This window comes from Leisingera sp. M527, assembly GCF_025141525.1.
GTDB lineage: Bacteria > Pseudomonadota > Alphaproteobacteria > Rhodobacterales > Rhodobacteraceae > Leisingera.
Genome location: NZ_CP081037.1, coordinates 2,908,221 through 2,965,079 on the forward strand (window position 1 = coordinate 2,908,221; position 56,859 = coordinate 2,965,079).

A 56,859-nucleotide genomic window follows, 5' to 3' on the forward strand; every position below is an offset into this window, starting at 1 on the left:
GTCGCAATTTCCGGGGTCTGAACTGGGCATACTGCTGCATCACGTTTTTGCGTTGTTGGCTCCGAATGCCAGGCACAAGGAACGCAGCCGGTTATAGCCGGCCCGCAGATCTGCCGGAACCGGCAAACGCCGCCAGCACCCGCCAAAGGGTCCGGCAGCTGATATTCCCGCAACAGACCGGCGCGCGTATAACGTTGACGCACGGGCGCATCGGCGTTTTTACAAATTTTCAGGTGTAATTTGGTGCGGTCGAGAAGACTCGAACTTCCACTCCGGTTAAGGAACAGCGACCTCAACGCTGCGCGTCTACCAATTCCGCCACGACCGCACTGTCTTAGGCTTGGTGTCGAGGCATATAGACCAGCCCGGATGCGATGTGAAGCTGAAAATCATCTTTTTTGAACAGAATATGCACCCCGGCAGGCCACGCAGCATAAGCGTTGGAAAACAGCCGGGTATCCGGCTGCCTCCGGTTTCTCAGCACCCCTTGGGAGCAGCCTCAGTTGCCCTGGGCTGCCAGCTGGCGGCGCAGCACCATCTCGCCCGACATCTGGTCATAATAAGCCGGGAACTGATTGTGATTCACGGTGGCGGCCAGATCCTGCACATCCCGGCGCACCTGTTTGGCAAGCTGGTGCAGCGTCATGCCTGGCTGGTTCAGGCGCGACAGCAGCGCGCGGGTGAACACCGAATTCGGATTGGCGTCATTGTCCGACAGCCGGTCGAGCGCGGTTTGCCCTGCCCCGGCGGAATACAGAATAAAGGCGCCCTCCGGCGGTTCCATCCGCACCAGGCCGCGGGTGCCGCCGACCGAACGCTGGCCGTCCTTCGGGAACGGATTGTTGCGGCAGGCGTCCAGGATCATGATAGTAGACCGCGCGCCCTTACGCTGAAAGGTGCCAAGCACCCGGTCAGCGGCAATGCTTTCCCCGGTCAGGAAGCTCTCATCGCCGAAATTCACCATCGGCACATCGGAAGGCAGCAAGTAATTGCGCCCGTCGACCTCAACCCCGTGGCCGGCAAAGTAGAACAGAACTTCATCCCCCGGCTTGATCTGGTTGGCAAAGGCCGAGACCGCGCTGTTGATGTCGCGGCGGCCTGCGTCGTACAGCGTGGTCACCTCAAATCCGAGCGCCCCAAGCGTATTGCTGACCGCCAGGGCATCATTGCGCGCCTTTTGCAAGGCGGTGAGGTTCTGGTAGCCGTCGACACCGATCACCAATGCGCGGCGGCTGATCAGCGGTGCGGCACTATCGTTTTGCGGCAACAGGACCGGTGTTGCTGCGGTGCCGCTTTTCTGGACAACCGCGCCGTTCTGGATCAGCGCCTGCCCCGGCGCAGCGGCCATTACCTGCCCCTGCTGCACGAACTGGCCCTGCTGCTGGCCTTGCGGCACAATTTGGCCTTGCACTTGTGACCGCGGCACGAACTGCCCTTGCTGGCCCTGAAACTGAGGCTGCTGCGGAATTCCGTATGTCTGGGCGGTGGCTGCAAACCCCATCTGCTGCTGGCCGTATTGCTGCTGCGCGCTCTGCCCGTACTGCTGCGGCACGCCATAGGTGCCGGTGCTGTTCCCGGCCATGGTGGCCTGGGGCAGGCCATAGGGCTGCTGCGGCTGAGGTTGCGGCGCCATCCGCTCGGCCAGGTAGATCTTCAGCAGCCCGCGCGGCCCGTCGGGATGTGCCATCGCCTGCTGGCTGGCGAGATAGCCGCTGGTTTGCGCCCGCTGAAAGGAATGGATCAGCAGATCTTTCTCGAAATCATTCAGCTGCCCGCTGACCGGATAGCCAAGGTAAGCCTGATAGGTGGAAACAGCCTCGCGCGTTTTACGGCCCAGCTGCCCGTCAACTGCGCCTGCAGGGAAGCCGAAGTAATTCAGCGATTCCTGAATTTGGCGGCCTTCCTGCGTGGACGGCAACCGGGAACGCCGGGGCGCCTTGCCCCCCGAGCGCCGCTGATTCTTGGACAGAGCGCCGCCGATGATGCCGCCAAGGATGGCGCCGGCAGCAAAGTCGCCCGCATCAGCAGAAACACGGGCAGCCGGCGTCAACGCCAGCGAAAAACAGATAATGGATTTGGAAAGCAGCTTGAATCGCATAAACAACCCCTAAGACAATGCACTTTTTGATTGCATCAATTGCATTCAAGACCGCGCGGTGTCAAAGGCAGAAATCCAGCATTTAATGGAAAAACCCGGCCACAGCTGCCAGGACGCCCCAGGGTACTGGCAGTAAAGAAATTCTACGCAAAAAAAGTGGCCGGCAATCCTGCCGGCCACTTGCATTCAACAGCTGCGGTAAACAGCGGTCAGTCAGTGGAGAACGACGGCAGGGCCGTACTGCCGGAGGCCTGCACCGGCTGCACCCGGCCGCCTGCCAGCTTGGCCGAAGCTGTCTTGATCAACTCTGCCCGCTCAGGCTGTCCGGGGGCAAAGACAGGTGCCGCGCCGCCTTCCAGCGAGATCACGGCCATGCCGTACCAGTCCTGCGCCCGCTCTGCCGTAACCGGCGCGCCAAAGCCCAGCGCCAGATGGTGGCCGATCAGCTCAGCATAGGGGCGCTGGCCGGTGCCGGTCAGGATCAGCGCAGCACCCAGCGCCACGTCCATGTCATCGCGGCGGTAACCGGAGAACAGGCAGATCCCGGCGGTATTGGCCAGCTGCTCCAGCGACATGCCGGATTGCAGCACGAACTTCTGCACATCACCCATCACTTCACCTCTGCCCGCGGTTCCCAGCTTGGCCAGGAAAGGCTGCACAGCCGGGCCGAATGCATCGCATTGGCTGTCGATCTGGGCTTGCGAAACACCCTGAACCTTGCCGGCCCGGGTCTCGCCCGCATTGATGGCATAGGTGCGGGCCAGACAGAATTGCTCGCCCAGCGCCAGTTCCGGATCGGTCATGCTTGCCGCCGTCATGAAGCCGCCGTTGGAGCTGGTCAGCAAGCTGACCTTGCTGCAATAGCTGGTGAGCGAGGCGCTTTGCGCCGGCTGGTCAAACAGGGTGATGCCGCCCAGCGAGGCGCTTTCCTGCCCGGCAAAGGCTGTCACTGTGCTGCGGTTCTGCTGCGCCGCTTGGACCGGAGCGGTTTCACCCGTATCCGCCATCCTGCAGGTCCCCTGATGGCAGGCAAAACTGGCGGGTGTCACGCCGCGCGCCAGGAAGTCATTGCGCTGATAGCCCTGCGGGGTGGAGGCAAACACCATCACCGAACAGTTCGAAGCACCGCACCAGAAGGAGGAGCCGGAGACCGAAGTGTCGAGCACATAATCGTTCCGGCCATCACCGTTCAGATCCGCCAGCTGCATGAAACCGGTGCGCTGCAGCAGCTGTTCCCCGGTCGGCTCGGAGCTGGCGGCGATCTCATCCACCGCATGGCTGACTTCCGACGGCAACCCGCCGTAGCCGCCGTAACCGCTTCCTGCGGTCCTGACGCCCGCAGCTTCATCCCGCCAGCTGTGCAGCAATCCCCGCACTCCGTTGGGGCCTTGCATCGCCTTGATCACCTGCGGGCCGCCGATTTGCGCCCGGCTGTAGGAGCTGACCAGGAAATTGCGTTCATAAGGGGCCAGATAGCCGGTGGCCGGATAGCCCATGTGAACCTGATACTGGGAAACGGCCGCGCGGGACCGCCTGCCCAGCACCCCGTCCGGCGTGCCGGAATGGAAACCGAAGTAATTCAAGGCAACCTGGGTTTCACGGTTTTGCGCCCTGGTTGCGGAACTTGCCGGCGCGCGGCGGTAGGTGGTGGCACGGCGCTGGCGTTGTTTATTCCTGTGAACTTCATTGACAATAACACCGCCAATCACCCCTCCGACAATTGCGGCGCCCAAATCGCTCGCAGTCGCAGGGCTGGTGAATGACGTTGCCAGAAAAGCGGCCGTCAATGCCGGCTTAAGCGGCTTGGAAAGCATGATACTCGCCCCCTATGGATACTAACAATGGAATCAGGATACCCCACTGTCAGGGCTGCCACCTAGGGATTTTACGACCTCTTTACCGGCGGGCCTCCAAGGCGGGACGGAAAAGGACGGCAGGAACCATGGTTGAATGGATCGCATCGGACGGTCTTGTTGAATATGATCAAGCGGTTGCCTTCATGGAGGAGCGCGCGGCCTTGATCGCTGCGGGCACCGCGGAAGAATGCATCTGGCTGGTCGAACATCCGCCGCTTTACACTGCCGGCACCTCAGCCAAGCGCGAGGATCTGACCGATCCGGACCGTTTCCCGGTCTATGAAAGCAAACGCGGCGGCCAGTACACCTATCACGGGCCGGGCCAGCGGGTGGTCTATGTGATGCTGAATGTGGGCGCGCGCGGCCATGACGTGCGCCGGTTCGTGCAGCAGCTGGAAAGCTGGGTGATCGCCGCATTGGATGAGTTCAACATCAAGGGCCATATCCGCGACGGCCGGGTCGGCGTCTGGGTCGAACGCCCGGACAAGCCGCAAACCGCGGCGGGCGGCATGGCAGAGGACAAGATCGCCGCCATTGGCATCCGCCTGCGTAAATGGGTCAGCTTCCACGGCATCTCGATCAACGTGGAGCCGGAGCTGGAGCATTTCACCGGCATCGTGCCCTGCGGCATCACCGAATACGGGGTAACCAGCCTGGTGGATCTGGGATTGCCGGTCACCATGGCGGATGTCGACGTTGCCCTGAAGCGCAGCTTTGAACATGTGTTTGGCGGCTAACCCTTGCCCTGCGCCGCCGAAACGCAGTCCTGCAGCGCAGTCAGCACCAGTTCCGGAAGGGTGTAGAACAGCAGCGCTCCCGCCTCCTGGCTGACACAGAGCTGAGCGTTTTGCTGACCGCCGAAAGTATCGCGGATATCGGACAGCGGCGCGACGTGGTCCTCGCCGCCATGCACAAAAACCGCCCGCGTACGCTGTTTCAGCGCCATCTTCTGCGTCCCCTGCCGAATCATCTGCACATCTGCCAGAAAGCCGGCACCGCCCTGCTGCCGGAACAGCAGCTGGCTTTGCTTAAGCAGCGGCAGCAGGTCCAGCTGATCCAGCATGGCCCTTTCCCGGCTGTTGCGCGCAGTCTGAAACTTCAGCAGCGCCTTGTGCCCGTACCAGTGCAAGGCGCCTGACCAGGCCTTCATCAGCACCGGCAGCATCCAGCGGGCACGGGCGGCGGAAAAGGCAACCAGCCAGGCATAACCGCTAAGTCCGGAGAACTGCCGTGGCGAGGTAATTGTACAATTCGAGGCGACAGCCACCAGCCCGGAGATCCGGCTGTGCAGCCGGTTGGCCGCCGCGCAGCCGTACAACGCGCCGCCACGGTGGCTGAGCAATACCGGTCTTTGCAGATTTTCGCGGGTGATCAGCGCATCCAGCTGTTGCACAAAGGCATCCGCCGGGTCCTGCCCCCGCTGCAGCGGCGCCGAGCCGCCGTAGCCCGCGCGCATCGGCGCATAGACCCGGAACCCAAGGGTCCTAAGCTGCGGCTGCAGGCGCTGCAGCGGTACGATCCCGTCCAGCACCCCGTGCACAAAAATAACCGGCTGTCCGGTTTCCGCACCAAACCGGAAAAACTGGCTGCGCCGCCCGGTTTTGTCCTCAATCTCCTCAGAAGGCGGCAGCAGCTCACCCCGGGCAATTTTCAAGTCCCGCACATGCTCGTTGATCAGGAATGCGGCCAGCCGGATCAACTCGGCTGTCCCCGGCGCTCCGGCCCTTGCTGCAATCTGTTCCAGCTCCGCTGCCACCCGGCCGCCGGCGCCGCTCATCACCGTCTTCAGCGGGTCAAGATCAGATTTCTGCAGTCCGAAAGCAGACGCCACGGGGCCTGCGGCCTCTGCGCTCCATTCGCAATCCAGCCGCTCTGCCATGACGGCCGCGGCAGGGCCGCCTGCCCCCTCCAGCCGGACGGGGCGGCATAAATACCGCTCGCCCGGGCGGCCGGTGCCGAGAAGCAGAACGTCCTGCCAGGAAAACTCCCCCTCGCGCACCTGCTCCAGAAAGATGCTCCACCGGTCTGTTGCGGCCCGCGTCAGCCCCATGGCTGCGGCAAGATCGCCGCCGCTGACAAGCTGCCGGGCAGCGCGCTGCGACGCATTCAGCAGGCGCCCCTCGGAGCCGCCGCCAGCCAACAGCCAGAAGCGGCAGCACTCGCCCGAGTATTCACCGGGGTGCGGCCGCCCTGACCGCTCCCACTGCTGTTCCTGGATCTGTGCCGCCCGCGAGAAATGCGCCTTGAGTGCCGGCACGGGCCTGGGCTGCCCAAAGGCGCGCCAGCGTCCATTGCCCTCACCGGCGTCCCTCCCGGTTGGCGGGCCAGCGGAAAACCGGTCGAATTGCTCCGCCCGGATCATCGTTTCATAAATTGCGGCAACAACCTGGTCCTGCGACAAGGCCTGCGCGCGGCACAAGAGCGTCACTTCGCTCCCTCCAATACTGCTTTCCGCGTCAATGCGACGGCGCGCCCTGCAAGCATACGTTCGGGCACGGGCGTTTTGCCCGCATGTTTCAGGCTGTCAGCCTGGCAACTGAAAATTCCCGGCTGATGCCGCCCCAATCCGGGCTGGCATACCGTGCCGGTCCACCCAATTCTTGGGTTCCCATACACTTGGGCGCGGGCGCCCTCTTTGACCTACAACTAATTTGCGAAACAGCTATGATCAAATTCAACTAAAATTCAACATTTATTTCGAATGCACAAATTCACATTGAAATCACCGCTCTAATTACAGAGGTGATTTCATTTTCTCAAAGGTCCTGGCGCCAAGCCTGCATCAATGTCCGGCGAGTGCTGCGCGGATCAGTTCCGCCTGCGCCTGGATCAGCGCCTGATCCCCCATCGTTCCCGGCGGGCGGAGCCGGTCGCCCTCCTTGCGCGGCAGCACATGCATATGCAGGTGAAACACTTCCTGGCCGCCCGCGGCCTCGTTGAACTGCTGCACGGTCACCCCGTCCGCGCCAAAGGCCCTGATCACCGCATGCGACAGTTTCTGCACCGTCTGCATCACTGCTGCCATCTGCGCAGGACTAGCGTCCAGCAGGTTGCGGCACGGGGTTTTCGGGATCACCAGAAGATGCCCGTCGCTGCGCGGCATGATATCCATGAAGGCCAGCGTATCGTCGTCTTCATAGACACGGGCCGAGGGAATCTCACCGCGCAACAGCTTGGCAAAGATATTATCGGGATCATAAGCGGGCATGCGTCCGGCCTCCTGATTTTGGCATTGCTGCGGTTGTGCGCGCGCCGTGCGGTCAGGTCAAGCACTCCGGGGCGATGCAGCTTTGCCTGGTATTCAAGCCCCTGCGGCAATAAATCTTGATCCAGATCAAACTCCGCCATTGAAGGCCCCGGCACGCCATTCTAATACTCCAAGGAATCCAGGCCGCCCGGAGTCCGTCTCCGGGGGCCTTTCGTTATGCAGCAGGAGGCACATAATGGCAGACGCAGCCATTCATGGTCACGGCCACGAGGACGAGCGGGGCTTTTTTACCCGCTGGTTCATGAGCACGAACCATAAAGACATCGGCATTCTCTACCTCATCGTTTCGGCGTTTGCAGGTCTCATTTCTGTCATCTTCACCGTCTACATGCGGCTTGAGCTGATGGATCCCGGCGTTCAGTACATGTGCCTGGAGGGCGCGCGCATGTTCGCAGACGCCTCGGCGGAATGCACCCCGAACGGCCATCTCTGGAACGTGATGATCACCGCCCACGGCATCCTGATGATGTTCTTCGTGGTGATTCCGGCGCTGTTCGGCGGTTTCGGCAACTACTTCATGCCGCTGCAGATCGGCGCGCCGGACATGGCGTTCCCGCGGATGAACAACCTCAGCTTCTGGATGTATGTCGCAGGCACCTCGCTGGCGGTCCTCTCGGTTGTCTCCCCGGGCGGCAATGACCAGCTGGGCTCCGGTGTCGGCTGGGTTCTGTACCCGCCGCTGTCGGTGAACGAAGGCGGCTACTCGATGGACCTGGCGATCTTTGCCGTGCACGTTTCGGGTGCGTCGTCGATCCTGGGTGCGATCAACATGATCACCACCTTCCTGAACATGCGCGCCCCGGGCATGACCCTGTTCAAGGTGCCGCTGTTCTCCTGGTCGATCTTCGTCACCTCCTGGCTGATCCTGCTGAGCTTGCCGGTTCTGGCCGGCGCCATCACCATGCTGCTGATGGACCGCAACTTCGGCTTCACCTTCTTTGATGCAGCCGGCGGCGGCGACCCGATCCTGTACCAGCACATCCTGTGGTTCTTCGGCCACCCCGAAGTCTACATCGTGATCCTGCCGGGCTTTGGCATCATCTCCCACGTGATCGCCACCTTCGCGCGCAAGCCTGTCTTCGGCTACCTGCCGATGGTCTGGGCAATCATCGCAATCGGCGTGCTGGGCTTTGTCGTCTGGGCGCACCACATGTACACTGTCGGCATGTCGTTGAACCAGCAGGCCTACTTTATGCTGGCCACCATGGTGATTGCGGTGCCTACGGGCGTGAAGGTGTTTAGCTGGATTGCCACCATGTGGGGCGGCTCGATCGAGTTCAAAGCCCCGATGATGTTCGCCTTCGGCTTCCTGTTCCTGTTCACCGTCGGCGGTGTGACCGGTGTGGTGCTGTCGCAGGCCTCCGTGGACCGCGCCTATCACGACACCTATTATGTGGTTGCGCACTTCCACTATGTGATGAGCTTGGGCGCTGTCTTTGCGATCTTCTCGGGCATCTATTTCTACTTCGGCAAGATGACCGGCCGTCAGTACAACGAGCTGGGCGCCCAGATCCATTTCTGGATGTTCTTCATCGGCGCCAACCTGACGTTCTTCCCGCAGCACTTCCTGGGCCGCCAGGGCATGCCGCGCCGCTACATCGACTATCCGGAAGGCTTCGCCTACTGGAACAAGATCTCGTCCTATGGCGCGTTCCTGTCCTTTGCCTCCTTCCTGCTGTTCTTCGGCGTGGTGATCTATTCGCTGCTGCGCGGCGCCCGCATCACCCAGAACAACTACTGGAACGAATACGCGGATACCCTGGAGTGGACCCTGCCCTGCCCGCCGCCCGAGCACACCTTTGAAATCCTGCCCAAGCAGGAAGACTGGGACCGCTCGCATTCGCACTAAGCGGCTGAGACCCTGACATCAAAAAAAGGCCCCGGAGCAGATGCTCCGGGGCCTTTTTCATGCGCGCGCCCCGCGGTAATAACCCGCAGTGGAAATCCGGGCTTTCCGGCACATCATTTATGAAGAACCCACTTTGCGCAGCAGGCGTTGAACAGATGCCCTACAACTGGACCCGACCGCAGCAAAACGCCGTACGCGAGCTGCACCTCTGGCCGCATCAATCGCTGCCACCGCAGGGCTATGTGCGGTTCCTTGGCTTGACTGCGGCACTGATCTGCGTGCCGCTGATCCCTGTTCTGGGATCTTTCCTGCTGTGGGGGCTGCTGCCGTTCCTGCTGCTGGCCCTGTTCGGCATGAAATGGGCGCTGGACCGCAACCGCCATGACCACCAGATCCTGGAGGTGCTGACCATCGGGAAAGAAGAGGCCCGTCTGGAGCGGATCAATCCCGATGGCGGCCGTCAAAGCTGGCGCTGCAACCGCTACTGGACCCGCGTCGGGATGCACCACCGCGACGGCCCGGTGCCGCATTATGTCACCCTGCAGGGCGGCGGCCGCGAAGTGGAGATCGGAGCGTTCCTCTCAGAAGAGGAGAGAATTGCGCTGTTTGATGAACTAAGTTCCGCCATACACGGCACTGAAGTGCCCTTGCCGCCCCGGTGACCGCACGCGCAGCCAGAAGACAAACACATCTGCCAAAGTACCGCTTACCTTCACGCGCCCGGCTGCGATAATTCTTCACCGCTTGTCATCTTCTCTGAAACGGGCCAGAAATCTAGCAAGCTATTTTGAAACAGGCCCTTTTCGCACATGACCGAACACTCTCTGGCAGAACGCAAATGCGCCCGGCAACAGCGGGATTTCAAAGAACTGTTCCGCGCGCAATATGTTCTCAGCCGTGACGCCGGGCGAACCTATCCCGGCTGGGAAAAGACCAGCCTGCAGGGCTGGACATTGCACCATGGTACGGCGCTGATGATCCGTCCGATACTGGATAGCACCGGATACAATTGCGGCCTGCTGCTCGGCCATGCATAGAAACCGGGCGGTACATTGGTTCAGGATGCTCTGCTCCTGCCAGCGGCGGCCGCCAGCCCGGATTTCGCGCATTGCGTCGATCGGGAAATTACAGAGCTTGGCGGCCGTTACCTTGCTGTTGTTCTGACCCAGGACCTGTCGCGCGTCTATGGCGATCCGGTTTTTGACCTTCCAATGCTCTATGATTCCGCAGAGCAGAAACTTGCCAGTTCGCTTGGGCTGATTCTGGACAGGAACATCGAACCGGATCCAGACATCAATATACGTGCGGTTCTGGCCGGACGGGAGAATATGAGCTTTCAGCGCAGTCTTGACCGCAATGTGCGCCGCGCCGTGGCCAATCACTATGTGGATCTGACAGATTTTTCACTGCACCGCCATTGGCCATACCCGGATATGCAGCTGGACCTTCCGCCGAGCGGGATCGGCGCAGCCGCCGCCGAAATCTCAGCTGGCCTTGCGGCCAATATTGCCGCGCTTGCTGCCAGGCATGATTGTGCACTGCCCGTCACCGGAGGCCGTGACTCCCGCATACTGCTGGCCGCCGCCCTGCCCGCGGCACAGCAGATCCGGCAGTTCGTTTGCCACAGGTTTCACAACCCATCACGCAAGGATGCCAAAGCCGCTCAGAGGATCCTGGCCTCAGTTGACTTGCCCTTGACCCAATATTTCAAACAGCCCCACAGTCACGCCCTGCTAAAGGACATGCGTCTGAAAATGGGGTGGTCGGGGTTCCGGGGCGAGCTTGCGGCGCTGCCCATGATCCATGATTACCCGCGTGACCACCTGATCCTGCGTGGCAACAATCTTGAGCTTCTGCGCGCCACCCAGTGGCGGCGTGACAAGATTGGCGAGCCGCTGCATATGAAACATGCTATCCGACGCCTGGGCGTCTCGGCTTCGCTGGGCTCCCGCAAGGCGATCCGCAAGTGGCAGGACGACTACATACGCTGGTATGACACGCTGCCATCAAATGCCCGGCCCAAGGTCTACGATTGGGCCTGGCTGGAGTTCTCACAACCTAATTTCCAAGGCCCGTATTTCACCGGCTACCACCATTTGACGATGATTAACCCGTTCAACGAGCGCCGCCTGCTTGCGCAGGCGATCGCCATGCCAGTTCTGGAACGTCATCAGGGGCAGGCAGTAAACAGCGTAATCGAAGCGGCCTACCCGCCGTTCCTGGAGATCCCGTTCAACTAAGACCTGCCAGGCTGCCAATCAGCAGGGCGCGGGATCAGCAGCCGCCTTTGCTGCAAAGCTGGTCCTTGACCATGGGGCCGGCTTTGCCGAAATCCATCTGGCCGGTGTATTTCGCCTTCAGCGCACCCATCACCTTGCCCATGTCGCGAATCGATTCGGCGCCGGTTTCCGCCACCGCCGCAGTGATCGCCTCGCCGGCTTCCTCGTCGCTCAGCTGCTGCGGCAGGAATTCCTCGATGATGGAGATTTCGCCCAGTTCCCGCTCCGCAAGGTCCAGCCGCCCGCCTTCTTCATAGGCGCGCGCACTTTCGTTGCGCTGCTTGGTCATCTTTCCCAGGATGGCAAGGATTTCCCCTTCACCGATACCGCCCTCTTCACCATCGGCGCGGGCGGCGATTTCCCGGTCCTTGATCGCCGCGTTGATCAGCCGCAGCGTACACAGCCGCTCCGCTGCCTTGTCTTTCATCGCTTGCTTCAAGGCCTGATTGACCTGTGTGCGCGTATCCATCGTAGTAAGCATCCCATGGTTGCCGGACACCGATGGTTATCCATTCTGCACCCGCTGTGCAAGTTTACTATAAATTTCCTATTCCAGACCCCGCGTCTGCCTGCCCGCCGCTGCAGGCTTGACCCGCTTGGGCGCTCCCCTTACAAGCCGATGAATTTCACCGCATGGAGACTCGCGCAATGGCCGCTTCCGCCCCGTCCAAGCCCACCGCATGCCTGGCGCTCGCAGATGGCACCGTCTTTTACGGCACCGGTTTCGGCGCCACCGGCGACACCGTGGCCGAGCTCTGCTTCAACACCGCAATGACCGGCTATCAGGAGATCATGACCGATCCCTCTTACGCCGGCCAGATCGTCACCTTCACCTTCCCGCATATCGGCAACACAGGCGTGACGCCCGAAGATGACGAGACCGGCGATCCCGTCGCGGCCGGAATGGTGGTGAAGTGGGACCCGACCCTGGCCTCAAACTGGCGTGCCACCGAAGAGCTGAAATCCTGGCTGACCCGCACCGGCCGCATTGCCATCGGCGGTATCGACACCCGCCGCCTGACCCGCGCGATCCGTCAGCAGGGCGCACCGCATGTCGCCCTGGCACACGACCCCGACGGCAATTTCGACGTTGAGGCGCTGGTTGCCAAGGCCCGCGAATGGCCGGGGCTTGAAGGCATGGATCTGGCCAAGGACGTGTCCTGCGCGCAAAGCTACCGCTGGGACGAAATGCGTTGGGCCTGGCCGGACGGCTATGCCCGCCAGGAAGCGCCTGCGCATAAGGTTGTGGCCATTGATTACGGCGCCAAGCGCAACATCCTGCGCTGCCTGGCCAGCGCGGGATGCGACGTGACTGTGCTGCCCGCCACCGCCACCGCCGAGGAAGTGCTGGCGCATAACCCCGACGGGGTGTTCCTGTCCAATGGCCCTGGCGACCCCGCCGCTACAGGTGAATATGCGGTGCCGATGATCCAGGACGTCCTGAAGACAGAATTGCCGGTTTTCGGCATTTGCCTGGGCCACCAGATGCTGGCACTGGCGCTTGGCGCCAACACCGTCAAGATGAACCACGGCCACCACGGCGCCAACCACCCGGTCAAGGAGCATTCCACTGGCAAGGTTGAGATCACCTCGATGAACCACGGCTTTGCGGTGGATGCGCAGACCCTGCCGGAAGGCGTGGAAGAAACCCATGTTTCGCTGTTTGACGGCTCCAACTGCGGTATCCGCATTTCCGGCCGCCCGGTCTATTCGGTGCAGCACCACCCCGAGGCAAGCCCCGGCCCGCAGGACAGCTTTTATCTGTTCGAACGCTTTGCCGAGGCCATGGCCGCACGCAAATCTGCGTAAAAAAGCTGTTAACCATGCTGCCGGACGGCATGGTTAACACTGCATTTACCAATTCTTAAACCCCCGCCGCCAGCCTAAAGCCCTCAGGTGTTTTTGTTACGGGGTAGCGATGGGTTTTGTGTCTCAGCCGCTGCGGCAATTCCGCCCGCCGCGGCCCGCCGGGGAGTATTCTCCGGCGCTGCCGCCGCCGGTAAATGGCCGCAGCATGATGAAGGCGCTGGTGCTGCGCCAGCACCAGAAGGCCGCCCTTGGGCGGGTGCTGGTGGCCGAGGGGCTGGCCAGTGAAGACCAGGTCCAGGACACGCTGGCCCGGCAATACCGGATGCAGCGCGCCGACCTCAGCGGACAGGTCGTCAATCCCCGGCTTCTAGCCCGTAAACCCGCCCAGTTCTGGCTCCGCCACTCTGCGCTTCCGTGGATGCAATTCGGCCAAACCGTCACCGTTGCCATTGCCCACCCGGACCAGTTCGAGATGCTGCGCGGCGAACTGCAGGACAGTTTTGGCTGCATAACGCCGGTGCTGGTCTGCGAAGCGCAGATCACCGCTTTGCTGACCGCGTATTTCAGCCCCGCCCTGGTGCGCCAGGCCTGCTGCAGCGTGACTTCGCGGCAAAGTTGCCGCAGCCTGCAGCCTGCAAGGGGCCGCGCATTGCTGACAGTCTGTGCCCTGCCCGCGCTTTACCTCGGCTGGACCGCCCCTGCGGCGGTCTTCACCGCTCTCAGCCTGGTGGCGCTGCTGTCGGTGCTGCTATTCACCATGCTGAAGCTTTGCGGGCTTGCAGCCTATTGGTCCGGCCGGACCCGCTGCCGGCCTCCGGCGCAGATGCCCCTGGCCTGTCAAACCGGCTTGGGCAGCCGGCCCGTCATCTCTATCCTGGTGCCGCTTTACCAGGAGGCCGAGATCAGCCGTGCTCTGCTTACCCGCATCCGCAAGCTCAGCTACCCGCCGGCCCTGACCGATGTGATCCTGGTGCTGGAGGAACATGACACCGTCACCCGCGCAGCCCTTGCAGCCACCCGCCTGCCGCCTTGGATCCGGGTGGTTGAGGTTCCGGCCTTTGGCGGGCTGACCACCAAGCCGCGGGCGCTGAACTATGCGTTGAACTTCTGCCGTGGCGACATCATCGGTGTCTGGGACGCCGAGGATGCGCCGCAGGCGGATCAGCTGGACCAGGTGGCGCAAGCCTTTGCCCGCGCCGGCAAAAACACTGCCTGTTTTCAAGGTGTTCTTGACTACTACAACCCCGCCACCAACTGGATTTCCCGCTGCTTCACGCTGGAATACGCCAGCTGGTTCCGCATCGTTCTGCACGGAATTTCCCGGCTTGGCCTGGTGGTGCCGCTGGGCGGCACGACAATGTTCATCCGCCGCAAGGTGCTGGAGGAACTCGGCGGCTGGGATGCCCATAACGTCACCGAGGATGCGGATCTGGGTGTCCGGCTTTACCGCGCCGGCTACCGCACCGGAATGCTGCCCAGCACCACGTTTGAGGAAGCCAACTGCCGTCCCTGGCCCTGGGTCAAGCAGCGCTCGCGCTGGCTGAAAGGGTTCATGGTGACCTATCTGGTGCATATGCGCCAGCCGCTGCGGCTGTTGGGTGACCTTGGCTGGAAACGGTTCCTAGGGTTTCAGGCGTTCTTTCTGGGCACCATCGGGCAGTTCCTGTTTGCGCCGGTATTGTGGTCGTTCTGGCTGATAGCGCTTGGCCTGCCGCACCCCAGCGCCGGCACGGCTTCGCCGCTGCTGCTGTCGCTGGCGGCCGCGGCGCTGGTGTTTTTCGAGTTGCTGGGACTGGTCATCAGCGTCACCGCCGCCTTTGCCATGGGGCGGCCCTGGCTGGCGGCCTGGGCGCCTGCGATGATCCTCTACTATCCGATGGGCGCCATTGCTGTCACCAAAGCAGCGCATGAGCTGCTCGTCCGGCCGTTTTTCTGGGACAAGACGGCGCATGGCATCAAACCCGCATCCAAATGCCGCGGTGCCTGGCTTTGGGGCTGGCGGTTTATCCCCGCCCGCTGGCGTCCTGCTTCAGCCGGGTCATGAAAGCAATCGAGATATGTTCCTTCAGCGCCTCGCCCGCTGCTGCCTCGTCGCGGCGGCCGATTGCATCAACGATACCCTTGTGCTCGGACTGGGCAATCTCGCTGCGGCCCTCGGCGGCCAGCGAGGTCGTCGCCATCAGCGCCATGGTCCGGTGCACCAGGTCCAGCTGCTGCACCAGATAGCGGTTGTGCGACGCCAAATGGATCTGTTCATGGAACCGGCGGTTAGCCTTGGACAGCGCCAATGGATCACTGATCAACTGGTCGTCGGCCTCGACCATTTCTTTCAGCACCTTGATCTCTTCTTCGGTGGCATGGCGCGCCGCCAGCTGTGCTGCCAGCCCTTCCAGCTCGCGCCGGACCACATACAGCTCGGCCATCTGGTTGTGGTCGAGCGAGGCAACAATCAGCGACCGCCCGTCACGCTCCAGCAGCGATTGCGTTTCCAGCCGCTGCAGCGCCTCGCGGATCGGAGTGCGCGAGACGCCAAAGCGTTCGGCAAGATCGCTCTCCACCAGCCGGTCGCCGGGCTTGTAAACGCCAACGTCGATCGCCTCGAGGATCAACGCATAGGCATCTTTCTGGTTGCTGCGGCTCTGGCTCATGGGTCTTCCTGTCATTTCCGGTTTGCCAATCTCTACAGCGCAGCGGGCAGCAATCAAGCCTGATGGCGCTAAAGCGCTGAAAACCCGCAGTCAAAATGCGCTTTTGATTGCAATAGCGGCATCCGCCCCGTAATCCGGCACCATGCCCAAGCAATCCTTTTCCCATGTCACCCAATGGGTGTTCGATCTCGACAACACCCTGTATCCGCCGTCAGCACGGCTTTTTGACCAGATCGAGGTCAAGATGACGGCCTATGTGATGGCGGCCCTAGGCGTGGATAAGGCCAAGGCCGACCACCTGCGCAGCCATTACTGGCGCGAACACGGCACCACATTGGCCGGGCTGATGCGCGAGCATGATCTGGATCCGGAACCCTATCTGGTGGCGGTGCATGACATCTCGATGGAGCCTCTTGAAAAGGACGCTGGCCTGGCTGCGAACATCCGCAATCTGCCTGGTCAAAAGTTCGTTTATACCAATGGTACCGCTCCATATGCCGAGCGGGTGCTGGCCGCGCGCGGGCTGTCGGGGCTGTTTGACGGCGTCTATGGCGTGGAACACGCGGATTACCACCCCAAGCCGGAACGGCGCGCCTTTGACCGGGTCTTTGCCCGCGCCGGCGTAACCCCGGACCAGGCGGCAATGTTCGAGGATGACGCCCGCAACCTTGCCGCCCCGCACCAGATGGGAATGCGCACGGTGCATGTGGCGCCGGAACCGGTCAGGGCCGCGCACATTCATCATCATTCGGAAGATTTGACGGGTTTTCTGGCTGCTCTGGCCTGAGGTCCTGTCTCTGCAGGCGGCGCCTTTCGAGGTCTTTTGCCGCCTTCAAGGATGTGTACAACTGCACACCGGCAAATCTTTGCAACTGCGGCAAAATACACCTGTTTGCCGCATGTTTTCCTCCCTATATGCGCCCCGAAACCGAATGCTTGGAGCCCGACCGATGAGCGCATATGCCCTTCCCGAACGCCTGACCCTGATGCAGCGCATGCTGTTTGCCGTTCCGCTGCTGGGACGGATGATCAAAGAGGTCGCCTATGGTCCAGAGGAAAACCTCTATTACGCCATTGCAACGCTGGTCAGCCTTTGGGGCTGTTCGATCCTGCTGTTCGGAATTCCCGGCCTCTACATCCCGGCGGTCTGCATGGTGCCGGTGGTGTTCACGCTGCTGATCTCCATCACCCGCGGCTAAGCGCCCTATCTGCCGCTATCGGCTTGTCTTCCCCCGCTGTCCGGGCCTATTTCTGGCGGCAGAACGGAGGGCTGAGACGATGGCCGATACCTGCGATATCCTGATTTCCGGCGGCGGCATTGCGGGTCTGACCGCGGCCGCCGCTTTTGCGTCCAGCGGTTTCAGTGTGATCTGCGCCGATCCCGCCCCGCCGGTGACCGAGCGCGACGCCGAAGGCTCCGACCTGCGCACCACAGCCTTTCTGCAGCCCGCCCAGGCGCTGCTGGAGCGCTGCGGGATCTGGGCGCGGCTGGCGGATCACGCCGCGCCGTTGCAGGTCATGCGCATCGTCGATGCCGGCGGTGCGCGGCCCGAACCGCGGGTGGTCAAGGATTTCAACGCCGCCGATATCTCCGGCCAGCCGTTTGGCTGGAACCTGCCCAACTGGCTGTTACGGCGCGAGATGATTGCCCGGCTGGCAGAGCTGCCCAATGTCGATTTGCGCTTTGGCACCGGCACCACCGGCCTGTTTACCCGCACCGATGAGGCACGCGTCACCCTCAGCGATGGCAGCCAAGTGACCGCAAAAATGGTGGTGGCTTGCGACGGCCGCAACTCGCCGATGCGCGAGGCGGCGGGCATTCCGGTCAAGACAACCCGCTACGGGCAAAAGGCGCTGGCCTTTGCCGTCACCCATGTGGTGCCGCATGAAAATGTCTCAACCGAGATCCACCGCTCCGGCGGGCCGTTCACTCTGGTACCCCTGCCCGACTACCAGGGCCAACCGTCCTCGGCGATTGTCTGGATGGAACGCGGCCCCAAGGCGCAGGAGCTGCTGAACCTGGAACCGGCAGCGTTTGAGGCGGCCATGACGACACGCAGCTGCGGGTTGTTCGGCGATTTGAAACTGGCCTCGCGCCGCACCATCTGGCCGATCATCAGCCAATCGGCAGAGCGGCTGAACGGCGAGCGGCTGGCGCTGATGGCCGAAGCCGCCCATGTGGTGCCGCCGATCGGCGCGCAAGGCCTCAACATGTCGCTTGGCGATCTGCGCAGCCTGCTGGAGCTGGCCGAGGCCCGCCCCGAAGGTCTGGGCGATGCGCAAATTCTGGCCGCCTACCACAAGGCCCGTCACAACGAGATCATGCTGCGCGTGAAAGGCATCGACCTTTTGAACCGCACCTCGATGCTGGCGCCGCGCCCCCTGCGCGACCTGCGCGCATTCGGCCTCAATGCGCTTTATTCGCTGGCCCCGGTGCGCCGGACGCTTATGCAGATGGGGCTTGGTGTGAAATAGCATGCGGGCAGCCGGACGCTTTCTGAAAGGCCACTGGCAGCTCCTCTGCCTGACGCTGGCCATCGCCGCCCTCTGGCAGACCCCGGCACTGCTACCCTTGCGCATCCTCACTGTATTTCTGCATGAATTCTCCCATGCTGCCATGACCTTGCTGACCGGCGGCGATGTAGTCAGCCTGTCCATCGACCCTTACGAGGGCGGCAGGGTGGTTTCACGCGGCGGCAGCCGGTTCCTGACGCTTACCGCAGGCTATACCGGCTCGCTGCTGATCGGCTCTGCCCTGTTCGTGATTGCCCTGCGCACGGATTGGGACCGCAAGGTGCTGGCGCTGTTCGGAACCGTCACCCTTGTGATCGCAGTTTTTTATGTCCGCGATCTCTTTGCCCTCACGTTTTCCTTTGCAACGGGCGCACTGATGCTGGCGGCATCCCGGTATCTAAGCCTGAATATCAATGACATGATCCTGCGGGTGATCGGGGTCAGCAGCATGATCTACGCGCCGCTCGACATCTGGGACGACACGATTGCGCGCTCCTACCTGCGCTCCGACGCGCGGATGATGGCCGAGGAGTTCGGCGGCGCAACCATGCTGTGGGGAGGCATCTGGCTGGCCATCAGCCTTGGGGTAATCTGGCTCACCCTGCGCCATGGGCTGGGCCGCACAAGCAATATCCCCTTGCGCAGCCCAGTCCGGATTTTGCGCTAAAGCACCTGATCCACGACCGATTTCAGCCGCGCGATGGTGGCATCCACGTCATAAAGCTTGTCGAGGCCAAAGAGCCCCAAGCGGAAAGTGCGGAAATCCGCAGGCTCATCGCATTGCAACGGCACGCCGGCCGCGATCTGGGTGCCCAGCGCCAGAAACTTCTTGCCGTTCTGCACATCCGGATCAGTGGTGTAGCTCACCACCACACCCGGCGCGCCAAAACCGTCCGCGGCAACCGAGGTGATGCCCTTTTCCTTCAGCATCGCCCGCACGCCGTCGCCCAGCGCCCACTGCGCATCGCGCAAGCGGTCGAAACCGTATTCCTTGGTCTCCAGCATGGTATCGCGGAACGCCTTCAGCGCATCAGTCGGCATGGTGGCGTGATAGGCGTGGCCGCCGTCCTCATAGGCTTTCATGATGGTGCGCCACTGCTTAAGGTTGATGGCAAAGCTGTCCGAGGCGGTTTCTTCCAGCCGCGCCAGCGCACGGTCCGAGAACATCACCAGGCCGGCAGAGGGCGACGCGCTCCAGCCCTTCTGCGGCGCGGAGATCAGCACGTCTACACCGGTCGCCTTCATGTCCACCCAGGCGCAGCCCGAGGCAATGCAGTCCAGCACCACCAGCGCGCCAACCTCATGCGCAGCCGCGGCCATGGCGGTCACATAGTCATCGGGCAGGATCACACCGGCGGCGGTTTCCACATGCGGGGCAAACACGATATCCGGCTTCTGCTCATGAATCGCTGCCACCACATCGGCAATCGGTGCAGGCTCAAAGGGCGAGGCTGACTCGTTGCCGGTCCGGCGTGCCTTCATCACGGTGGAGGACGCGGTAAACCCGCCCGTCTCGAAAATCTGGCTCCAGCGGTAGGAGAACCAGCCGTTCCGCACCACCAGCGCGTCGGAACCGCGGGCAAACTGGCGCGCCACCGCCTCCATCGCGTAGGTGCCACCGCCCGGCACCAGCGCCACGGCTTCGGCGTTATAGACCTCTTTCAGCATCCCGTTGATGTCCAGCATCACGGTCTGAAAGGTCTTGGACATGTGGTTGAGCGAGCGGTCGGTGAAAACCACCGAAAATTCATCCAGACCCTGCGGGTCCACGGTATCGAGCAGTGCCATCTGGGCCTCCGTTGATATTCCTCAATTAACGGCTAGCCGGCGCCGCGCGGTTTGGCAAAGCCTACCGTGGCATACAGTGCTGCCGCCGTTCTCCGAAGGGGGATACTGGCGAAATGGAACGGAAAAGACAGCCCAAGCACGACAGAAATCACCCGCATTTGCGCCAAGCGAGTTTCGGATCGGCAACAAAGGTGCGCCGGGTCACCCCAGCGGCCCCGGCCTGCGCTCCTCGCTCAGCAGCACATTGGCCTCAACATTGCCCACTCCCGGCAGGGTCATCACCCGACGGCGCAGCACCCGTTCGAAATCCGAGATGTCCCGCGCGGTCACCCGCAAGCGGTAGTCATACATGCCCAGCACATGCTCCACCGTCTGCACCTCCGGAATGGCGGAAACCGCGCGTTCGAAATCCTCCAGGCTGACCCTTCCCTTGGTCGCCAGTTTCACCCCCAGAAAGACGGTGACGCCAAACCCCAGTTTCTCCTTGTCGAGTTCCAGCCTGCGTCCCGCGATGATGCCCGTCTCCTGCAGCCGCTTGATCCGCCGCCAGGTGGCAGGCTGGCTGAGGCCCAGCTGCCGCCCCAGCGCCCCTGCGGACAGCGTCGCATCCTCCGACAGCCCCCGCAGAATGGCAAAGTCAAGATCGTCCAGCGTGTTCATACCGGCAGCACCTCGTCCGATTTGATCCGCGCCACATGCATCAGCGCCTCGATGTCGGTGATATGCGGCAGGTTCAAAATGGCGGCGCGGTAGATCTGCTGGTAATGCGGCATGTCCCGCGCGATCACCGAAAGCCGCACATCGACCTGGCCGAGGAATGTCTGGATCTCGATCACCTCGGCAATACCGCGGGCCGCCTCGATGAACTCGTCAAAGGCGCGCGGGTTGGTCTTGTCCAGCGTCACCCGCAACGACACCTCCACCGTGTAGCCTAGTGCGCGCCAGTCGATTATCGCCCGCTGGCCCAGGATCACGCCGCCCTCGCGCAGCTTCTCCAGCCGCCGCGACAGGCGCGAGGCCGTCATACCCAGCCGTTCGGCCAGATCCGGAATCGGTTGCCCCGGCTCGCTTTGCAGATGGCGCAGAATGCGCCGGTCAAGATCATCAAGCATGAATTTATCACTATCATGAGAAATGGCGAATAACTACGGCAAATAATCCGCCAAATTCACACGGAACGGCAATCGCGTTCCCCGCCCACATGCCTATGATGCCCTCAAACACCAATGGAAAGGACGTGGATCATGCGCGTTTATTACGACCGCGATTGCGATGTGAACCTGATCAAGGACAAGAAAGTGGCCATCCTGGGCTATGGCTCCCAGGGCCACGCCCACGCGCTGAACCTGCGCGACAGCGGCGCCAAGAACCTTGTCGTTGCGCTGCGCGAAGGCTCCCCCTCCGCCAAGAAAGCCGAAGGCGAAGGCCTGAAGGTCATGGGCATCGCAGAAGCGGCCGCCTGGTGCGACGTCATCATGTTCACCATGCCCGACGAACTGCAGGCTGAGACCTACAAGAAATACGTCCACGACAACATCAAGCCGGGTGCCGCCATCGCGTTTGCCCACGGCCTGAACGTGCACTTCGGCCTGATTGAGCCGAAAGAAGGCGTCGACGTCATCATGATGGCGCCCAAAGGCCCCGGCCACACCGTGCGCGGCGAATACACCAAAGGCGGCGGCGTGCCCTGCCTGGTTGCGGTTCACAACGACGCCACCGGCAAAGCGCTGGAAACCGGCCTGTCCTATTGCTCCGCCATCGGCGGCGGCCGCTCGGGCATCATTGAGACCAACTTCCGTGAAGAATGCGAAACCGACCTGTTCGGTGAGCAGGCGGTTCTGTGCGGCGGCCTGGTTGAGCTGATCCGCTGCGGTTTCGAGACCCTGGTCGAAGCTGGCTACGCGCCGGAAATGGCCTATTTCGAGTGCCTGCACGAAGTGAAGCTGATCGTGGACCTGATCTATGAAGGCGGCATCGCCAACATGGACTACTCGATCTCCAACACCGCCGAGTACGGCCAGTACGTCACCGGCCCGCGCATCCTGAAGTACGACGAAACCAAAGCCCGCATGAAAGAAGTGCTGAACGACATTCAGCAGGGCAAATTCGTCCGCGACTTCATGCTGGAAAACGCAGTTGGCCAGCCGACCATCAAAGCGTCCCGCCGTGCCAACGACGAGCACGCGATCGAGGCAACCGGCGCCAAGCTGCGCGGCATGATGCCCTGGATTTCGGCCGGCAAAATGGTCGACAAAGAGAAGAACTAAGGCGCCCGCGGAACCCTCCGCTGACCTTACCTCTGCAGGGCGCTCCGATCTGGGGCGCCCTTTTTCATTGATTACATTGAGGTTCCGCCATGCCAGACTCCCCCGGCGCCGCCAATTGGGCCAAGCTCCTGTTCCTCGGTGTGATCTGGGGCGCGTCCTTCATGGCGGTGTCGCTGGCGCTGCGGGGCTTCCCGCCGATGACCATTGCCGCGCTCAGGATCTCCATCGGCGCGGTCTGCCTGCTGGGCGTGGTCTATGCGATGGGCATCGGCTTGCCGTCCCCGCGCGCCCGCGAGGGCCGCATCATCTGGGCCTGCGCCTTCGGCATGGGGTTCTTCACCAACGCGCTGCCCTTCACCCTGCTCAGCTGGGGGCAGACCTATGTGGCCAGCGGCTTTGCCGGGGTCTGCATGGCCGTCGTACCGCTGTTTGTGCTGCCGCTGGCGCATCTGCTGGTGCCGGGCGAGCATATGACCCTGCGCCGCACCCTCAGCTTCCTGATCGGCTTTGCCGGTGTGGTGGTGCTGATCGGGCTCGACGCCTTCCGCTCCGCCGGGAGCGATTTTGAATCGCTTGCGCGCCTGGCCTGTCTTGGCGCCTCTCTGTGTTATGCCATCGGCTCGATCATCACCCGGCTTTGCCCGCAAGTGAACATGCTGTCGCTCTCTGCCGCGGCGCTGCTGTGCGGTGCTGCTATGATGACCCCGGCAGCCCTCTGGGCCGAAGGCGTGCCGGAACTGCCCGCCGCGCTGCCGCTGGGCGCCATCATCTACCTCGGCCTGCTGCCCACGGCGCTGGCGCAGGTGCTGCTGGTCCAGGTCGCCCGCAGTGCAGGTCCTGCATTCCTGTCCACCGTGAACTATCAGGTGCCGGTCTGGTCGGTGATATTTGGCGCCGCCCTGCTCGGGGAGACATTGCCGCCGCAGTTGTTTGCAGCTTTGGCTTTGATCCTCGGCGGACTGCTCCTCAGCCGCAACCGCCGCCCGCGCGCGGTCAAGGGTCAAAAACACTTCGATCGATAACAAAGCAATTGCCATTGACCCCGTCCGCCCAGCGGGGTCTTTTCGCCCCGTGAACCGCAGGAGAAACCCATGCCCGGCATCGCCCCGCGTTACTGGATGATGATCGCCGCCCTTGGCTTGGTTTGGGGTGCCACCTTTCTGCTGATCAAGCTGGCACTGGAAGGCATCACCCCGTTCTGGCTGGCCGCCGGGCGGATCGGATTTGCGGCCCTTTTGCTCGGCGCAATCTGGGGCTGGCGCGGGTTCAAGCTGTTCCGGGGCGAGGCCAACTGGCCCTCAATCATCATCATCGGCATCCTTAGCACCGCCCTGCCTTTCATGATGATCTCCTGGGGGCAGCAGCATGTCTCCTCGGGTTTTACCGGCGTCAGCATGGCGGCAATCCCGTTGATGGTGCTGCCGCTGGCGCATTTTTTTGTGCCAGGAGAGCAGATGACCCTGCGCCGCCTGATTGGCTTCAGCATCGGATTTGCAGGTGTCGCCCTATTGATTGGCAGCAAGGCGTTTGAAACCAGCGGTGCTGAACTGGAGGCCTATGGCCGCGCCGCCTGCCTGACGGCGGCGGCCTGTTACTCGGTCAGCTCCATCCTGACCCGCCGCCTGCCGCCCGCCGATCCGGTCGGGCTGGCAGCCATCTTTCTGGTGATCGGCTGTTTCATCATCTTCCCGGCGGCCTGGGCCGCCGAAGGCCCGCCGGTGATGCCGGACACAAAGACACTGGCAATTGCCGCCATCCTCGGCCTGATCCCTACTGCTGCTGCCAACCTGCTGCGGGTCATCGTGGTCCGGGAAGCGGGACCGACCTTCATGACCTTGACCAACTATCAGGTGCCGGTCTGGGCCGTGGTGCTGGGTGCTGTCTTCCTGGGCGAGGATCTGCCGCCCTCGATGCTGCTGGCAATGGGGATGATCCTGGGCGGTCTCGGCCTCAGCCAGTTCGGCAAGCTAAGCCGTCTGTTCACCAAAGGCGGCTAAGCGCCCCCAGGCAAGTTACTCTGCGACGGCGGCCTCAACCGCAGCCACCACGCTGTCAACGGCCAGCGCCATCAGCCCAGCGTCCTCGCATTCCGCCATTACCCGCACCAGAGGTTCGGTTCCGGACTTGCGGATCAGCAGCCGCCCCTGACCGGTCAGTGCTTTCTCAGCAGCGGCAATCGCGTCCTGCACGCGCTCATCTTCCAATGGCGCCTGGCCGGACTGGAAGCGCACATTGCGCAGCCGCTGCGGCACGGTCTGGAACTGATGCGCCAGCTCAGACGCCAATTTGCCGGTCTGCACCATTTCAGCCAGGAAATGCAGCCCCGCCATCAACCCGTCGCCGGTGGTGGCGTAATCGCTCATCACGATATGGCCCGACTGCTCACCGCCCAGGTTAAAGCCACCCTCGCGCATCCGCTCCACCACATAGCGGTCGCCGACGGCAGTGCGCTCCAGGCCCAGCCCCTTGCTTTCCAGGTGCCGTTCCAGCCCGAGGTTCGACATCACCGTAGCGACCAGCGCTCCGCCTGCCAGCTGGCCCTGCTCCGCCCAGCGGGTAGCCAGCAAGGCCATCAGCTGATCGCCATCGGCCACGGTGCCGGTTTCGTCAATCACGATCACCCGGTCAGCATCGCCGTCCAGGCAAATACCGGCATGGGCGCCATGCGCCACAACCGCCTCAGCGGCGGTTTGCGGCTGGGTTGAACCGCAGCCGCGGTTGATGTTCAAACCATCCGGGGACACCCCTACCGGAATGACCTCGGCGCCCAGCTCCCACAGGACCTCGGGCGCCGCCCGGTGGGCTGCACCATTGGCGCAGTCAATCACCACTTTCAGCCCGTTCAGGCCAAGATTGCGCGGCAGCGAGCTTTTGACCCGCTCGCCGTAACGGAAACGGGCATCGTCGATCCGCTTGGCGCGGCCGATATTGGCGGCCTGCGCGGCTTCGACCCCCGCATCGATGAGGGCTTCGATCTCCATCTCGGCGCTGTCCGACAGTTTGAACCCGTCGGGGCCGAAGAACTTAATGCCGTTATCCTCGGAAGGGTTGTGGCTGGCCGAGATCATCACCCCCAGGTCGGCCCGCATCGACCGCGTCATCAGCCCCACTGCGGGCGTCGGCACCGGACCCAGCAGCAGCACGTTCATGCCTGTGGAGGTCAACCCCGCCGTTAGCGCGTTCTCAAACATATAGCCGGACAGCCGGGTGTCCTTGCCGATCACCACCCGGTGCACGCCAGATCCGTCACGCCGGAAGTAACGCCCGACTGCGGCGCCGATGCGCAGCGCCATCTCGGCGGTCATGGGATGGGTATTGGCAGTGCCGCGCACGCCATCAGTGCCAAAGAGTTTACGCATTATGCTTTTCCTGCCAAAAGCCTCAGCGGACGGCCTGCCAAAGTCGCAGCGCCTGAACCGTTTCAGCAACGTCATGCACCCGCAGGAATTGCACGCCTTGCCCCAGCGCCGCAAGCCCCACTGCGATTGAGCCAGGCGCGCGGGCATCCGCGCGCGGCTCCTTGCCGATTTTACCGATGAACCCCTTGCGGGAAACGCCCAGCAAAATAGGGCAGCCAAGCCCGTGGAACAGGCTGAGATTGCGCAGCAGCGTCAGATTATGCGCCTGCGTCTTGCCAAAACCGATGCCGGGATCAATCACGATCTGTTCGCGGACCACGCCAATGGCCTCCAGCCGGTCGATCTGATCGCTCAGGAAGTCATAAACGTCCAGCAGCACATTGGCGTAATGCGGGTCCTGTTGCATGGTGGCAGGATCGCCCTGCGCATGCATGATACAGACCGGCACGCTGGCCTGGGCTGCCAACGGTGCCAGCGCCGGATCGAACGTGAAGCCTGAGACGTCGTTGAGCAGGTTTGCCCCCGCCTCCATCGCTTCCATGCCCACGGTGGCCTTGCGGGTATCAATGGAGACCGGCACCGGGCTGGCCGCCCGGATTGCGGCGATTACCGGCGCGGTGCGGTCTATTTCCTCGGCCTCGGAAACCTCTTCGGCGCCCGGGCGGGTGGATTCGCCGCCGACGTCGATGATAGTGGCGCCCTCCTCCATCATCCGCAGGGCTGCCGCCTTGCCGGCCTCGACACCGGAATGCCGGCCGCCGTCCGAAAAACTGTCCGGGGTCGCATTCAGGATGCCCATGATCTGCGGCTGGGTCATATCCAGCCCGGCAATCGACGCACGCCGCGCGCTTAAGCGGCGGCGTTCCTTCTCAGGCACCAGCCCTGCCGGTGCGATCCGCGGCGGTGCGTCGCGGCTCAGGATTTCAACCTCGGTAAACCACAGGGCACTGCCTGCCAGCGGGACCGCACCTTCGGGGCGCGCCTCGCCATGCTGAACCAATGGCCGGTAATATATCACAGTTGTGTTTGCTCCACGCTGACGGCCCGCAAGGGGACACCGGGATTATCAGGCAAATCCCCGCCAAGCACAATCATTTCACCCGCCTCAAAGGTCGCCGCAAACCAGGCCGCCAGCGCAACCGAGTTCGACGGCGGCGCCGAGGGGCCTTCCACCGCGTCCAGCACGATCTTGGACGGCGCCCAGACGCAGATCTGGCGGTTCTTGATCGCCCAGTCCAGCTCGGTCCGGGTCGAAACCACCACGCAACGGTCATCCTTGGCGGCAAGGCGCCAGGCGTTCTGTTCGATTGCCAGCAGATCGATCCGGCGCTGTGTCCATTTGTGACCGGTGGTGGGGACCTCCAGCAGGTGGGCGCCAACGCACAGGATCAGCGGCCGCCGGCGGCATTCCATCTGGTCGATCCAGGCGGTCAGGTTGCCGCTGTCGATCGCGTCGTTAGACAGATACATCAGCCGCGGATGCGGGCGCTCTTCTTCATCCACCGGATGGGTGATCTGGTCCTTGGAGCGCACCACTTCGACGCCCAGCGCGCCGGGACCGCGGTCCAGTTTTTCGATCCGCACAAAGGCGCGCACCGCCTGATGCTCCAGCAGGATCCGCTCGGCCACCCGTTCGGCCAGTGTCTCCAAAAGGTTCAGCCGTTCGGCCGCCAGCTCATGCGCGATTGCCTCGGTCAGCTTGTCATAAGACAGAATCCGGTCGACATCGTCATCCAGGTCCTTGGGCAACGGCGCAATTTCGACCACCACATTGAAGCTGATCCGCTGGGTCGAGCCGCGCTCGGCCTGGAAGGCACCGATCTCCACCTCGACAGTGTGGTCCCGCAGGGAAATGCGGTCCAGCGGTCCGGGTGCGGCAGTGGCCACAGAACGCTCGGACGGGTGCGCAAAGGCAAGGCGGATTTCAGAGGGCATGGGAAAACGGGCCTTTGGCTGGCAGTGTCAGGTGATGGGACCCAACAATAGTATTTCAGCGCCGTCATAACAGGCCCGCAAACGCCACGCCAGTAGCCGAAAGCGGCACTGGCGTGGCGCCTTCAGGCGGTCAGTTGCTCAGCGCCGTCCGGTAACGTTCGTCCCGGTAGAACAGATGCACACCGATGCGCGCTGTGTTTGTGAAGGTGCGGCTCCAGCGCGGCCGGACCGCGGTGGTATGATAGTAGGTCGCACCGCCGGTCAGCTCTGACTTCAGCCCGTTCAGCGCGGCGCGTGCCACCTTGGCCACCCGCTGATACGCCTTCTTTTCGTTGATCACTTCCTTGTGGCCATCGCAGGTATAGGTGAACTGGCACTGGTACTTGCGCCCGGTTCCCTGCTTGATCACACCGCAAAGCGAATTCGGGAATTGCGCGCTCTTGACCCGGTTCAGGATCACTTCGGCCACTGCGAACTGGCCTTTTACGGTTTCACCGCGGGCCTCGAAATACAGCGCTTCGGCCAGACAGGCGAATTGCTCGCCGCCGGCAGCTTTCGGCTGGGCATCCAGCCACGCCTTGCTGTATTCGATCTGCGGCCGTGCCTTGCGGCTCTTGAACGCGTTGTTGCGGATCCCGAAAAACCCGCTGAACTTCCGCGCAGGCACTGCGCTCAAACTGGCCTGTTCACGCTCGATCAGCGTACCCAGACCGGTTTCGGCAGCAACACTCTTACCCATCGCGATGGTGGCAGCCATCACGGCAATCATAGTCAACAATTTCATTCAGGGTTCCCCCGTCCTAGCAGCTTGTGCCCGGTTCCCCCGGCACATGCGGTCGCATCCCTTAAGGTAAAAGACCCGAAACGTCCAGCGTTCGGGCTGCAACCGCACTGATGGGGAACACATGCACACCGCCGGTGTTACATCGGCGGCTGCTGGATGGCCCAATTTTTCTTAATATTTTGTGTATGTTGGCGCCGTCTGTCCGGTCTTTCCGGAAATTGCCAGCTGGGCTGCGGCCAATCGCGCAACCGGGACCCGGAACGGGGAACATGAAACGTAATCAAAGCCCGCATCACGGCAAAAGGCAATCGATTCGGGGTTGCCGCCATGCTCGCCGCAGATCGACAAAGTGATGGCGCTGTTTTCCGCCCGGCCGCGCTGAACGCCCAGTTTCAGCAGCTCCCCCACCCCGTCGGTGTCCAGCACATGGAACGGATCCTCGGGAAAGACCCCCTGATTCACATAGTCCGACATGAACCGCCCGGCATCATCACGCGACAGCCCATAGGTCATCTGGGTCAGGTCATTGGTGCCAAAGCTGAGGAACGCGGTATGCGGTGAAATCTCACCCGCCCTGAGCGCCGCGCGCGGTGTTTCCACCATGACGCCCAGACGGTAGGTAAAGTCCTCGCCGCGCTCTGCCTTGACCGCCGCGGCCACCGCATCGATGCGGGCCTTGACCAGCTCCACCTCGCGCTTGGCCGACACTAGCGGGATCATGATCTCTGGCACCACAGGGTCGCCCCATTTCGACGCCTCCAATGTGGCTTCAAAGATCGCCCGCGCCTGCATGTCATAGATTTCCGGAACCGTGACCCCCAGCCGCACACCGCGCAGGCCCAGCATGGGGTTGTATTCGCCCATTTCCTCGACCCGGCGGGTGACATCGCTGACCGGGATGCCCAGTGCCTCGGACAATTCCCGCTGACCGGTTTTGGTGGCAGGCAGGAATTCATGCAGCGGCGGGTCGAACAGGCGGATGCAGACCGGCATCCCCTCCATGATCCGGAACAGTTCGCGGAAGTCGTCACGCTGCATCGGCAGCAGCCGCTCCAGCACCGCAGCCCGCCCTGACGGCGTCTCGGCAAAAATCATCTCCCGCATCACCGTCAGGCGGCCGGGCTCAAAGAACATGTGTTCCGTGCGGCAGAGACCAATGCCCTGCGCATTGAACTTCCGTGCCGTTTCAGCATCTTCCGGCGTATCAGCATTGGCGCGAATGCCAATGTCGCGGGCCTCGTCCGCCCAGGCCAGCAAGGTTTGCAGCGCCCCGTCCTGGGCCGCCTCCAGCATCGCCGGCTGGCCCGCCAGCACATGGCCGCTGCTGCCGTCGATCGTGATGATGTCACCGGCCCGGAATACCCGGCCATCCGCCGCCTCCAGCATCTTGCGCTTGCTGTGGAATTTCATGTTCAGGGCGCCAACAATACACGGCAGCCCCAGCCCGCGGCCGATCACCGCAGCGTGGCTGGTCATGCCGCCCTTTTCGGTCAGCACCCCGGCAGCGGCATGCATCCCGCGCACATCTTCAGGAGAGGTTTCCCGGCGCACCAGAATGCAAGGCTCCCCGCGGGACGCGCTGGCCTGCGCCCCGGCGGCGGTAAAGACCAGCTTGCCCGTGGCAGCCCCCGGGCTGGCGGCGATGCCGCTGCCAATCACATCCCGTTCCGCATCCGGCGCCACCTGGCGGTGCAGCATCTCGTTCAGGATATGCGCATCCACCCGCATCAGCGCCTCTTCCTGCGGGATAATGCCGTCTTCGGCCAGCGCCACAGCGATCCGCACCGCAGCCTGCGCCGAGCGCACCACCCGCACCCCGTCGAGGATATGCACGCGCCCGTTTTCAATGACAAACTCCAGCTGCATTTCCTCTCGCAGCTTCTCACGCATCAGCGCGGCATGGGATTGAATGTCCGCAAAAGCCTCCGGCGCCAGCTCCTCCAGCGACAGCCCGCGTGTATCCCTGGCCAGATACAGCGCCTTGGCCCCTGCCCCCAGCGCATCGCGCCCCTGGCTTTGGCTCAGGTAGCGTCCGGTCAGCCGCGGACTGCCGGTGGTCGAATTCACCAGCTGCAGCACGCCGGAGCCGCATTCGCCCTGGCCGACACCGGGGATCATTTCCTGCACCACCAGCCCCAGGCCTGCATCAGCAGGTGCGCCCTTGGCCTGGCGCAAGAGCCGCGCCGAGGTGCCTTCCCAGGCCCGCGCCATCGACCGCAGCACCGCCGCCAGCTGTTCGCCCGGATCCTGCGGGAAAGGCTCATCCGTTTCCGCCTCGTAAGCGTGCAGGATCTCGCTCAGCGCGTCCGGGCCGCCATCCTCGACATCGTCGAAGACATCCGGGTCCAGCCGCGCCACATGCACTGCATAAGATTGCACAAAACGCAGGAACAAAGCCGCGGCGGCCTCGCGGCCCAGGCTGTCGCAAAGATCCACGTAACGCGCGTCATTCATGCCGATGTTCAGGATCGCGCCCGGTCCGCCCCAATCCGGATCCTCGGAAGACGGGCGCACGCACAGCAGCGCCTCCGGGTCGAATTCGCTCAGCACTGCTGTCAGATCCGGCATCTGGCCTTCGGCAATGGAATGCACCGCGTCAAAAGACAGCGCCACTGTGCGCGGCACCGGCAGGTCCAGCCGCTCCAGCCGCTGCAGGCATTTCGCCCGCCCGCCATGGGTGGTGGCGGCAATCGGTGCGGTCGCGGTGATCAGGGAAGCCGGCGGGATCTGTTCGAAATCTTTCTGCACTGCAGCACGTCTCCTTTGCAAGTCACCATAAGGACAAGACATGATCGCGCAAGGGGCTTGTAACCGCCCTCCGGCAACTGAGCGCGGTTCTGCAAAAGAAAACCGGCCTTCCCTTACGGAAAGGCCGGACCCTGCGGGGCGGGTATTTTGGACCAGAAAGAAGCAGCCGGCTGGTGCTCAGCCTTCAACCTTGGTGAGGTCAGCAACCTGGCCGCAGACCTGGCGGATCTGGCTGAGGAGGTTCAGGCGGTTGCGGCGGACCACTTCGCTGTCCGCATTCACCTGCACTGCCTCAAAGAACGCATCTATCGGCGCGCGCAGGGCGGCCATGCCCCGCATGGCAGCCGCGAAATCTTCGGCCTCGATGGCCGGAGAGATCGCCGCCCCGCCAGCCTCCAGCGCGTCGAACAGTGCCTTTTCGGTGTCGTCCTCGGCAAACTTGCGGTCGGCGCCATAGGAGTATTCGACGCCGTCTTTTTCCTCGGCCTGCGACAGGATGTTGTTGGCGCGTTTGAAGCCCTGCAGCAGGTTGGTGCCATCCTCGGTCTTCAGGAAGTCTTCGAGTGCGCGGGCGCGTTTCACGAGCAGGGTCAGGTCGTCATTGCCCTCCATCGCAATGCAGGCGTCGATCACATCGTGGCGGATGCCCTGATCGCGCAGGAAGACTTTTAGACGGTCGTGGAAGAAGGAGAGGAGGTCGGAAACAATGGGAAAAGCTTTTTCAAACGACTCGTCTGCCAACTTGTCGACAGCCTCTGGATCCAGAGGTTGTGCAGACTTCTTCGCGACATCGATTGCGTCTTTGGTACCTACTTTCAGCGCTGCATTCGCTAGTTCCTCAATGGCACTCGTCCTCGCGATCCCTGTCTGAAAACCGTCACGTTGTGCAAATGACTTCAGAGCTGGACCAGAAAGCGGCATCCGAACATCGTTCTCCAGCACCAGCCGGATCACCCCCAGCGCGGCGCGGCGCAGGGCAAAGGGGTCTTTCGACCCGGTGGGCTTTTCATCAATCGCCCAGAAGCCGGTCAGCGTGTCCAGCTTGTCGGCCAGCGCAACGGCAACCGAAACAGGCTCCGACGGGACATCATCGCCCGGCCCCAGCGGCGAATAATGCTGCTCGCAGGCGTTCGCAACTTCCTGTGGCAGGCCGGCGGCCTGCGCATAGTAGCGGCCCATCAGGCCCTGCAGCTCCGGGAATTCATAAACCATTTCAGAGCTGAGGTCGGCCTTGGCCACCCGCGCCGCCTGCTCTGCCAGATCGGCATTGGCGCCGACAACCGGCGCGATCTCGCGGGCCAGCGCGGCGATGCGGTCGATCCGCGCCGCCTGGGTGCCCAGTTTGTTGTGAAATGTCACGTTGCCGAGGTTTTCGACCCAGGCGCTCATACCCGCCTCGGATTTCGCGGTGCGCAGGTCGTTCTCCCAGAAGAACTTGGCATCCGCCAGCCGCGCCGACAGTACCTTTTGGTTGCCCGCCAGAATGGTCGCGCCATTGTCCGCGGTCTCGCGGTTGGCAACGGTGATGAATTTCTCGATCCGCCCGGTTTTGGGGTTTTTGACCGAGAAGAACTTCTGATGCTCCTTCATGGACGTCTGCAGCACTTCGGCCGGCAGCTCCAGGAATTCGGCGTCGATGGCGCCCATCAGCACCACCGGGCATTCCACCAGACCCGCAACCTCGGCCAGAAGACCCTTGTCTTCGACCACTTCCAGGCCGCTGGCAAAGGCCTGATTGGTGGCCTCCTGCCAGATCGCGGCCTGACGCTCGGCCGGGTCCAGCATAACATGGGCGCGCTTCAGCTTGGCGGCGTAGTCGTCAAAACCGGTGACGGTGATCTGGTCCGGCGCCATGAAGCGGTGGCCGCGGGTGATGTTGCCGGATTTAATACCGTCGATGTCCAGATCCACCACGGTCGCGCCTGCCTCATCCGACAGGATACACAGGATCGAATGCAAGGGGCGCACCCAGCGCAAAGTTCCGGCGCCCCAGCGCATGGATTTGGGCCAGGGGAAGGTGCGGATGGTGGTCTCCAGCACCTCGGCAATGATTTCGGCTGCCGGGCGCCCCGGCTTTTCGATCAGGGCGAAATAAACCGCGCCCTTGGGGGTCTCGCGCTCTTCCAGCTGATCGCGGGTCAGGCCTGCGCCGCGCAGGAAGCCCTCGATTGCCTTGTCGGGCGCGCCGACCTTGGGGCCTTTGCGTTCTTCGCGGATGGTGGGGCTTTCCGCCAAAAGACCGTCAACCGCCAGCGTCAGACGGCGCGGTGTCGACAGCGCTGCGGCACCGGCATAGGTCAGGCCCGCCTCGACCAGGCCATCGGTCACGCGTTTCTTCAGATCCTCGGCAGCACGCGCCTGCATGCGGGCCGGGATTTCTTCGGAAAAGAGTTCAATCAGCAGATCGGGCATCGGGGGTCCTCAGAAATTCACGATCGCCTGGATGACGATGGCATTGGCGATATCAACAAAGAAGGCGGATACAAGGGGGAGCACAACAAAGGCAATAGGCGACGGCCCATAGCGTTTGGTCACAGCGGTCATATTGGCGATGGCCGTGGGGGTGGCGCCCAGCGCAAAGCCGCCGAACCCGGCGGCCAGCACCGCAGCCCGGTAGCCGCGTCCCAGCAGCGGGAACAGAACAAACAGCACAAAGGCCACCGTGAACAGCGTCTGCGCCAGCATGATAACGGCAATGGCCAGGCCCAGCCCCGCGATGGTCCAAAGCTGCAGGGCCATCAGCGACAGGGCCAGAAAGGCGCCCAACGAGAACTCCGAGATCAGAGCAAGCGCCGGGGTGCGGGCGACAGGGTCCGCAGCGGGCGCAAGCAGGCTGCGCAGGTTGGCCAGCAGAATGCCCGCGATCAGGCAGGGCACAAACAGCGGCAGCTTCACCCCCGCAGCGTCCAGGCTGATCGAGGCGGCATATCCCAGGATTATGGCAAGGTTCAGGTACAGCATCACCCGCATCAGATCGAGGTGGCCGACAGTTGCTGTCTCCGCCTCGTCATGCCCAAGGCCGACTGTCTGTTCCTCCTCCGGGCGTGCAGGCGTCAGCCCATGCCGGTTGATCAGATGGCGGGCAACCGGCCCGCCCACCAGTGCTGCCAGCACCAGACCCAATGTTGCAACCGCCACGCCCAATTCAGCGGCACCGTCCAGCCCTGCCGCGGCAGCCACATCGGGCGCCCAGGCAATCGCTGTTCCATGCCCGCCGATCAGCGCCGCCGACCCGAACAGAACGCCTGCCTGAACCGGATATCCGAACAGCACGGCCCCGGCGGCGCCGATCACGCTCTGGGCCAGAATGGCCAGCAAGGTCAGCACCAGCAGGATAACCAGCGGCCTGCCGCCGGCAACCAGGTCGGAAAGCCGCGCGTTAAGGCCGATACCGGCAAAGAACAGCACCAGCAGGTAGTCGCGGCTCTGCATCTCGAACTCGATTTGCAGGCCGGTCAGGATGTAGACCAGAAGCACCGCAACCGAGGCCGCCAGCCCGCCTGTCACCGGCTCCGGAATATTGAACCGGCGCAGCGCTGCAACCTTGGCATTCAGGCGCGCTCCCAGCAGAAAGACCGCAAACCCCAGCGTTACCGAGATGAAGTCAGGTATGGTGATATGGGTTTCCATGTCCCGTGCGGGATTTGCCTCTTAACGTTCCGGTTATTCGCCTGTTGCCGGCCGGGGCGGGCATTCCTCGCCCACCACGGTGCCGTCATAGGCTTTCTGGCCGCAGTCATTCAGCTCATGCCAGACATAGCCGCGGCCCCCGTCGGTGACGGCAACAACCCGGTCGACACCAAAGGAGATGTTCTTGACCGACAGGAAGGATTTGGCTGTGCCATTGGCCAGCTGTTCGCCGATGGCAGCCGCATCAAAACACTCAAACCAGCCCGGCGCGTTGCGCGGTTCCAGCTTGTCCGTCAGGGTGAACAGCTGCGCCAGTGCATCCGGCGTCACCTTGGTGCGGAAACACGCGCGGTAGCGGATCGGCGAACTGCCGGCGTCAATTGCCTCAAACTCTGAATAAGCGACCGGCTGCGCCTCGCCGCCATTCAGCGGCACAAGCATCACATCGCGGCCCGGCTGCAGTTTCACGTCCTCATAAAACCCGTAGACCTGAAGGTAATACATTGCCCCGCCAGCGGCGAGCGCTGACAGGATCAGGATCAATGCCAGGAACTTTCCCATAACGCGCCCTACTCTGCTCAGGCTGCACTTTCGGCGGTATACCCGCCGGCGTCAGTCAGCACAAAGGCGTCAGCACATTGCTTGGCCAGCGCCCGGACCCGGCCGATATAGGCCTGCCGTTCGGTAACCGAGATCACGCCGCGGGCGTCCAGCAGGTTGAAGATGTGGCTGGCCTTGATGCACTGGTCATAGGCGGGATGCGCCATGATGATGCGCTTTCCGGTCTTGGGATCATCATGTTCCTGCGCCAGGATGGCGGCGCATTCGGCCTCGGCCTCCTCGAAATGGCGCAGCAGCACTTCGGTGTTGGCCACGTCAAAATTCCAGCGGGCGTATTCTTCCTCGGTCTGCTTGAACACATCGCCATAGGTCAGCGGGATCAGCGCGTCCGGATCGTTGTAGGGCATATCCATTACATGATCGACACCCAGCACATACATCGCCAGACGCTCCAGCCCATAGGTCAGCTCACCCGACACCGGGTGGCAGTCATGGCCGCCGACCTGCTGGAAATAGGTGAACTGGGAAACTTCCATGCCGTCGCACCAGACTTCCCAGCCCAGGCCCCAGGCGCCCAGCGTCGGGCTTTCCCAGTCGTCCTCGACAAAGCGGATGTCATGCATCGCCATATCGACGCCGATCGCCTCAAGACTGCCCAGATACAGCTCTTGCAGGTTCGGCGGCGAGGGTTTGATCAGCACCTGGTACTGGTAATAATGCTGCAGCCGGTTCGGGTTTTCACCATAGCGCCCGTCCGTGGGGCGGCGCGAGGGCTGCACATAAGCCGCGGCCCAGGCTTTGGACCCCAGCGAGCGCAGCGTGGTCGCCGGATGAAAGGTGCCGGCGCCGACTTCCATGTCATAGGGCTGCATCACCGCGCAGCCTTTGGCGGCCCAGTAATTCTGAAGCCTCAGGATAATCTCTTGGAAGGAGCGCGGCGCGCCGTTGGTCTGGGTCATCTCGTATCCCTTTTGGGGCAGCTGGGGCAGCAATTGCGGGGATCTTCCTATGCAAGGCAATGGGCAGGGTCAACGCCCTGCGGGTGCTTACACCGCGGCGGCTGCCCTGCGCTGTGCAGCGCATCGGCAACAAAAGTGCGGGAATGCGGCAACGGGGCGGGAATTCCCCCTGCGATGAGGAGTTCCCTTTGCCGTGCCAAAATGCTTAACCTCCGCGGCAAAGAATAAGAGATCTTCCGGGATACGAGGCCCTGACAATGAAAAAACTGTTTGCCGCTCTGGCGCTGCCGCTGATTGCGCTGGCCATTGCGTTCACCGCGCCGGTTTCGGCGCAAAGCAGCCGCGATGCGGTGTGGATCCAGATCGCCGCCCGCCCCTCCCTGCGCGAGGCCGAAACCGAGGCCCGCACCTATGCTGCCCGCCTGCCCGATGTCTCCGGTTATGCGCTTGGCGGTGGCTGGTACGGGGTGATGATCGGCCCCTACGCCCGCGAAGACGCCGAACGGGTGCTGCAAGTCTACCGCGCCGAAAACCAGATCCCGCGCGACAGCTTCATCGCGTTCCGCCGCAACCTGCGCAGCCAGTTCTACCCGGTGGCCGCAGATGCAACCGCCCCGGCGCAACCGGCGCCTGCCCCTGCACCGGCGGCGCCTGCAGCAGAAGACCCGGCACCGCAGCAGCAGGCAGCCGTGCAGTCGAACCTGCCGGATGAGACCCCCGCCGAGGCACGGCGCAGCGAACGCGTGCTGTCGCGTGAGCAGCGGATGGAGCTGCAGGTCGCACTGAAGGCCGCAGGCTTCTACAGCTCGTCCATCGACGGCGCCTTTGGCCGCGGCACCCGCGGCTCGATGAGCGATTGGCAGACGGCCCGCGGCTTTGAACCCACCGGCGTTCTGACCACCGCCCAGCGCCAGGTGCTGATGGATGAATACAACGCGCCGCTGATCTCGGTCGGCATGGCCCGGGTGGAAGACGCCAAGGCCGGCATCGCCCTGCAGATCCCTGCGGATGAGGTCGCGTTCGACCGCTATGAATCGCCCTTTGCCCATTACGCTGCCAAGGGCAGCCTGGGCGCGGAGGTGCTGCTGATCAGCCAGCCCGGCGACAAACGCACTCTGTTCGGCCTTTATGACATTATGCAGACGCTGGCGATTGTGCCGCTGGAAGGCCCGCGCCAGCGCGGCAAGGACAGCTTCACCATCGAAGGCCGCAACAGCAAGATCGTCTCCTTCACCCAAGCCAGCCTGAAAAACGGTGAGGTGAAGGGCTTTACCCTGATCTGGCCGGCCGGCGACGAGGACCGCCGCACCCGCGTTCTGGCCGCAATGCAAGCCAGCTTCACCCGACTCGACGGCGTTCTGGACCCGGCAGCCGGCGGCGATGCGGTGCAGAACATCGACCTGGTTTCTGGCCTGGAAATCCGCAAGCCGAAACTGTCGCGCTCCGGCTTCTTTGTCGATGGCGACGGCAGCGTGCTGACCACATCCGACGTGGTGGCGGGCTGTACCCGCATCACATTGGACCACGGCTACAGGGCCGAAGTAGCGGCCAACAACACCGCAGACGGCATCGCCATCCTGCGCCCCGTCCAAGCGCTGGCGCCTGCCGCGGTTGGTGAACTCAGCGCCGCCTCGCCGCGGCTGCAGTCTGAGATCGCTGTTTCCGGCTTCTCCTATGAAGGCGTGCTGGGCGCACCAAGCCTGACCTGGGGCAAAGTCGCAGACGTCAAAAGCCTGGATGGCAACACCGGCGTTGCCCGGCTGGAACTGGCGGCACAGCCCGGCGACGCGGGCGGTCCGGTTCTGGACAGCAGCGGCGCTGTTCTGGGGATGCTGCTGCCGCGCACAATCGAGGGCAAGCAACTGCCCGAAGGCGTCAGCTTTGCCGTTAACGCCGAAGCCATCCGCAGCGCCTTGAACACCGCAGGTATGACCCCGGCAGCACAGAGCGCCTCGGCAGGCAGCCTGCCCAATGCGGCAATAACCCGGCTGGCGTCCGGCATGACCGTGCTGGTCAGCTGCTGGGAGTGACCGGCTGGCCGTCACTCGCGGCAGGCCTGACCGGCAAGACAAAAACCGGCGCAAAACCTGCGCCGGTTTTTTCATGCAAGCTGTACCTTCAAAGCGCAGCAGCTTGAGCACTGGCAGGCACTCCCGCCCGGCAGCGGGCCTTGTCAGGCCCTATGCCCGTTGGGCATAGCACCGTGCCAGTGCACGGTGCAGCGCCGCGCATCCGCGCGGCGCCCGGCCCAAGCCCGCAAGCAGGGCTGGTGCTGCCAGGCCTCTGCGGGCGCGGGAGCTTCAGCCTTCTGTGCGGCAGTAAAGTCAGTAAGGTTGAATACGGCCGTCCCAGGTGTGGAAGCAGCCAGTGGTGTCGAGGTTCAGCACTGCGAATTCATTGATCAGCCCGGCAACGGACTCTTCCACCGTGATATCGCCTTCATAGCCGCCCATATCGGTACGCACCCAGCCGGGGTGGTAAATCCCCACAGAGATCCCTTCCGGCTGCAGATCGGTGGCCAGATTGCGCCCGATATTCAGCGCCGCCGCCTTGGAAGCGCGATAGGCATAGCTGCCCCCCGGCGCCCGCGACTGGCTGGCCATCTGCGAAGACAGGATCGCGATCTTGGGCTCTTGGGCCAGCCGCAAATTGGGCAGCATTGCCTGCACCGTCAAAAACACGCCGGTCACATTGGCGGCCAGGGTTTTGGCCCAGACCTCCGCCGAGTAATCCTCCAGCCCCATCGACTTGTCGATGTAGACCCCGGCGTTGCACACCAGCAGATCCACCGGACGGTTCTTGATCTGGGCGGCGAAACGCGCCTGCTGGCCGGGATCGGAGACATCCAGTTTCACCCCGGAGGAGTGATCGCGCGAGGTGCCTGTCACCTCATAGCCCGCTTCCTGCAGCCGTTTCACCAGCTCCTTGCCAATGCCGCGGCTGGTTCCTGTTACAACTGCATGCATCTTTGCTCTGCCCTTCAGTTCGATTTGCGTCAGTTTGATTTCCGGCCTGAACGGAAAGGCAGCGGCATCACCGGCACGCCTTCCTCAATCAGCTCCCGCGCATCTTCCAGCTTGGCCTCGCCATGGATCGCCCGCTCCGGCGCGTCGCCCAGGTGCATTGCCCGTGCCTCCTGAACAAAATTCCCGCCGACGTAATCGGAGTTTGCCTCGACCTTCTTGCGCAGCTCTGCGATGGCCTGTTCCACCTCGCCCGCGGGGCGGCTCAGCATGCCGGGCCCTGCAGGGGCTGCAGCCGCCGCTGCGGGAACCGCAGCTGGAGCGGCGGGCGCAGCGGCCTGCGGTTCCGGTTCCCCGACGGCAGACACCGCCTTGCGCCCGGGGCGGACCCGTGGCGCCATAATCGCCTTCTCCACCTGCGCACCGCCGCAGACAGCACAGGACACCAGACCGGCCGCTGCCAGTTTGTCAAAGGCCGCCGCCGATTGGAACCAGCTGTCGAAACTGTGGCCATCGGTGCATTTGAGGCTGTATTGAATCATGCTTTCCCTCTTAGCAGGAAGGGTTGATTAAATCTCCCTCTCCGGCAAGTGCAAGAGGTCTGTTGTATCTACTGTGCCGCACCTGGGCTGTGCAGCCGCTGCCGCAGCTTTGCGACCAGCTCCTCCTGCGGCAGATCTGCATCCACCGCCAGCCGCCGAAGCCCGAAATGCACATGCGCCATCTCGCGGTAATAGCCCGCAAAGACGTAATTCACCGCGGCTCCGGCCACGGCCCCGGCGATCGGCACCGCCTGGGCTGCCAGCTTTTGCCCCAGCACTGCACCCAGCTTGGGCGCCACCTGGGCAATAAGCTTGTGCAGGCCCCCCGGCAGCCCCAGCCGCACCGAGACAAAGCCCAGATCCGCACCGTCATCTTCGGCCAATGGGCCAGCCGCTGCAAACACCTGAATGCAATCAAAACGCACGCTGTCGGCCTCAGGATCGAACCCCTCCGCAGCTGCGGCGCCCTGGATGGTCCGGAGCAAAAACGCTGTTGTCGCAGGCAGCTCCACCAATGCGCCCGGCAGGCCCGCGGCGCCGCCCGCAGCGCCCATGGCGGCGCTCACCATCCGGTCGACGCCCGGTTTCTGATCCGCCACCAGGCGGCGTGACTGGCTGGCCCCCTTCATGGCAAGCCTGAGAGCGGTTTCCGTGGCGCCTGTCAGCCCGGCCCGCACCGGTGCAGGCAGCCGCTCCAGCAGGCTTTCGCCGCTGCCGCCCAGCCGGTTCAAAAGGTCCACGCCAAAGCCGCCCGCCGCCCGGTGGCGCTGTGCCAGCGCTTCCAGTTCAGCTTCAATATCCTGCGGGGTGAATACCCGTGCTGTTGATAGAACGTCCGCCACAAGCGCCTCCTCTGCCTATCCAGAAGATCGGCAGCCAAGGGCGGGAATTCAACCCCGCCAGCGGCGCACCTGCCCCTGGATGCCGTCCCAGGCTGCCTCTTGCAGCGCCAGCCCCAGCACCCGGTCCGGGTTGGTCGGCGGCGGCATTTCAACCCCGGTCAGTTTCGTAAAACCAAAGCGCCGGTAATAGGGCGCATCGCCCACCAGCATCACCCGTGCCCATCCGGTTTCCTCTGCCTTGGCAACACTGTCGCGAATCAAAGACCCGCCCAGCCCCTCGCCCTGCCGTGTCGGGTGCACCGCAACCGGCCCCAGCAGCAGCGCAGGCGCCGTGCCAATCAGAACCGGCCAATACCGGATGGCTGCGGCCAGGATGCCGTCACTGTCGCGCGCAACCTCGCTGAGACCCGCAACCGGCGGCACCCCGTCGCGCAACCGGTAGGACGACAACGCCTCGCGGCCCGGCGCAAAGCACAGGTCATACAGCGCCTCAACCTCCCACCGGTCTTCCGGCTGCTCTGCCATCAATTCGATCACGCCGCCATGTCCCTGTTCCGGCCTCCGCATTTTCCCCCTGCAGGCTGGCATTCGGCCTAACACGGGCGTAAGCCTTGGGCAAACACCTAAGCCCCTGAAATCCCCTAAGCAGGAAGCAAGAATGTTCTACCGACCCGAGGACGGCCACGGCCTGCCCCACAACCCGTTTAATGCCATCGTCACACCGCGGCCAATCGGCTGGATCTCCTCGCGTTCCGCCGACGGGGTGAACAATCTGGCGCCTTATTCCTTTTTCAACGCAGTGGCCTACAGTCCGCCGCAGGTGATGTTTGCCTCCACCAGCAGCAAGCCCGACCAAGAGGGCACCAAGGACAGCGTTGCCAATATCGAGGAAACCGGCGTGTTCTGCGTCAATGTGGTGTCTTACGCGCTGCGGGACGCAATGAACGCCAGCTCAGCTGCGCTGCCCAAGGAGGCGGACGAATTCGCCCATGCAGGGCTTGAAGCCACAGGCTGCGAAACCATCGCCTGTTCCCGCGTCGCCAAAGCGCCGGCCGCGCTGGAATGCAGACTGACCCGGATCGTCACCCTGCCGGGCGAGGCAAACAAGGTGGTCTTCGGCGAGGTGACCGGCGTGCATCTGCGCGATGACTGCCTGCGCGACGGCACTTTTGACGTGACCGCCTTCCAGCCGCTGGCCCGCCTCGGCTACCGCGACTATTCAGTGGTGCGCGAGCTGTTCCCGCTCACCCGTCCCGACGACTGAGGCCCGCCATGCCGCTTCCCGATCCGCGCAAACGCAACCCGATCATCCTGCCCGGCGGCACCCCGCACGCGGGCACCGTGATGCTCAGCCAGGTATTGGACCACCCCAACATCAAGGCAGGCGATTACTCCTATGCCTCCGACTTCGATCCGCCGGAAAACTGGGCCCAGCACCTGGCGCCCTACCTGTTCCCCGGCGCGCGCGAGCGGCTGGTGATCGGCCGCTTCTGCCAGATCGCCCACGGCGCGCGGTTCATCACCTCCTCGGCCAATCACGCGCAGGAAGGCCTTAGCTGCTATCCCTTCCAGGTGTTCGATCCCAGCCAGATGGCCGGTTTTCAGCCCGACACCCGCGATACGGTTGTAGGCAACGATGTCTGGATCGGTTATGGCGCGCTGATCCTGCCCGGCGCCCGCATCGGCGACGGTGCCATCATCGGCGCCGGAGCAGCGGTGCGCGGCACGGTGCCGCCTTATGCCATCGTTACCGGCAATCCCGGCACCGTTCACAGCTACCGCTTTTCCAAGCCGCAGATCGCCCGCCTGCTGGCGCTCAAATGGTGGGGTTGGCCGGCAGAGCTGATCAGCCGCGCCGAACCCGCACTGCTGTCCGGCGATCTCGACATGCTGGAAACCCTCGCCCCCGACTAAGCCTGCCCCAAGTAATTGCTGGTCCGGAGCCGCCGTCGCCTGAGACCGGACAGCCGCGCGGGCGGCGCCGGGACAAGGAAAATCGCCGAGGGGCCCCGCGCCCCGCGGGGAGACGGCTATTTTCCTTGGCTCGGTGCGGACCGCGCGGCAGGCAAGGATCAGGGGATGGGGGATCCGGACCAGCGTTTGCTGGTATGGTGAGCCAGAGCCCCTTTCAAAAAAAACCCGCGGCTCGCAAAACCCGCGGGTTTCTCTTTCAAACGATCAGGCGTCAATGGCCGCCCAGAACCCCGGTTTTGACCGAGTAGTCCACCGCAATCTCATAGTCCGGATCATCATCGCTATCGACCATCAGATGCCCCGCCTTGGTCAGCAGCTGGTGGCAATCCCGGCTCAGATGCCGCAGCACCACAGATTTACCCTCGGCCTCATACTTGCCCGCCAGCGCCTCGATTGCCTGCAAGGCTGATTGGTCGACCACCCGGCTGCGGGCAAAATCCACAATCACGTGATCCGGGTCGCCTGCCACATCGAACAGCTCGATGAAGCCATCGGTGGAGCCAAAGAACAGCGGGCCTTCGATCTCATAAACCTTGGCGCCCTTGTCGCTTTCGGACTCGCGGGTATAGGCATGGATACGGCGCGCGTTGTTCCAGGCATAGGCCAGCGCCGAGACGATCACACCGACAACCACCGCAATCGCCAGGTCGGTCATCACCGTCACCACGGTCACCAGCACAATGACAAAGGCATCCATCAGCGGCACTTTGGTCATCACCTTGAAGCTGTTCCAGGCGAAGGTGCCGATCACCACCATGAACATCACACCGACAAGGGCCGCCAGCGGGATCTGCTCGATCAGCGGCGAAGCCACAACGATGAACGCCAGCAGAAACAGCGCCGCAGTAATGCCCGCAATCCGCGTCCGGCCGCCGGACTTCACGTTGATCATCGACTGGCCGATCATCGCGCAGCCGCCCATGCCGCCGAAAAAGCCGGTCACCACATTGGACGCGCCCTGCGCGATACACTCTTGGCTGGCGCCGCCGCGCTTGCCGGTGATCTCGCCCACCAGGTTCAGCGTCAGCAGGCTTTCAATCAGGCCGATCGCCGCCAGGATCACCGCATAAGGCAGGATGATCCACAGCGTCTCCAGCGTGAACGGCGCCAAAGCAGTGCCATACAGCCCCTCGCCGGTGCCAAACGGATTATGGAAGGATGGGAACCCGCCCTTGATTGAGGCCATGTCGCCAACGGTCGGCACATTGATCCCAAAGGCAATCACCAGACCTGCCACAATGCCGATCCCGGCCAGCGGTGCGGGAATGATCGCGGTGATCTTGGGCGTGCCCCAAATGATCAGCATGGTCAGCCCCACCAGCCCCAGCATCATAACCAGCTGCGCATTCCCCAGCCAGGCTTCGGTGTTCTCCGGGTCCTTGAACTGGGTCAGCTGCGCCAGGAAGATCACAATGGCCAGACCGTTCACAAAGCCCAGCATCACCGGATGCGGCACCAGGCGGATGAACTTGCCCCAATGCATCACCCCCGCGATGATCTGCAAAATCCCCATCAAGACCACAGTGGCAAACAGATACTCGACCCCGTGCTGCGCCACCAGCGCCACCATCACCACCGCCAGCGCGCCCGTCGCACCCGAGATCATTCCAGGCCGGCCGCCAAACACCGCGGTGATCAGCCCCACCATAAAGGCCGCATAAAGCCCGACCAGCGGATGCACGCCCGCGACAAAGGCAAAGGCCACTGCCTCCGGCACAAGCGCCAACGCCACGGTAAGGCCGGACAGCAATTCGGTGCGCACGCGGGCCACGGTAAAGCCCTCGTCCTGCATGATGGAGAGGTTGGGCGGGGAAATCTGCTTGGCCAGCAAAGCCATGGCTGCGCGTCTCATTGGGTGTACCTGTACTTGAAAGGGGAGTGTCCGCAGCCCGCCCCTAGCGGAAATACGCCAATGGGGCAAGGGTGCGGGGTATTCGCGGCACCGGCGCAATGCCTGGACACTGCCCTTTGCCCGGACCTGAGGCACCTCCAGCGGTTTTTCGCAGCCCTATGGGAACCGAACACCGCTGCCAGGCGTTTTTCCATCGAGTGCTCACCCACGAACCACTTAGATTAAGGAAGAATGGTCATGAAAAAGCTGCTACTTTCCACGGCGCTGGCCGCCGTGACAACTTTCCCTGCCTTCGCATCCGATACGGCCACCGAAGAGGCTGCCGAGGCAATCTCCGAACAAGGCGCAGAGATTGCTGCAGAAGCCGGGGCTGCGGCTGAAGGGGCCGCTGATACGGTTGCCGAGGAAGCGGGCGAAGTGGCCGCGGAAGCTGAAGCCGCAGCTGAAGAAGCCGCAGATGCCGCAGCCGAAGCAGAGGTTGAAGCAGAGGCTGAGGTAACCGGCACCGCAGAAACCGGGTCCGCTGAACATATGACCGACACTGAAGCCACAGCGGCCATGCAGCCCCGGGTGCCGGTAGAGCGCGACGGCTACATGACTGCGGAAGAGGCCGATCTGACCGCCGAGAAGCTGACTGGTGCAGCGGCCTATGACTCCAATGACGAGTGGATCGGCGAAGTGTCCGAACTGCTGCTGACTGATGCCGGCGAGGTCAAGGCCGCCGTTATCGACGTCGGCGGTTTCCTCGGCCTGGGCGAGAAACCGGTTGAGCTGGAACTGTCGAAGATCGACATCCTGCGTGCCGACGACGGCTCGGATCTGCGCGTCTATATCTCGATGACCGAAGACGAGCTGAAAGCCCTGCCCGACTACGAAGGCTGAGCCCGGGATATGCGAAACCGGAGAACCCGCCATATGGCGGGTTTTTCGTCTTTGCCTGCCGGACACCACCACAACCGCGCCGCGGGCCGGAGACGGCCATTTGGCTTTCCTGTGATTGAGGTTCAGCGCTGCAATGCCGCAATTAGGTCAGCTCCCCTGCCGCAATGTTTCGCGCGCGAAACATTTGGTCAAAAGGGCTGACGCTTAACTTTAGCGCTTGTTAAGATTTGGGCGTTCGCTTGGTCCCTCTTCAAGTGCTGCCTGCGCCGCAACGCTTGCCGGGATTACACGGCGCGAATAGCGCCCGCTGTTTCATCTTTGCAAAAATACTCCCGCCGGAGGCTCCCGCGCCATCGGCACACACCCGGTGCATAGGGGGTGCACAGCTGCCGCCCCCTGTTGATCACCTTGCTCTTGCCAAATCCGGCGCCGCTTGTGCATATCCAAGACAACAGCATCAGGAGGGCAGCACGTGACCGCATCAGAACCCCGTGAAACCATGATTGCCGTGATCGGCGGCTCCGGCATTTACGAGATCGACGGGCTGGAAGGCGCCGGGTGGGTCTCGGTCGAAACGCCTTGGGGGGCGCCATCGGATCAGATCCTGACCGGCTCCCTGGACGGCGTGAAAATGGCCTTCCTGCCGCGCCACGGCCGCGGCCATGTGCATTCCCCGACCGAAGTTCCCTACCGCGCCAATATCGACGCGCTGAAACGTCTGGGGGTGACGGATGTGTTCTCCGTCTCTGCCTGCGGGTCGTTCCGCGAGGAAATGGCGCCGGGCGATTTTGTTGTTGTGGATCAGTTCATTGACCGCACCTTCGCGCGCGAGAAAAGCTTTTTCGGGACCGGCTGCGTGGCCCATGTGAGCGTGGCGCATCCGACCTGCGAGCGGCTCTCGGACGCTGCCGAAGCAGCGGGCAAGGATGTAGGCATCAACATCCACCGCGGCGGCACCTACCTGTGCATGGAGGGGCCGCAGTTTTCGTCCATGGCGGAAAGCAAGATGTACCGCGAGCAATGGGGCTGCGACGTCATTGGTATGACCAACATGCCCGAGGCCAAACTCGCCCGCGAGGCAGAGCTATGCTACGCTTCCGTTGCAATGGTCACTGACTACGACAGCTGGCATCCGGAGCACGGCGCTGTGGAAATCACTGATATCATTGCAACATTGCAGGGCAACTCTGCCAATGCCCGCGAACTGGTCCACCGCCTGCCCGGTCTGCTGGGCCAGGATCGTGCGGCTTGCCGGCATGGCTGCGACAAGGCGCTGGAATATGCGATCATGACTGCACCCGAGAAACGCGATCCTGCTCTGCTGGCCAAGCTGGACGCCGTGGCGGGCCGGGTTCTGGGCTGATCCAAGGCTGCAACAGTTTTGAACTATCGGGGCGGTCTTTGCAGGGCCGCCTCTTTTCTTTGCCGGGCTGCGTGCCTTTATCGTGCAGCAGACCTTGCTTCGACGTTGCTGATTTCAGGATCTCTTTCATGCGCCTTCACGGATTGGACATCGCCCGCTTCCTTGCCTTTTGCGGCATGGTTCTGGTTAATTTCCGCATTGCAGCGCAGGTGGCGCCGGGAACCGATGCAATCTCTCTGTTCACCAACAGCCTGGAGGGCCGCGCAGCCGCGCTGTTTGTGATGCTGGCGGGGATCGGGGTATCGCTGGGCAAGCCGGACCGGGCAACGATGTTCCGGCGCGCTGTGTTCCTGTTTGTGATCGGCCTTTTGAACCTGACCATATTCGACGCCGACATCCTGCACTTCTATGCGCTGTATTTCCTGGTGGCGCTGCCGTTCCTGACCGCCTCCAGCCGGACGCTGCTTTGGGCCGCTGCGGGCACGCTGGCAATCGGGCTGGCAGGGCTGCTGGTGCTGGATTACGAGGCGCATTGGAACTGGGACACATTGACCTACGCGGAATTCTGGACGCTGGAAGGCTTTCTGCGCCATTCCTTCTTCAACGGCTGGCATCCGGTATTTCCTTGGGCCGCTTTCCTGTTTCTGGGCATGTGGATCGGCCGCCTGGATCTGGCCAGCCGCCGGGTGCAGGCCCGCATGGTCCTCTGGGGTGTGGCAGCGGCAGTGCTGGGCGCCCTGCCCGGGATACTGCTGCAGGATCCGGAGCTGGCCGAACTCTTCGGCACCAGTGCCATTCCCCCTGGCCCGTTCTACATTATCGCAGCCTCCGGCACCGCGGTGGCCGTGACCGGGCTGATGCTGGCGATCGGCCCGGCGCTGGACAAGGCTGGGCTGGGGGAATGGCTGGCAGCACCAGGGCGGCAAGCGCTGAGCCTCTATGCGGCGCATATCCTGTTGGGCATGGGCACATTGGAAGCCATGGGCCAGCTGGACGGTTCGCTCGGCACCTCCCGGATCTTCGGCTACTCGCTTGGCTTCTGCGCCCTGTCGATGGTGCTGGTCTGGGTTTGGAACATCTTTGCGAGAAACGGACCGCTGGAAGCGCTGATGCGCTGGAGCACCCGTTTCCCCCGGTGACCTCTCCCAGCGCCGCAGTCCCCGCCCGCGGCCCGTGCCAGCAGGCCTCCTGCGGCAGCCCCGAAGCGTATGCTCACGCTTCCCCCTTGCATGACAGCGCTGCATCGGCCAAACCGCCCATGGCCTGGTAACACTGCCGGGCTGCTGTCTCAGTTGCGCCAAGGGGAACCAAGCCGATGCCCAAGAAGCTCGCCGTCCAGGATTACATCCGCACCATCGTTGATTTCCCGCATGAAGGGATCCTGTTCCGCGATGTAACCACGCTGTTTGCCGATCCGCGCGGGTTCCGCATGGCGATCGACCAGATGCTGCATCCCTATGCGGGTGAGCGGATCGACAAAGTGGTCGGGCTTGAAGCACGCGGCTTTATCCTGGGCGGCGCCATTGCGCATCAGCTGAGCGTCGGCTTTGTGCCGGTCCGCAAGAAAGGCAAGCTGCCCGGCACCACCATCAGCGAAGAGTACAAGCTGGAATACGGCGAGGCGATTGTCGAGATCCACGACGACGCCATCAAGCCGGGCGAGAAGATTCTGGTGGTTGATGACCTCTTGGCCACCGGCGGCACTGCGGGCGCGGGCATCAAGCTGATCGAGCGGCTGGGCGGCGAGATTGTCTCTTGCTCCTTCATCGTGGATCTGCCGGAACTGGGTGGCCGCAAGCTGTTGGAGAGTATGGGCATGGATGTTCATGTACTGTGCGAATTCGACGGCCTCTGAGCACTGTAAGGACAACGTCCGGGCCGGGGGCTCCCGCCGGTCAAACGCCATTCTTGCGAACGGCTCTTCCCGTTGGGCATAGCCCTTTCCGGCCCTGAAGGGCCTGAAAGGGCACGCCGCGCGGATGCGCGGCGCCGGGCCCAAAGCCGCCAGGCGGTCCGGCGCAGCCGGGCTGCTGCGGCTGCGGGAGATCTTGGGAATGCCCGGGCAGGTCAGCCGGCCTTCAGCACCGCGCCAGGGTTCATGATGCCGTTCGGGTCAAGCGCCTGTTTGATTGCCCGCATGGCCGCCAGCTTGGCCGGATCGCCATAGCGTTCCAGGTCGCCCGTTTTCATCCGCCCGACCCCGTGCTCAGCACTGAAAGAGCCGCCAAAGGCATGAACCAGATCATGCACCGCGGTTTTCACTGCTTCACGCATGTGCCTGAACTGGTCGCGGGACCGCCCCTTTGGCGGGAACACATTGTAATGCAGGTTGCCGTCCCCCAGATGGCCAAAGCAGTTGATGCGGAAATCACCAAGACCTGCGACCACCTCTCTGCCCCGTTCGATGAAGGCGGGAATATCCGAGATCGGCACCGAGATGTCGTGGCTGGAAACCGACCCGATTGCCTTGTTGGCCAGCGGAATATTCTCGCGCACTGCCCACAGCGCCTGCCGCTGAGACCCGGACTGGGCAATCACCCCATCCATAACCAACCCTGCCGCCTCTGCGGCTTCGAACAACTCTGCCAGGGTGTCCTCAGCAACCACGCCCTGCGGCAAGCCCAATTCGATCAGCACGCACCACTCGGGTGCCTCGTCAAACGGCTGGCGGATCTCCGGCAGAGCCTCCGCCAGAAACGCCAGACCCTGCCAGTGGATCAGTTCAAAAGCACTGACGGTTTCGCCGGCGTGATCGCGGGCCAGAGCCAGCAGCGCAATGGCAGCAGCAGGGTCCTTCACAGTGAACAGCGCGGTTCCCTGCGTGACAGGGATCGGCGACAGCTTCAGCGCGGCGGCAGTGATCACCCCCAGCGTGCCCTCAGCTCCGATCAGCAGGTTTTTCAGGTCATAACCGGTGTTGTCTTTGCGCAAACGCGACAGCCCGTGCCAGATGTCTCCCGAGGGCAGCACCGCTTCCAACCCCAGGCAGAGGTCGCGTGCATTGCCATAGCGCAGCACGTTGACGCCGCCGGCATTGGTCGAAAGGTTGCCGCCGATCCTGGCTGATCCCTCTGCCGCCAGCGACAGGGGAAACAGCCGCCCCGCCCCTTCCGCCGCTGCCTGGACATCCGCCAGAATGGCCCCTGCTTCGGCAATCAGGACATTTTCCTGCGGGTGGACCGACCGGATTGCTTTCATCCGTTCCAGCGACAGCACCAGCGGCGCCGGGCCGTCCGGCATCACCTGGCCGCCGACCAGGCTGGTGCCGCCGCCATAGGGCACAACCGGCACCCGGGCGGCATTGGCCTCGCGGATCAGCCGTGAGACCTGCTCCACCGTCTGCGGCAAGGCCAGCACCCCTGCCTGCCCCTGATAGCGGCCGCGCGGCTCCTCCAGATATCGCGGCTCTGGCGGCCGCAGCACGCCTTCCGGCAGCAGGTTCAAGAGATGGTTGGCAAAGGCAGTATCTGCGGGGTTCAGCATCATGCCTTATCCATGCCGGAAGCGGCACCGGCTGGCAAGGCAGGTCACTCTTCTTCAGCCAGGTACTTCGGCTGCAGCACATGGATCGTCGGGCGGCCGGGCAGGCTGCGCAGGGAGACCGTAAGGGCGCTATTGCTTTCATTCACGACATCAAACTCAGGGCCGATCCGGGCCAGGAAGCGCTGCAGCGATGCGTCGCTGAACCAATGCATCGGGATAATGACCGAGGAACGCAACCGTCCCAGTACCTCCAGCATCTGATCCAGCGGCAGGGTTATGCCGCCATCCACTGCCGCCATCACCACATCCAGCCGCCCCAGCGCCGCATATTGTTCCGGGGTCGGCACGTGGTGAAGATGGCCCAGATGGCCGATGCAGAGGCCAGCCGCCTCAAAAACGAAGATCGAATTGCCCCGCTTCTCGACTCCGCCGAACATGTTGCGGATGTCAGTGGAGACGTTGCGGATCAGCATTTCTCCCAGATCAAGGTGATGCTCGGCACCTGCCCCGGACGCCGCCCAGCCCTCCAGCACATGGGGAATGGCTGGGTCGGGATGCGCCGTCCAATGGGTTTCGTGGGCGTGGTTCATAGTGACCACATCCGGGATCAGCGGCGCAGCGCCGGTGAAGCCGGTGAAATCGGTGACCACATTCAGCCCGCCTTCGGTGCGCAGCAGGAAGGAAGCATGCGCGATATAGCGGATCTGCACGCTGTCCCGGGCAACAGGATCCTGCCAGCCGGCTTGGTGCAGATACTCCAGGCCAGGGGTTGCCCCGGCCAGCGCGATACAATGGCTGGCCCGCCGCTCCTGGGCCTGGAGGGCAGTGGCACAGAGGATCAGCCAAAGGAGACAGCAAAAGCCGCGCATGAAGCAGGTTCTAGGGCGCAAACCGCAGTTGTCAGCCCCAGGGGCGGAAAATTGCGCCGGGCGCGCTCCCGCCTGTTCCAGCAGAATTGAAAATTCTGCCTCTCAGTTGGGCGTGGCGCCGGGCCTGCGGCCCGGCGCGGCCACGGCAGGCCGCAGAACTCTTTCCGGCCGCAAGGCCGGGTAGCGCCGCACCTGCGGTGCGGCGCTACCCCCAACGGAAGCGGTGCATTTCAATGCACCAGCGACGGGCGGGAGGTCCCTGCTGCCTGTGCGCCTGCGGTCATGCCTGGCCCGTCAGGGTTTTGCCGCGCCGGTCGTGCCGCAGCGAAGCGTACAGAACATGGGTCCGCCACCGGCCGTTGATCTGCAAATAGGACTGGGCGACGCCTTCGTATTTGAAGCCGGATTTCTCCAGCAGCCCGCGGGAAGCCTGGTTTTCCGGCAAGCATGCAGCCTCAATCCGGCTGAGATCCAGTTTGCTGAAGGCGTGATGCACCACCGCGCCGATCGCCTCGCGCATGTAGCCGTGGCGGGCAAAGGGCAGCCCGGTCCAGTACCCCAGTGTTCCCGCCTGGGCCGGCCCGCGGCGGATATTGTCCAGCGTGATCGCGCCCATCAGCATATTGTCGGACCGCCGGATCAGGAACAGCGGCAGCGCCGTGCCCCCAGCCACCGAGCGGCGGGCCCAATAGACCCGGTTGGTGAACGACTTGCGGCTGAGGTGGTCCGCCGCCCAGCTCGGCTCCCACGGCGTAAGGTACGGCTGGCTCTGCAGCCGCAGCGCCGCCCAGCCGTGAAAATCCGCATGCACCGGCGGCCTGAGGGTCAGGCGCTCGGTTTCAATGCGGACCTTGCGGCGGTTCAGCAGCATCAGGCGGCGCGCCTCTCCTGCAGCCTCTCCAGCGCCGGGGCGTCTGCAACCGGGCCATAAAGCGCAAGAGCTGCCGGTGCGGAAACCGCCATCTCCTCGGCCATGCTGCGCACATCCTTGGTGGTGACAGCCTCAATCCGCTCAACCGTGTGCTCCAGCGACGGAACCTTGCCCCAGATCTGCACCAGGCGGGCCAGACGTTCCGCCCGGTTCGACGGGCTTTCCAGCCCCATCAGCATCCCGGCCTTCATCTGGGCGCGGGCGCGCTCTACCTCGGCCTCGGACATGTCGTCGGCGGCGCGTTTCATCTCGTCGATGGTGATCCCTGCCAGCTCCTCCAGCTGCTCGCCAGAGGTGCCGGCGTAAACCGTCATTGCGCCGGTATCGGCATAAGACCCGGCCTGCGCAAAGATCGTGTAGCACAGACCGCGCTTTTCGCGCACCTCCTGGAACAGCCGCGAGGACATGCCGCCGCCAAGCGCGCTGGCGTAGATCTGCGAGGTATACATCGACTGGTCGCGATAGCTGGGGCCTTCAAACGCCAGCGCGAAATGCGCCTGCTCCAGATCCTTGACCTGCCGCGCCTCGCCGCCGGTGAACCGCGCGCCTTCAGCGGTGAAGTCGGGCTTGGCTTCCATGTGGCCGAACAGCCGCTCAGCCAGTTTCACCAGCATTTCGTGATCGACGCCGCCAGCTGCCGCCAGGATCATCTGGCCGGGGCCGTAATGTTCAGCCACGAAACTCTGCAGATCTTCGCGGTTGAAGCTGCTGACACGCTCTGCCGGGCCCAGGATGGTGCGGCCCAAGGGCTGGCCGCGGTAGCTTTCTTCCTGCAACCAGTCAAAGATCACATCGTCCGGCGTGTCCAGCGACTGGCCGATTTCCTGCAGGATCACCCCGCGCTCGATCTCGATCTCGCGGGCATCAAACACCGGGTTCAGCAGGATGTCCCCGATCACATCCACGGCCAGCGGCACGTCCCCCTTAAGCACGCGGGCGTAATACGCCGTCACCTCGCGCGAGGTGTAGGCATTGATATAGCCGCCCACATCCTCGATCTCCTCGGCGATTTGCAGGGCCGAGCGGGTCTTGGTGCCCTTAAAGGCCATATGCTCCAGGAAATGGGCGATGCCGTTCTGCTCAAGCCGCTCGTGGCGGCCGCCGGCGTTGACCCAGATCCCGACCGCCGCGGATTCCAGTCCTGGCATATGCTCGGAGACGATGCGGAACCCGTTGGCGAGTGTGTGCTGCTGAACTGTCAATTCGCGATATTCTTTCTGATGTGATCCTCAAGGGCGGCCAGATCGTTGGCGATCCGGGTCACCCGTTCCGGCCTGTCATACAGGTCGCCCATGCGCGGGGGAAGAGGCGGATGGATACCGCTGGCATCTTCGACCGCTGCCGGGAATTTCGCCGGGTGCGCAGTGGCCAGCGTGATCATCGGCACGTCGGCCTGGCGGTGCTCATTTGCGACCTTCACCCCGACGGCGCCGTGCGGGCACAGCAGTTCGCCTGACGCGGCCAGCTCGGACTTGATGGTCGCCAGGGTCTCCTCCTCGGAGGTGCGGCCCGAGACGTAGGTCTCGCTCAGCGCCTGCATCGCACCTTGGGAGACGTCAAAGCCGCCGCTCTTCAGCTCATCCATCAACAGCGCTACGGCCTTGCTGTCCTGGCCGTAGGCGTAGAACAACGCGCGCTCGAAGTTGGACGACACCTGGATGTCCATCGAGGGTGAGATCGAGGGCGCGGTATCGCCCTTGTAGTAGCCCTGCCCCGACAGGCAGCGGTGCAGGATGTCGTTCTGGTTGGTGGCAACCACCAGCTGGTCGATCGGCAGGCCCATCTGCTTGGCGATAAAGCCTGCAAAGATGTCGCCGAAGTTGCCGGTCGGCACGGTAAAGCTCACCTTGCGCTGCGGCGCGCCAAGGCTGACGGCGGCTGAGAAGTAATAGACCACCTGCGCCAGAACGCGCGCGATGTTGATCGAATTGACGCCCGCCAGTTTCACGCCGTCGCGGAAGCCGAAGTCGTTGAACATGTCCTTTACGCGGGCCTGGCAATCGTCAAAATCGCCATCGACAGCCAGCGCGTGAACGTTGGCATCCGCCGGCGTGGTCATCTGGCGGCGCTGCACCTCGGACACGCGGCCATGCGGATAGAGGATGAACACATCGACGTTGCTGAGACCGCGGAACGCCTCCATCGCCGCCGAGCCGGTATCGCCCGAAGTGGCGCCTGCAATGGTCACCCGGTCGCCGCGGCGTTCCAGTGCCGACTGGAACAGCTGGCCGATCAGCTGCATCGCAAAGTCCTTGAACGCCAGCGTCGGGCCGTGGAACAGCTCCAGCAGGAAATGGTTCGGTGCCAGCTGCTTCAGCGGCGCGCGGGCGGCATGGCCGAAGCCCTGATAGGCACGGGCGATGATGGCGCGGAATTCCTCGTCGGTGAAACAGTCCCCCAGGAAAGGCCGCATCACGCGGAAGGCGGTTTCCTCGTAGGAGAGACCGGCCAGTGCGGCGATGTCATCCTGGGACATCTGCGGGATTTCGGCCGGCACATAGAGACCGCCGTCGCGGGCAAGCCCGGTCAGCATCGCGTCTTCAAAGGTCAGCTCGGGCGCTTGGCCCCGGGTCGAGATATATTTCATCGCCTTGGCTCTCTAGGAATTGGCGCGGTTGCGCCTCAGGAAGTAGACAGTCATCGCAGCCCAGATGAAGGCCAGCGAAAACCAGGTGATCGCATATTGCAAGTGGTTGTTTGGGATGGTGCTGGTGCTGATCCCCATCGGCCGGACATTTTCCCCGAGAGGCTCGCGTGAGATCACCAGGACCGGCTCTGTTTTCAGGGTGGCCGCCATCTCGGCCAGATCGCGCGCGTACCAGAAATTGTTGGCCGGGTCATTCTGCGGGGTAAAACTGTCGCGCTCAACCGGCCAATGCAGGTTGCCGGCGGCATAGACCGGGCCGGTGCTGCGCTTGGCGTTCTTTGCTGCCTCGGGCACGAAACCGCGTTCCAGCAGGATACGGCGGCCTGTCTTGTCTTCCGTCAGGGCCTGAATGATCCGGAAGCCGGTACCGGTTTCCTTGGAGCTGACCAAAACGTGCAGCTCCGCACCCGAGATTGTCCCGAACAGATCCACGGCTTGGTACTTGTGCTCTGCCGCGTTGGGGGAGGCTGGCAAGGGTTCAGGCAATCCGGCCAGCCGGAAGATTATATCCTCAATGACCTGCTCTTTCCACGCCAGCCGCTGCAGCTGCCAGGTGCCAAGGCCCAGCAGGATCGCGATCCCCAGACCGCTGACCACCACCAAAAAACCGACATGCCGCATCCGGGCCGCTCCGCTTCAACAGTAAAGGCGCGCAGAGCGTGATGCCCTGCGCGCCTTGCTCATTAAGGTCTGTCTGCGGCTTTTGGAACCGCAAACATGTAACCGTTACAAACCGCCCGTTACAGGCCGCCGATTAGAGGCCGGAAGTGCCCCAGATGTAGACAGCGACAAACAGGAACAGCCAGACGACGTCCACAAAGTGCCAGTACCAGGCAGCGGCCTCGAAGCCGACGTGCTGTTCAGGGGTGAAGTCGCCCTTCATCGCGCGGATCAGGCAGACGGTCAGGAAGATGGTGCCGATCACAACGTGGAAGCCGTGAAAGCCGGTTGCCATGAAGAAGTTCGAGTAGAACTCATCGCCGCCGAACTGCCAGCCTTCGTGCAGCAGGTGGTAGTATTCGTAGCCCTGCAGCGCGGTGAAGAGGATGCCGAAGGCGATGCCGATGGCCAGGCCCTGCACCAGTGCCTTGCGGTCGTTGTTGTGCACCAGCGCATGGTGCGCCCAGGTCACGGCGCAGCCCGACAGCAGCAGCAGCAGCGTGTTGATCAGCGGCAGGTGGAACGGGTCGACGGCAACGATTTCCGGCTTCAGGTACTCGGTGCCGATATAGGTCTCCATCGGGTAGATGGCATGTTTGAAGAATGACCAGAACCAAGCGAAGAAGAACATCACCTCGGACATCACAAACAGGATGAAGCCATAACGCAAGCCGATCCGCACCACAGTGGTGTGATCGCCGGCCTTGCTTTCGGCGACAACTTCGGACCACCAGGCGAAGGCCGAGTAGAGAACTGCAACCAGGCCGATCCAGAATGCCCAGGCAGTGATGCCCTTCATCCAGAAGACCGCGCCGACCAGCATGACAAAAGTGCCCAGCGATGCGGCCAGCGGCCAGATCGACGGCGGCAGAATATGATAATCGTGATTTTTAGCGTGCGCCATTCAAGTGTCCCTCACCAAAGCGGCCTAATTCGTGGTTGCCCCTGCCCCGGTGTTATTCCCGGTGTCGAGAGCGGCAAAGCCCTCGGGCAGATCGATTTCATGAAACGTGTACGAAAGCGTGATCGTATGCACGTATTTTGCGTCCCGGTCGTCAAGGATTTCGGGATCGACAAAGAAGGTCACGGGCATCTGCACCCGTTCCCCCGGCTGAAGCACCTGCTCGGTAAAGCAGAAGCAGTCTATTTTTTCAAAGAACCCGCCGGCCTGATAGGGCGTCACATTGTAGGACGCCTGCCCTGCCACGGGGCGGTCGGTCGGGTTGTAGGCCTCGTAAAAGGCCAGTCCGGTTTCCCCCAGCTTGATCTCCATCTCGCGCTGGGACGGTTTGAACTCCCACGGCATGCCGCGCTGTTTTGAGCCGTCAAAGCGCACTGTGATGGTCTGATCCACAATCGTGTCCGAACCGGTGCTGGCAACGCCGGTAACGCCGCCAAAGCCGGTGACCCGGCAGAACCAGTCATAAAACGGGACCGAGGCCCAGGACAGGCCGCTCATCAGGACGACAACGCCCACCAGCTGGACAACAGTTTTCTGC

52 protein-coding genes and 1 tRNA gene (1 of these 53 cut by a window edge) are annotated in these 56,859 nt (G+C 63.1%); 20 read left to right on the forward strand and 33 right to left on the reverse strand.

Features of this window, described 5'->3' with window-relative positions:
* Window positions 1–241: 241 nt before the first annotated feature.
* The 3 genes from K3555_RS14555 to K3555_RS14565 form a co-directional block, all read right to left on the reverse strand.
* Window positions 242–328 (reverse strand) — tRNA-Leu (locus tag K3555_RS14555).
* Window positions 329–499: 171 nt separating this feature from the next.
* The gene (locus K3555_RS14560; protein WP_260005916.1) at window positions 500–2,098 is read right to left on the reverse strand and encodes a caspase family protein; all 1,599 of its coding nucleotides are present in this window, start codon (window positions 2,096–2,098) and stop codon (window positions 500–502) included.
* 209 nt (window positions 2,099–2,307) lie between these two features.
* Window positions 2,308–3,912 (reverse strand): peptidoglycan-binding domain-containing protein, encoded by a 1,605-nt coding sequence (locus K3555_RS14565; RefSeq protein WP_260005918.1) that lies wholly within the window; start codon window positions 3,910–3,912, stop codon window positions 2,308–2,310.
* A gap of 128 nt (window positions 3,913–4,040) precedes the next feature.
* Between K3555_RS14565 and lipB the strand changes: the two genes are divergently transcribed.
* Window positions 4,041–4,691, forward strand: a complete 651-nt coding sequence (gene lipB / locus K3555_RS14570) for a lipoyl(octanoyl) transferase LipB (protein ID WP_260005921.1) — start codon at window positions 4,041–4,043, stop codon at window positions 4,689–4,691.
* Here the strand turns inward: lipB and K3555_RS14575 are convergent.
* Together K3555_RS14575 and K3555_RS14580 are read right to left on the reverse strand one after the other, a co-directional pair.
* Window positions 4,688–6,382 (reverse strand): alpha/beta hydrolase, encoded by a 1,695-nt coding sequence (locus tag K3555_RS14575; RefSeq protein ID WP_260005923.1) that lies wholly within the window; start codon window positions 6,380–6,382, stop codon window positions 4,688–4,690. The genes lipB and K3555_RS14575 overlap by 4 nt on opposite strands.
* A 354-nt stretch (window positions 6,383–6,736) precedes the next feature.
* Entirely contained in the window at window positions 6,737–7,162 is a 426-nt protein-coding gene (locus K3555_RS14580; protein ID WP_260005925.1) for an HIT family protein, read from the reverse strand.
* Between the two features lie 235 nt (window positions 7,163–7,397).
* Here K3555_RS14580 and K3555_RS14585 point away from each other — a divergent pair, with 235 nt between their 5' ends.
* Both K3555_RS14585 and K3555_RS14590 read left to right on the forward strand, forming a co-directional pair.
* The gene (locus tag K3555_RS14585; RefSeq protein WP_259986487.1) at window positions 7,398–9,071 is read left to right on the forward strand and encodes a cytochrome c oxidase subunit 1; all 1,674 of its coding nucleotides are present in this window, start codon (window positions 7,398–7,400) and stop codon (window positions 9,069–9,071) included.
* Between the two features lie 155 nt (window positions 9,072–9,226).
* The gene (locus K3555_RS14590) at window positions 9,227–9,733 is read left to right on the forward strand and encodes a DUF2244 domain-containing protein (protein WP_260008545.1); all 507 of its coding nucleotides are present in this window, start codon (window positions 9,227–9,229) and stop codon (window positions 9,731–9,733) included.
* Between the two features lie 120 nt (window positions 9,734–9,853).
* Here the strand turns inward: K3555_RS14590 and K3555_RS14595 are convergent, their stop codons facing one another.
* Complete coding sequence (locus K3555_RS14595; RefSeq protein ID WP_260005927.1) at window positions 9,854–10,453, reverse strand: hypothetical protein; 600 nt, start codon at window positions 10,451–10,453, stop codon at window positions 9,854–9,856.
* Window positions 10,454–10,504: 51 nt separating this feature from the next.
* On the opposite strand from K3555_RS14595, the gene K3555_RS14600 reads away from it, so the two are divergent.
* On the forward strand, window positions 10,505–11,311 hold the full coding sequence (locus K3555_RS14600; RefSeq protein WP_260005929.1) for a hypothetical protein: 807 nt from the start codon (window positions 10,505–10,507) through the stop codon (window positions 11,309–11,311).
* A 34-nt stretch (window positions 11,312–11,345) separates the two neighbouring features.
* Here K3555_RS14600 and K3555_RS14605 read toward each other — a convergent pair whose 3' ends face one another.
* Entirely contained in the window at window positions 11,346–11,819 is a 474-nt protein-coding gene (locus K3555_RS14605) for a GatB/YqeY domain-containing protein (RefSeq protein ID WP_259997715.1), read from the reverse strand.
* A gap of 179 nt (window positions 11,820–11,998) precedes the next feature.
* Here K3555_RS14605 and carA point away from each other — a divergent pair, with 179 nt between their 5' ends.
* Together carA and K3555_RS14615 are read left to right on the forward strand one after the other, a co-directional pair.
* The gene (carA, locus tag K3555_RS14610) at window positions 11,999–13,159 is read left to right on the forward strand and encodes a glutamine-hydrolyzing carbamoyl-phosphate synthase small subunit (RefSeq protein WP_260005933.1); all 1,161 of its coding nucleotides are present in this window, start codon (window positions 11,999–12,001) and stop codon (window positions 13,157–13,159) included.
* 109 nt (window positions 13,160–13,268) lie between these two features.
* Window positions 13,269–15,203, forward strand: coding sequence for a glycosyltransferase (locus K3555_RS14615; RefSeq protein WP_260005934.1), 1,935 nt, complete (start codon window positions 13,269–13,271; stop codon window positions 15,201–15,203).
* Here the strand turns inward: K3555_RS14615 and K3555_RS14620 are convergent.
* Complete coding sequence (locus K3555_RS14620; protein ID WP_259986515.1) at window positions 15,163–15,807, reverse strand: GntR family transcriptional regulator; 645 nt, start codon at window positions 15,805–15,807, stop codon at window positions 15,163–15,165. The genes K3555_RS14615 and K3555_RS14620 overlap by 41 nt on opposite strands.
* A 142-nt stretch (window positions 15,808–15,949) precedes the next feature.
* On the opposite strand from K3555_RS14620, the gene K3555_RS14625 reads away from it, so the two are divergent.
* The 4 genes from K3555_RS14625 (at window position 15,950) to K3555_RS14640 (ending at window position 18,988) form a co-directional block, all read left to right on the forward strand.
* Complete coding sequence (locus K3555_RS14625; RefSeq protein ID WP_259986523.1) at window positions 15,950–16,594, forward strand: pyrimidine 5'-nucleotidase; 645 nt, start codon at window positions 15,950–15,952, stop codon at window positions 16,592–16,594.
* Window positions 16,595–16,757: 163 nt separating this feature from the next.
* Window positions 16,758–17,006 (forward strand): hypothetical protein, encoded by a 249-nt coding sequence (locus tag K3555_RS14630; protein WP_260005936.1) that lies wholly within the window; start codon window positions 16,758–16,760, stop codon window positions 17,004–17,006.
* 79 nt (window positions 17,007–17,085) lie between these two features.
* Window positions 17,086–18,282: a UbiH/UbiF family hydroxylase gene (locus K3555_RS14635; RefSeq protein WP_260005937.1), complete on the forward strand. Its 1,197-nt coding sequence runs from the start codon at window positions 17,086–17,088 to the stop codon at window positions 18,280–18,282.
* Between the two features lies 1 nt (window position 18,283).
* Window positions 18,284–18,988, forward strand: a complete 705-nt coding sequence (locus tag K3555_RS14640) for a M50 family metallopeptidase (RefSeq protein WP_260005938.1) — start codon at window positions 18,284–18,286, stop codon at window positions 18,986–18,988.
* Here K3555_RS14640 and K3555_RS14645 read toward each other — a convergent pair.
* The 3 genes from K3555_RS14645 to K3555_RS14655 all read right to left on the reverse strand — a co-directional run bounded on the left by K3555_RS14645 (window position 18,985) and on the right by K3555_RS14655 (window position 21,221).
* Window positions 18,985–20,109: an aminotransferase class V-fold PLP-dependent enzyme gene (locus K3555_RS14645; RefSeq protein WP_260005940.1), complete on the reverse strand. Its 1,125-nt coding sequence runs from the start codon at window positions 20,107–20,109 to the stop codon at window positions 18,985–18,987. The two genes, K3555_RS14640 and K3555_RS14645, sit on opposite strands and share 4 nt — an antisense overlap.
* Window positions 20,110–20,310: 201 nt before the next feature.
* Window positions 20,311–20,769, reverse strand: a complete 459-nt coding sequence (locus K3555_RS14650; protein WP_260005941.1) for an Lrp/AsnC family transcriptional regulator — start codon at window positions 20,767–20,769, stop codon at window positions 20,311–20,313.
* Window positions 20,766–21,221, reverse strand: coding sequence for an Lrp/AsnC family transcriptional regulator (locus K3555_RS14655; RefSeq protein ID WP_260005942.1), 456 nt, complete (start codon window positions 21,219–21,221; stop codon window positions 20,766–20,768). Before K3555_RS14655 ends, K3555_RS14650 begins: the two co-directional genes overlap by 4 nt.
* A gap of 132 nt (window positions 21,222–21,353) precedes the next feature.
* Between K3555_RS14655 and ilvC the strand changes: the two genes are divergently transcribed.
* From ilvC to K3555_RS14670, 3 genes are all read left to right on the forward strand, one after another.
* Entirely contained in the window at window positions 21,354–22,376 is a 1,023-nt protein-coding gene (ilvC, locus tag K3555_RS14660) for a ketol-acid reductoisomerase (RefSeq protein WP_260005943.1), read from the forward strand.
* An 89-nt stretch (window positions 22,377–22,465) separates the two neighbouring features.
* The gene (locus tag K3555_RS14665) at window positions 22,466–23,398 is read left to right on the forward strand and encodes a DMT family transporter (RefSeq protein ID WP_260005944.1); all 933 of its coding nucleotides are present in this window, start codon (window positions 22,466–22,468) and stop codon (window positions 23,396–23,398) included.
* A 69-nt stretch (window positions 23,399–23,467) separates the two neighbouring features.
* The gene (locus K3555_RS14670; protein WP_260005945.1) at window positions 23,468–24,373 is read left to right on the forward strand and encodes a DMT family transporter; all 906 of its coding nucleotides are present in this window, start codon (window positions 23,468–23,470) and stop codon (window positions 24,371–24,373) included.
* 15 nt (window positions 24,374–24,388) lie between these two features.
* On the opposite strand, the gene glmM is transcribed toward K3555_RS14670, so the two are convergent.
* The 9 genes from glmM to K3555_RS14715 all read right to left on the reverse strand — a co-directional run bounded on the left by glmM (window position 24,389) and on the right by K3555_RS14715 (window position 36,352).
* Window positions 24,389–25,735, reverse strand: coding sequence for a phosphoglucosamine mutase (gene glmM, locus K3555_RS14675; protein WP_260005947.1), 1,347 nt, complete (start codon window positions 25,733–25,735; stop codon window positions 24,389–24,391).
* A 22-nt stretch (window positions 25,736–25,757) separates the two neighbouring features.
* Window positions 25,758–26,753 (reverse strand): dihydropteroate synthase, encoded by a 996-nt coding sequence (gene folP, locus K3555_RS14680; protein WP_260005948.1) that lies wholly within the window; start codon window positions 26,751–26,753, stop codon window positions 25,758–25,760.
* The gene (locus tag K3555_RS14685; RefSeq protein WP_260005949.1) at window positions 26,750–27,670 is read right to left on the reverse strand and encodes a dihydroneopterin aldolase; all 921 of its coding nucleotides are present in this window, start codon (window positions 27,668–27,670) and stop codon (window positions 26,750–26,752) included. The genes folP and K3555_RS14685 overlap by 4 nt, the downstream gene beginning before the upstream one ends.
* A gap of 130 nt (window positions 27,671–27,800) precedes the next feature.
* Entirely contained in the window at window positions 27,801–28,454 is a 654-nt protein-coding gene (locus tag K3555_RS14690; protein WP_259986571.1) for a cell wall hydrolase, read from the reverse strand.
* Between the two features lie 171 nt (window positions 28,455–28,625).
* Window positions 28,626–31,244, reverse strand: a complete 2,619-nt coding sequence (locus tag K3555_RS14695) for a pyruvate, phosphate dikinase (protein WP_260005950.1) — start codon at window positions 31,242–31,244, stop codon at window positions 28,626–28,628.
* A gap of 135 nt (window positions 31,245–31,379) precedes the next feature.
* Window positions 31,380–33,614: a glycine--tRNA ligase subunit beta gene (glyS, locus tag K3555_RS14700; RefSeq protein ID WP_260005951.1), complete on the reverse strand. Its 2,235-nt coding sequence runs from the start codon at window positions 33,612–33,614 to the stop codon at window positions 31,380–31,382.
* A gap of 9 nt (window positions 33,615–33,623) precedes the next feature.
* Window positions 33,624–34,832, reverse strand: a complete 1,209-nt coding sequence (gene gltS, locus K3555_RS14705; RefSeq protein ID WP_260005953.1) for a sodium/glutamate symporter — start codon at window positions 34,830–34,832, stop codon at window positions 33,624–33,626.
* Between the two features lie 33 nt (window positions 34,833–34,865).
* Window positions 34,866–35,393: a DUF6446 family protein gene (locus K3555_RS14710; RefSeq protein ID WP_260005955.1), complete on the reverse strand. Its 528-nt coding sequence runs from the start codon at window positions 35,391–35,393 to the stop codon at window positions 34,866–34,868.
* 17 nt (window positions 35,394–35,410) lie between these two features.
* On the reverse strand, window positions 35,411–36,352 hold the full coding sequence (locus K3555_RS14715; RefSeq protein ID WP_260005956.1) for a glycine--tRNA ligase subunit alpha: 942 nt from the start codon (window positions 36,350–36,352) through the stop codon (window positions 35,411–35,413).
* Between the two features lie 257 nt (window positions 36,353–36,609).
* Here K3555_RS14715 and K3555_RS14720 point away from each other — a divergent pair, with 257 nt between their 5' ends.
* Window positions 36,610–38,382 carry a trypsin-like peptidase domain-containing protein gene (locus K3555_RS14720; RefSeq protein ID WP_260005957.1) on the forward strand — a complete coding sequence of 591 codons (1,773 nt, stop codon included), beginning with the start codon at window positions 36,610–36,612 and terminating at the stop codon, window positions 38,380–38,382.
* Between the two features lie 294 nt (window positions 38,383–38,676).
* On the opposite strand, the gene K3555_RS14725 is transcribed toward K3555_RS14720, so the two are convergent.
* The 4 genes from K3555_RS14725 to K3555_RS14740 form a co-directional block, all read right to left on the reverse strand.
* Entirely contained in the window at window positions 38,677–39,318 is a 642-nt protein-coding gene (locus K3555_RS14725) for an SDR family oxidoreductase (protein ID WP_259986602.1), read from the reverse strand.
* A 29-nt stretch (window positions 39,319–39,347) separates the two neighbouring features.
* Complete coding sequence (locus K3555_RS14730) at window positions 39,348–39,857, reverse strand: DUF1178 family protein (RefSeq protein WP_259986604.1); 510 nt, start codon at window positions 39,855–39,857, stop codon at window positions 39,348–39,350.
* 68 nt (window positions 39,858–39,925) lie between these two features.
* A complete protein-coding gene (locus K3555_RS14735; RefSeq protein ID WP_260005958.1) occupies window positions 39,926–40,699 on the reverse strand; it encodes an EcsC family protein in 774 nt (257 codons plus the stop codon).
* 48 nt (window positions 40,700–40,747) lie between these two features.
* Window positions 40,748–41,236, reverse strand: coding sequence for a GNAT family N-acetyltransferase (locus tag K3555_RS14740; protein ID WP_259986608.1), 489 nt, complete (start codon window positions 41,234–41,236; stop codon window positions 40,748–40,750).
* 121 nt (window positions 41,237–41,357) lie between these two features.
* On the opposite strand from K3555_RS14740, the gene K3555_RS14745 reads away from it, so the two are divergent.
* Together K3555_RS14745 and K3555_RS14750 are read left to right on the forward strand one after the other, a co-directional pair.
* Window positions 41,358–41,963 carry a flavin reductase family protein gene (locus K3555_RS14745; protein WP_259986610.1) on the forward strand — a complete coding sequence of 202 codons (606 nt, stop codon included), beginning with the start codon at window positions 41,358–41,360 and terminating at the stop codon, window positions 41,961–41,963.
* An 8-nt stretch (window positions 41,964–41,971) separates the two neighbouring features.
* The gene (locus K3555_RS14750; protein ID WP_260005960.1) at window positions 41,972–42,613 is read left to right on the forward strand and encodes a CatB-related O-acetyltransferase; all 642 of its coding nucleotides are present in this window, start codon (window positions 41,972–41,974) and stop codon (window positions 42,611–42,613) included.
* 271 nt (window positions 42,614–42,884) lie between these two features.
* Here the strand turns inward: K3555_RS14750 and K3555_RS14755 are convergent, their stop codons facing one another.
* Window positions 42,885–44,525, reverse strand: coding sequence for a SulP family inorganic anion transporter (locus K3555_RS14755; protein WP_260005963.1), 1,641 nt, complete (start codon window positions 44,523–44,525; stop codon window positions 42,885–42,887).
* A 237-nt stretch (window positions 44,526–44,762) separates the two neighbouring features.
* On the opposite strand from K3555_RS14755, the gene K3555_RS14760 reads away from it, so the two are divergent.
* The 4 genes from K3555_RS14760 (at window position 44,763) to K3555_RS14775 (ending at window position 48,625) form a co-directional block, all read left to right on the forward strand.
* Window positions 44,763–45,407 carry a PRC-barrel domain-containing protein gene (locus K3555_RS14760; RefSeq protein ID WP_260005964.1) on the forward strand — a complete coding sequence of 215 codons (645 nt, stop codon included), beginning with the start codon at window positions 44,763–44,765 and terminating at the stop codon, window positions 45,405–45,407.
* Window positions 45,408–45,906: 499 nt separating this feature from the next.
* On the forward strand, window positions 45,907–46,770 hold the full coding sequence (locus tag K3555_RS14765) for an S-methyl-5'-thioadenosine phosphorylase (protein ID WP_260008546.1): 864 nt from the start codon (window positions 45,907–45,909) through the stop codon (window positions 46,768–46,770).
* Window positions 46,771–46,898: 128 nt separating this feature from the next.
* A complete protein-coding gene (locus K3555_RS14770; RefSeq protein ID WP_260005966.1) occupies window positions 46,899–47,909 on the forward strand; it encodes a DUF418 domain-containing protein in 1,011 nt (336 codons plus the stop codon).
* Window positions 47,910–48,085: 176 nt separating this feature from the next.
* Complete coding sequence (locus K3555_RS14775; RefSeq protein ID WP_260005968.1) at window positions 48,086–48,625, forward strand: adenine phosphoribosyltransferase; 540 nt, start codon at window positions 48,086–48,088, stop codon at window positions 48,623–48,625.
* 212 nt (window positions 48,626–48,837) lie between these two features.
* Here the strand turns inward: K3555_RS14775 and K3555_RS14780 are convergent, their stop codons facing one another.
* From K3555_RS14780 to K3555_RS14815, 8 genes are all read right to left on the reverse strand, one after another.
* Entirely contained in the window at window positions 48,838–50,256 is a 1,419-nt protein-coding gene (locus tag K3555_RS14780; RefSeq protein ID WP_260005970.1) for an FAD-binding oxidoreductase, read from the reverse strand.
* Window positions 50,257–50,297: 41 nt separating this feature from the next.
* A complete protein-coding gene (locus K3555_RS14785) occupies window positions 50,298–51,122 on the reverse strand; it encodes an MBL fold metallo-hydrolase (RefSeq protein ID WP_260005972.1) in 825 nt (274 codons plus the stop codon).
* Between the two features lie 280 nt (window positions 51,123–51,402).
* A complete protein-coding gene (locus K3555_RS14790; RefSeq protein WP_260005979.1) occupies window positions 51,403–51,993 on the reverse strand; it encodes a GNAT family N-acetyltransferase in 591 nt (196 codons plus the stop codon).
* Complete coding sequence (locus K3555_RS14795; RefSeq protein WP_259997667.1) at window positions 51,993–53,255, reverse strand: pitrilysin family protein; 1,263 nt, start codon at window positions 53,253–53,255, stop codon at window positions 51,993–51,995. Before K3555_RS14795 ends, K3555_RS14790 begins: the two co-directional genes overlap by 1 nt.
* Complete coding sequence (gene thrC / locus K3555_RS14800; protein ID WP_260005980.1) at window positions 53,252–54,640, reverse strand: threonine synthase; 1,389 nt, start codon at window positions 54,638–54,640, stop codon at window positions 53,252–53,254. Before thrC ends, K3555_RS14795 begins: the two co-directional genes overlap by 4 nt.
* A 12-nt stretch (window positions 54,641–54,652) precedes the next feature.
* Window positions 54,653–55,321: an SURF1 family protein gene (locus K3555_RS14805; protein ID WP_259986634.1), complete on the reverse strand. Its 669-nt coding sequence runs from the start codon at window positions 55,319–55,321 to the stop codon at window positions 54,653–54,655.
* Window positions 55,322–55,454: 133 nt separating this feature from the next.
* Window positions 55,455–56,264 carry a cytochrome c oxidase subunit 3 gene (locus tag K3555_RS14810; RefSeq protein WP_259997661.1) on the reverse strand — a complete coding sequence of 270 codons (810 nt, stop codon included), beginning with the start codon at window positions 56,262–56,264 and terminating at the stop codon, window positions 55,455–55,457.
* Between the two features lie 24 nt (window positions 56,265–56,288).
* Window positions 56,289–56,859, reverse strand: the 3' portion of a protein-coding gene (locus K3555_RS14815) for a cytochrome c oxidase assembly protein (protein WP_259997659.1). 17 nt of this gene lie beyond the right edge of the window; only the last 571 of its 588 coding nucleotides appear in the window; its start codon lies off the right edge, out of view; its stop codon occupies window positions 56,289–56,291.

Coding starts and splice junctions, on each gene's coding strand:
- K3555_RS14560 (WP_260005916.1), bottom strand. CDS start 2,098: ATGCGATTCAAGCTGCTTTCCAAATCCATTATCTGTTTTTCGCTGGCG.
- K3555_RS14565 (WP_260005918.1), bottom strand. CDS start 3,912: ATGCTTTCCAAGCCGCTTAAGCCGGCATTGACGGCCGCTTTTCTGGCA.
- lipB (WP_260005921.1), top strand. CDS start 4,041: ATGGTTGAATGGATCGCATCGGACGGTCTTGTTGAATATGATCAAGCG.
- K3555_RS14580 (WP_260005925.1), bottom strand. CDS start 7,162: ATGCCCGCTTATGATCCCGATAATATCTTTGCCAAGCTGTTGCGCGGT.
- K3555_RS14585 (WP_259986487.1), top strand. CDS start 7,398: ATGGCAGACGCAGCCATTCATGGTCACGGCCACGAGGACGAGCGGGGC.
- K3555_RS14590 (WP_260008545.1), top strand. CDS start 9,227: ATGCCCTACAACTGGACCCGACCGCAGCAAAACGCCGTACGCGAGCTG.
- K3555_RS14600 (WP_260005929.1), top strand. CDS start 10,505: ATGCAGCTGGACCTTCCGCCGAGCGGGATCGGCGCAGCCGCCGCCGAA.
- K3555_RS14605 (WP_259997715.1), bottom strand. CDS start 11,819: ATGGATACGCGCACACAGGTCAATCAGGCCTTGAAGCAAGCGATGAAA.
- carA (WP_260005933.1), top strand. CDS start 11,999: ATGGCCGCTTCCGCCCCGTCCAAGCCCACCGCATGCCTGGCGCTCGCA.
- K3555_RS14615 (WP_260005934.1), top strand. CDS start 13,269: ATGGGTTTTGTGTCTCAGCCGCTGCGGCAATTCCGCCCGCCGCGGCCC.
- K3555_RS14620 (WP_259986515.1), bottom strand. CDS start 15,807: ATGAGCCAGAGCCGCAGCAACCAGAAAGATGCCTATGCGTTGATCCTC.
- K3555_RS14625 (WP_259986523.1), top strand. CDS start 15,950: ATGCCCAAGCAATCCTTTTCCCATGTCACCCAATGGGTGTTCGATCTC.
- K3555_RS14630 (WP_260005936.1), top strand. CDS start 16,758: ATGAGCGCATATGCCCTTCCCGAACGCCTGACCCTGATGCAGCGCATG.
- K3555_RS14635 (WP_260005937.1), top strand. CDS start 17,086: ATGGCCGATACCTGCGATATCCTGATTTCCGGCGGCGGCATTGCGGGT.
- K3555_RS14640 (WP_260005938.1), top strand. CDS start 18,284: ATGCGGGCAGCCGGACGCTTTCTGAAAGGCCACTGGCAGCTCCTCTGC.
- K3555_RS14645 (WP_260005940.1), bottom strand. CDS start 20,109: ATGGCACTGCTCGATACCGTGGACCCGCAGGGTCTGGATGAATTTTCG.
- K3555_RS14650 (WP_260005941.1), bottom strand. CDS start 20,769: ATGAACACGCTGGACGATCTTGACTTTGCCATTCTGCGGGGGCTGTCG.
- K3555_RS14655 (WP_260005942.1), bottom strand. CDS start 21,221: ATGCTTGATGATCTTGACCGGCGCATTCTGCGCCATCTGCAAAGCGAG.
- ilvC (WP_260005943.1), top strand. CDS start 21,354: ATGCGCGTTTATTACGACCGCGATTGCGATGTGAACCTGATCAAGGAC.
- K3555_RS14665 (WP_260005944.1), top strand. CDS start 22,466: ATGCCAGACTCCCCCGGCGCCGCCAATTGGGCCAAGCTCCTGTTCCTC.
- K3555_RS14670 (WP_260005945.1), top strand. CDS start 23,468: ATGCCCGGCATCGCCCCGCGTTACTGGATGATGATCGCCGCCCTTGGC.
- glmM (WP_260005947.1), bottom strand. CDS start 25,735: ATGCGTAAACTCTTTGGCACTGATGGCGTGCGCGGCACTGCCAATACC.
- K3555_RS14685 (WP_260005949.1), bottom strand. CDS start 27,670: ATGCCCTCTGAAATCCGCCTTGCCTTTGCGCACCCGTCCGAGCGTTCT.
- K3555_RS14690 (WP_259986571.1), bottom strand. CDS start 28,454: ATGAAATTGTTGACTATGATTGCCGTGATGGCTGCCACCATCGCGATG.
- K3555_RS14695 (WP_260005950.1), bottom strand. CDS start 31,244: ATGTCTTGTCCTTATGGTGACTTGCAAAGGAGACGTGCTGCAGTGCAG.
- glyS (WP_260005951.1), bottom strand. CDS start 33,614: ATGCCCGATCTGCTGATTGAACTCTTTTCCGAAGAAATCCCGGCCCGC.
- gltS (WP_260005953.1), bottom strand. CDS start 34,832: ATGGAAACCCATATCACCATACCTGACTTCATCTCGGTAACGCTGGGG.
- K3555_RS14710 (WP_260005955.1), bottom strand. CDS start 35,393: ATGGGAAAGTTCCTGGCATTGATCCTGATCCTGTCAGCGCTCGCCGCT.
- K3555_RS14715 (WP_260005956.1), bottom strand. CDS start 36,352: ATGACCCAGACCAACGGCGCGCCGCGCTCCTTCCAAGAGATTATCCTG.
- K3555_RS14720 (WP_260005957.1), top strand. CDS start 36,610: ATGAAAAAACTGTTTGCCGCTCTGGCGCTGCCGCTGATTGCGCTGGCC.
- K3555_RS14725 (WP_259986602.1), bottom strand. CDS start 39,318: ATGCATGCAGTTGTAACAGGAACCAGCCGCGGCATTGGCAAGGAGCTG.
- K3555_RS14730 (WP_259986604.1), bottom strand. CDS start 39,857: ATGATTCAATACAGCCTCAAATGCACCGATGGCCACAGTTTCGACAGC.
- K3555_RS14745 (WP_259986610.1), top strand. CDS start 41,358: ATGTTCTACCGACCCGAGGACGGCCACGGCCTGCCCCACAACCCGTTT.
- K3555_RS14750 (WP_260005960.1), top strand. CDS start 41,972: ATGCCGCTTCCCGATCCGCGCAAACGCAACCCGATCATCCTGCCCGGC.
- K3555_RS14755 (WP_260005963.1), bottom strand. CDS start 44,525: ATGAGACGCGCAGCCATGGCTTTGCTGGCCAAGCAGATTTCCCCGCCC.
- K3555_RS14760 (WP_260005964.1), top strand. CDS start 44,763: ATGAAAAAGCTGCTACTTTCCACGGCGCTGGCCGCCGTGACAACTTTC.
- K3555_RS14765 (WP_260008546.1), top strand. CDS start 45,907: ATGATTGCCGTGATCGGCGGCTCCGGCATTTACGAGATCGACGGGCTG.
- K3555_RS14770 (WP_260005966.1), top strand. CDS start 46,899: ATGCGCCTTCACGGATTGGACATCGCCCGCTTCCTTGCCTTTTGCGGC.
- K3555_RS14775 (WP_260005968.1), top strand. CDS start 48,086: ATGCCCAAGAAGCTCGCCGTCCAGGATTACATCCGCACCATCGTTGAT.
- K3555_RS14780 (WP_260005970.1), bottom strand. CDS start 50,256: ATGATGCTGAACCCCGCAGATACTGCCTTTGCCAACCATCTCTTGAAC.
- K3555_RS14785 (WP_260005972.1), bottom strand. CDS start 51,122: ATGCGCGGCTTTTGCTGTCTCCTTTGGCTGATCCTCTGTGCCACTGCC.
- K3555_RS14790 (WP_260005979.1), bottom strand. CDS start 51,993: ATGCTGCTGAACCGCCGCAAGGTCCGCATTGAAACCGAGCGCCTGACC.
- thrC (WP_260005980.1), bottom strand. CDS start 54,640: ATGAAATATATCTCGACCCGGGGCCAAGCGCCCGAGCTGACCTTTGAA.
- K3555_RS14805 (WP_259986634.1), bottom strand. CDS start 55,321: ATGCGGCATGTCGGTTTTTTGGTGGTGGTCAGCGGTCTGGGGATCGCG.
- K3555_RS14810 (WP_259997661.1), bottom strand. CDS start 56,264: ATGGCGCACGCTAAAAATCACGATTATCATATTCTGCCGCCGTCGATC.